Source organism: Lachnospira rogosae (ex Hitch et al. 2025) (assembly GCF_040096455.1).
In the GTDB taxonomy this organism is placed as follows: domain Bacteria; phylum Bacillota; class Clostridia; order Lachnospirales; family Lachnospiraceae; genus Lachnospira; species Lachnospira rogosae.
The window spans coordinates 1-57,671 of record NZ_JBBMER010000003.1 but is presented as its reverse complement, the minus strand read 5'-3'; the positions used below and the strand labels follow the sequence as shown (position 1 = coordinate 57,671).

Sequence of the window (57,671 nt, the reverse complement as noted above, 5' to 3'; positions counted from 1 at the left end):
CTATAAAGTTCTTTATTCTCTTAATTCCTTCTTTAAGGTTCTCAATTGAATAAGCGTACGATATTCTTACAAAGCCCTCACCGCTATTGCCAAATGCTGTTCCAGGAACAACTGCAAGCTTCTGGTCTTCTAGAAGTCTGCTAGCAAATTCATCTGATGTCATACCAAACTTCTTGATAGATGGAAATATATAGAATGCCCCAAATGGCTCAAAACAGTCTATTCCCATACTCTTAAGCTCATGAAGAAGAAACCTTCTTCTCTGGTCGTAGGCTGTAACCATCTTCTCTACCTCTGTATCACAATTCCTTAATGCCTCAACAGCGGCAAACTGGCTGTTAGTTGGTGCACACATAATCGCATATTGATGAAGCTTAATCATCTGCTTTATAATCTCAGCAGGTCCACAGGCATAACCTAATCTCCAGCCTGTCATAGCAAATGCCTTGGAGAAACCATTTATCATAATAGTTCTTTCTTTCATACCAGGAAGGCTTGCTATTGAGCAGTGCTTGTTATCTCCATATGTAAGCTCTGAATATATCTCATCTGATATAACATACAAATCCTTCTCTATAATAACAGGCACTAACTCCATAAGTTCTTCTCTTGTCATAATAGCACCTGTCGGATTGTTAGGAAATGGCATTATAAGAATCTTAGTCTTATCCGTAATATGCTCTAACAGTTCTTCCTTAGTAAGCTTAAACTGATTCTCCTCTTTAAGATTAATAAATACAGGAACAGCATCTGCCATAACTGCACAAGGAAGATATGATACATAACTTGGCTGTGGTATAAGCACCTCATCACCTGGGTCAACCATACATCTTAACGCTACGTCTATAGCCTCGCTTCCACCCACAGTTACAAGTACCTGCTTCATTGGGTCATACTGTGTATCATATTTTCTTGCAACATATCTGCTTATTTCCTGTCTTAATTCCTTAAGTCCTGCATTAGAAGTATAAAATGTTCTTCCCTTCTCTAATGCGTATATACCTTCTTCCCTTACATTCCAAGGCGTATCAAAATCTGGTTCACCAACGCCAAGTGATATTGCATCTGGAATTTCACTTACTACGTCAAAGAACTTTCTTATACCTGAAGGCTCTATATCTACTATTTTCTTAGATAAAGCATTTCTCATGGTGTTACTAGCATCCTTTCATCCTTGTCTTCTTCATCAATTACAGTTCCATAATCTTTGTATTTCTTTAATACAAAATGTGTTGATGTACTGAGCACTGAATCAAGTGGTGCAAGCTTAGCCGCCACAAACTGTGCAACAGACTTCATAGTCTTTCCTTCAATAATAACTGTAAAATCAAAGCCGCCAGACATAAGGTAAACTGATGTAACTTCATCGTATTTGTAAATTGTCTCGGCAATGCTGTCAAAACCAAGTCCTCTCTGAGGTGTAACCTTTACCTCAATAAGTGCTGTTACTTTCTCATCGCCTGTCTTATCCCAATTGATAAGGGTATTATAACCACAGATAATATGTTCCTTTTCCATATCTGCTATCTCATTCGCGACTTCTTCCTGCGCGACTCCAAGCATAACGGACATATCGTGAATGTCAATTCTACCATTATTCTCTAACAAGTTAAGGATTTTCTCTCTCATATCATCATACCCTTTCAATTAAATTATTGTGCTGTCTTTATACAGCTGAATATCTCATCCTGATTAGGCAATGTAAGAAATCTTTCTTCGTCTTTATTATGAAGAATTCTCTGATTGCCATTCACAATTCTTCCTATAACTGCGGCTGGGATATTATTGCTGTTAAGTATATTAATAATATCACAATCATTATCTGCTGTCATTAATAAACAACCTAAAGATTGCAGTTCATACGGATTAACATTGAATAATTCGCATATCTCTATAATCTCCTGTCTTACAGGTATGCTTCTTATGTCAACATCAAGTCCGACATTGCCATATTCACACATATCCCACAACGCACCAAATATTCCTCCCTCTGATACATCGTGCATATAACAATTAATTCCATTGTCCCTTAAAAGCTGTACCATTCCGCCTATATACATATCTGTATCTTCGCCAACAGCCTTACTTACCCAGTCTTTACTATATCTTTCGTATACCGCCTGCTCATCAGTTTCAACTAACTGCTTTACTCCACTTATTCCTATGCAGCCAGCGGCAATTATATGCTGTCCTGCCTCAATAACATTTCTATTGTCTTCCCTTAAGCCCTGCACTGTAACAGTTACTACAGGCTCACTGACCGAAGCGCTGACTGTTGTATGCCCTCCGGCTATTGGCACTTCTGTAACCGCCGCCTGTCTTGTAAGTCCTGCGATTACTTCCCTTATACGGATTTCCCTTGCCTGCTCTGGCATAACTATGCAGTCACTTGCCGCTATGGGTGTACCGCCAGCGGCATATATATTATTAACAGCTTTAATAAGAGGCATATATCCACAGGCTGTCGCACTTAACAGTGTCTTATCCACGCCCTGCTCTCTAATATCCACCTCAGACACATCCTGTCCAATATCCATACGTGTAACCTTCTGGCCTCTTACAGTGTTAAGAGGCTTTAATACAGACCTTGAAAGAATTGTATCTGATACCTTGCCTAATTTCATATCATTCCTCGTTTCTATGCTTTTCACATATTACATTCAATTGCAAGCTTGAACTTGCATATATTACATTTTCAATCTATACTTAATCTTAAATAAATGCTGACACAGCCATAGGAAGTACCATAGCAAGTACAAGGATTACTATTATAACCGCAGCAAATATTCTTTTAGTTTTGCTCTTTTTTAAATTAATCATAATTACCTCCTTAAACATAGCAGCACATTAAACAATACATTTAATAACATATTGGAAACGGAGAATACTATGCACTTTATATTGCCTTATTTTATAATAATATTAATAGTTATTCAACTTTATCTTAAAAAAAGTACACGTTCTGGCTCAGAACGCTCAAAAAAATATTGGGAAAGGGAACAGAAAGCCAATTCAACAAGAAAGCAGGATATAAGCTCCCTTAACTATATTAAATGGGACGACACACTTCCTACTATAGATAACAGCCTGACATTAGCTGACATATTAAATAATTCACCAGAAGCCCTTAAGGCTTATAATAATATCCAGACACTTAAGACTGAGCCAATGCTTAACCTGTCAGAGTATTCCAACACTGACCTTAAGTTAAAATATGGTGTTGCCAATCTTGATACTTTAACACAATACGAAGACAGCTACACTTCATTTATAAAGAGCCTTTCAGAGCTTGGACATATCCTTATTGAACATAAGGACATATCCGATGCCACAGCATTTCTTGAATATGCCGTAAGGATTGGCTCTGACATACGACTTACCTATACTGACCTTTACGCATTATATTCAGAAGCAGGAAATGCTTCCAAAATCAGACAGTTAAGACAATACGCCTCTCTTATCAAGTCTGTTAATAAAGACCTGATAGTATCAGCTATTAACTAGGTATTTAATTAATTATATGAATATATTATCTATATAAACATTAATTCATTACTAACCATTATTTTCCATATTCTGAAAGTATCTTATCTATGTTTCGTGAAGCTATACTCTTGGTCATCTCATCAATCGGGATATCAAGCTTTACATTATGCTTTACAACAAGTGCTGTAAGATAATTTCTTTGTGCCTGTGTAATCGGACTATCCTTTTTCACACTGTATACAAGCTCAGATGGTATTTCAAAGCCTGAATCATCCGGTTTTATTGTATACATTTTCCAGTATATTCCGCTTGCACTCAGCGCATCATCTAAAGCTCTGTGTGAGTTACCAGGGTCAATCTTCAAATACTCACACAGATAATCAAGCTTCTTATGCTCCAGTTCTGGAAGTATTCTTCTTGCCATTTTAAGTGTATCTATTCCTGCTGACGGAAATACAAGATTGTTATTAACCGCCGCCTTCTTTAAAAAGCTGTAATCAAATATAACATTATGTCCAAGTATAGGATAATCCCCTATAAATTGTATTACATCATCAATCAGTTCATTAATTCTTGGCTTATCTGTAAGCTCCTCATTATGTATATGTGTAAGCTCTATTATTCTGTCGCTTATCTTAATGCCTGGATTGACAAGTGTTGAATATGTATCTGTCACGTTTCCATTACATACCCTTGCCATTCCTATCTCAATTATTCTGTCTGCTGCCGGGTTAAGCCCTGTAGTTTCTATATCCAGTGCAACATAGCTGTCTATCATTGTCTTTGTTCCTTTCATTAGTATAGCACTTTCCTGATGCTCATTTTCAGTTAATAAATATTACTTTATAGCCCTATAACTGCTTTTAATCAATAAATATAACTTTGTATACTATAATAATTATTATTGTATACATCACTTCTGGGTAAAAAAATAGAGCGGGTGATGGGAATCGAACCCACGTATCTAGCTTGGAAGGCTAGTGTTCTACCATTGAACTACACCCGCATATCATCATAATTAAATTATATTCAATTATAAAATGCCTAGAACCGGAATCGAACCAGTGACACGAGGATTTTCAGTCCTCTGCTCTACCGACTGAGCTATCTAGGCTTATTGTGACTTCACATCATAATATCCTGTAGTAAACAATCAAGTTATTCACCAAAAGACTTGATTAGTTTACCACATAAATATCTTATCCGTCAACAATTATTTTAACTGTTATTATTGTTCTCAGCCATATATTTCTCATATAAGTCCGGTCTGTACTTCTTAGTACGTTCTAACGACTTCTCGTGCCTCCACTTCTCTATATTGCCGTGGTGACCTGATAATAATACTTCTGGCACTTCTATACCTTTGTAATTGGCTGGTCTTGTGTACTGTGGATATTCTAATAAACCATCTGAGAAGCTCTCTGTCTGGGCTGACTCATCATTATTAAGTACTCCCGGAACTAATCTTGACACTGAGTCGATAACAACCATCGCCGGAAGCTCTCCACCTGTCAGGACATAATCTCCAATTGACACATAGTCTGTAACTATGCTTTCAAGTGCTCTCTCATCAATTCCCTCATAATGTCCACACAGAATTACAAGTTCTTCTTCTTTGGCAAATTCTTCTGCCATATGCTGGTTAAATGTATGCCCCTGTGGTGTCATATACACAACCCTTGGTCTGCCTGAACATCTGGCTGCTATGCTCTCATAAGCATCGCACACGGGTCCCGGCTGCATAACCATTCCTGCTCCTCCGCCATATGGGTAATCATCTACCTTCATATGCTTATTATTGGAAAAATCCCTTATATCAACAGCTTCTATAGACAATACTCCTGAATCTATAGCCCTGCCTGTTATACTTGTATTCAACCCATCCAAAATCATCTGTGGAAATAGTGACATTACATAAAATTTCATTAGTTAGACGCTCCCGATATATTATTAAGGAAGAATGGGTAATAGTTATGATTAAGGTTATATCCACCTGTTGATACATCTGTATTAAGATATCCAGACTCATCCTTAAATGCATCTGCTATATCTATAAATGTCATTCCATACTCTGTCGCCCTGGCTGCAAGTGTGCTATTAGCTTCATCAATAGCCGCCTGTGTTATCTTTACATTTGACTTTGCCTCAAAGCTCTGTGTTATAGGAAGAAGTGACACTACATATACCTTTACTGATGGAATTGCTTCCTTAAGCGATTCTACTATTGAACCTATTCTCTCAGCTACATTCTCTCCTGACCTTGTTCCATAGTTAAGGTCGTTAAGTCCAACAAGGACATATACCTTAGATGGATTAGCCGCCGCAACACTTGACACTGAATTAAGTGCCTTATCTGTTGTAAGGTTATTATCTGAGAATATGCGTGATGTGTCAAGATAACCATATTCACCTATACCTGATACAATCATATCACCAAAGAATACTGCATCATCATAATTAGAACGTGATGTGTATTCCTGTATCTCTGCCTTAGTTGTAATCCTGGCAACTCCGCCTGATACCTGAGCTGCTGATGTTGTACTGCTTGTTGTGCTTTCTGTTACAGCTGATGTTGTACTCTCTGTATCAGCTGCACTTGTTGTTTCATTGTTAGACATCTCTATAGATGACTGTGTAATAATTATATCATTGTTATTATTATTGTTATTGGCAAGTGTTGTCGCCTTATCTTCCACCGGCTTTCCAATACTGCATAATTTAAGAACAATTGCAACAACTGCAATAACTACTACAGCCAAAATAACACCTATTACCGGCTTCTTATACTTGTTCCATAATCTCATCTTACGGTTAAGAACTATTTTATTCTTTTCCTCGTTATTATCTACTGCCATTATACATTACTCCTCATTCTTACTTCTGTGTATTATATTTTAACAGCATTATCTACCATCTAAGACGTCTTAACACTGTAGCTGAAGTCTTTCTTAAGCCTATATTAAGAATTCCGTCTTTAAGTCTGTAACCTTGTCTGTCTGTTGAATATCCGCCCTCAAATGTTACCATTATCTGCTCGACATCATCATCCATAGCAAGTCCAGTCTCCCAGGCAGGTATATTAACTCTTATCTCATCTTCCCCATTATTAACAACAACTATCACTGCATCATCTGATGTAAATCTTCCATATGCAATAACATTATGTGCTGAATAAAGCTGCTTATACGAGCCGGTTCTTAATACCTCATTCTCCTTGTGCATCTTTATTGCTGCCTTATGAAAGTCTATAAGCTCCTTATCTTCATGTCCCCATGGATAAGTTCTTCTGTTATCAGGGTCTGTGAAACCACACACTCCCGCTTCATCTCCATAATATACAGTTGGTGCACCCGGCCACGTCATCTGAATAATGACAGCCTCCATAAATACAAACTTATTCACATTCTGATTAGCCACTTCTGATCCAAGCTTATCAACCCTGCCAACAATATGGTTAGTTCTTGTAAGAAATCTTGAATGGTCGTGGTTAGAAAGCTCATTCATAGATATAGAATAACTTTGTCCACCCATTCTTGCCATATTATGGTGCATAGCGCCAAAAAAATAATCAGGATTACCTAATGAATCAGGGCGCATTTCATCACTATGCTTCTCCATTCCTGTAAGAAACCACGTTACAGGCTCCATAAAGGCATCATAATTCATAATCGTATCCCATTCATCACCCTGAAGCCAGTCATATGAATCACCATAATTCTCTGCAAGTATTATTGCCTCCGGATTAGCTTCCTTAACAGCCTGTCTGAACTTTTTCCAGAATGTGTGATTATATTCCTTGCTGTACCCAAGGTCAGCTGCAACATCAAGCCTCCAGCCATCTACATTGTACGGTGGAGATACCCATTTCTTTCCAATATCTATAATATACTTTTCAAGTGTATCTGAGTCTTCATAATTCAGCTTAGGAAGTGTATCGTGTCCCCACCAGCCGTCATATGAACCATTATCCGGCCACTGATTACCATAGAATTTAAAGAAGCTGTGATATGGGCTTTCATACTTCTCATATGCACCGCAGGCATAATCGTCATCACTAGAACTGTAAATGTGTTCCCTGTCCATCCATTTGTTAAATGAACCACAATGGTTAAACACTCCATCTATTATGACTTTCATTCCTCTGCTGTGTATCTGTTCTACTGCCTTGGCAAAGAACTCATTACTCGCTTTAAGATTTTCCTTACTTGTAACCCTGTTAATATATCGTGTTGCATTAGTATTGTTCTGGTCACCTTCTTTTAAAAGTTCCCCATCATCTTTTACTATAACACCAAAATGTGGGTCTATATAATCATAGTCCTGTATATCGTACTTATGATTAGATGGCGAAACAAACAACGGATTAAAATAAATAACCTCGACACCAAGCTCGCTAAGATAATCAAGCTTATCAAGCACGCCCTGTAAATCGCCACCATAGAACTCTCTTACACCCATATTGGCTGGATATTTATCCCAATCCTTAACCTGACAGACGTGTTCGCCTATATAACTGTATTCATCATCAAGCACGTTATTAGATTTATCACCATCGCAAAATCTATCGGCAAATATCTGGTACATAACTGCGCCCTTTGCCCAGTCAGGTGTCTTAAATCCCGGCATAATCTGGAAATTATAATAAGTATTAAGTTCTTTAATAGCTCCTATCTGATTGTAATAGCATACAACCTTTCCAGTCTCTACCTTGAAATAATAATATAATTTGTCATTATTAACTTTAATCTCAGCCTCGTAATAATCAAATACTCCAACTGCCTTAATCTTTGTCATAGGGTATTCTACATTATTAACATATATATACGCCTTGTCTACATTATAACGACCTGTTCTTAATCGTATCTTAACTGTATCACCCGGCATAGGCTCTGCCGGACATCTGTAATCGTTTGTCGCATCAGAAAATAAAGCTCTTGTATTAATGGTTGGCCTTGCATTACACATATACAAAAGCTTTCTTTCCCATGATGTAAGGTTCTCAACTCCTGCGCTTATTATCATAGAAAATACTCCTTGACATTAATCATATATAATTTTATATCATTACGGGTATTTATTCAACTGTAAGATATATTTATTAAGATTTCTTTAATTTACGGCTTCTCTTAACTCGTAACGATGGCATAGGTAAGAGCGTTTCTGCTTCGTAATTTATTTACTTTATAAAATACGCTCTTACCTATGACGCGGTGCTCCTCGAATAGATAATTTAAAAAATTTCCATTCCTGCAAGCAGGATGGAAGATTTCTTTAAATTATCCATTCTCATCGTTACTCGTGCAAATAAAAAGGACAGTCTGGGGGGACTGTCCTTTTTGGAGAAGGTATTTCACTTATTATGGGGTGTAGCAAAAAATATATAATGTATTGGGGGTTTTTACGTTAATTATAATATCATACAAAGCCCCATAAGTGTTCACAAACTTTACAATATATTGCAACTTTTTTTGTGAATTATTACCAAATATTTTTTGTGTATAAATACATTTCCATTATTTAACTGCGTTTTAACTGCAAAATCTCTGTTAATACCTGATTATAAACTCTCTCCATATGGCTTATCTTCAAACAAACTTTCAAATTCTTCTCTTGAAATCTTCTCTTTCTCAAGAAGAAGTTCTGAACTTCTATGAAGCACGTCCATATTCTCTGATATAAGCTTCTTAGCCTTGGTATAACACTCATCTACAATTCTCTTAACTTCTTCATCAATGAGTGCTGCTACATCTTCACCATATGGTCTTGTATGTGCAAGATCTCTTCCGATGAATACCTCATCACTGTCTGTATCATAATTAATAAGACCAAGCTTGTCAGAGAAACCATACTTAGTAACCATATCTCTTGCTGTCTGTGTTGCCTGCTTGATATCCTGTGAAGCACCTGTTGTTATATCATCAAATATGAGTTCTTCCGCTACTCGTCCACCAAGGCTTACAACGATATTCTGAAGCATTTTCCCCTTAGTGTTAAACATCTCATCTCTTTCAGGAAGCGGCATTGTGTAACCTGCCGCACCCATTCCTGTAGGAATGATTGATATTGTATGAACCGGCCCAACATCTGGTAAAAGGTGGAATAATATAGCGTGTCCTGATTCGTGGTAAGCTGTAATCTTCTTCTCTTTGTCAGATATAATCTTACTCTTCTTCTCAACGCCTATTCCTATCTTAATAAATGCTTCTTCAACATCTGCGTTAGTTATATATCTGTTCTTCTTTCTTGCCGCATTAATAGCAGCTTCATTTAATACATTTTCAAGATCAGCACCTGTAAAGCCGGCTGATGTTCTTGCAAGCTTATCAAGGTCAACATCATCACCAAGAGGCTTCTTAGCTGCGTGTACCTTTAATATTTCAAGTCGTCCAGCAACATCTGGTCTGCCGACAACTATCTTTCTGTCAAATCTTCCCGGTCTTAATATAGCTGGGTCAAGAATATCAATTCTGTTAGTAGCGGCCATAACGATAATTCCTTCATTGACACCAAAACCATCCATCTCAACAAGCATCTGGTTAAGTGTCTGTTCTCTCTCATCGTGGCCGCCGCCCATACCTGTTCCTCTTCGTCTTGCAACAGCATCAATCTCATCAATGAATATAATACAAGGTGCGTTCTTCTTAGCTTCCTCAAACATATCTCTTACTCTTGAAGCACCAACACCAACAAACATCTCTACGAAATCCGAACCTGATATGCTAAAGAATGGTACGCTTGCCTCTCCGGCAACAGCTTTGGCAAGAAGTGTCTTACCTGTACCAGGTGCACCTGTAAGAATAACACCCTTAGGTATTCTTGCACCAAGAGAAGTATATCTTACTGGGTCTTTAAGGAAATCAACTATCTCCTCAAGTTCTTCTTTTTCTTCCTGAAGACCAGCTACATCCTTAAATGTAACTTTATTATCAGCACTGCTTATCATTCTGGCCCTGCTCTTTCCAAAATTCATCATCTTGGCATTGCCACCGCCACCAGCCTGTCTTGTAAACATCATCATAATGAATACAATAACAAGAAGGCTTAAGCCAAATGGAAGTATAGTTGTAAGCATAACACTCTGTCTTGCAACATCTTTAAGTGTATATTCTATATTCTTATCAAGTAAAAGTTCTTCTACATCTTTAACATCTGATACATATACACTCTTAACTGACTGCTCACCGCTCACCTTAACAGTTACAACACCAGTTGGAACTTCTGCATTCTGTCTTATGGATACGCTCTCTATCTTACCCTTGCTGATATCGTTAACTAATTCGTTATAAGTATAATTGCTTGTACCTGTATTCATTCTTGCAACATACATAATAAACATCGCTGCTATAATCACAATAATCATATAGATTCCCATTCCTGAAAATCTTACATTTTTCTTATTATCCATATCAATCTCCATTCTTACATATATTCGTAATTAGGTAATAATCAATTCTCATCATCAAGATGAACAACTCCTATAAATGGAAGATTTCTATACATCTGGTCATAGTCAAGACCATATCCTACAACGAATTCATCCGGAATATTAAATCCGTTATACTTAACATCTATATCAACTTCTCTTCTGTCTGGCTTATCAAGAAGTGTACATATACATATGTCTGCTGGATTTCTTTCCTCTAACATAGGCATAAGTCTGAATAAAGTATTACCTGAATCGATAATATCTTCTACAACTATTACATGTTCGCCTTCTATAGACTCATCAAGTTCCTTCTTAATTACAATATTACCACTTGAAGTTGTTCCGCTTCCGTAGCTTGAAGTCTGCATAAAATCTATCTTTACTGGAACTGTTATTCTCTTGGCAAGTTCACAGCAGAAGAATATGCTTCCCTTAAGAATACATATAAGCTTAATTTCCTTACCCTCATAATCAGCGCTAATCTTAGCACCAATCTCTGCTATCTTCTCTTGAAGTTTGTCCTCTGAAATCATTACACTTATCTTGTGCTTATTTGACATAATTAATTCCTCTCTTTCAATATAAGCTGTATTTTAAATACGTTCTTTGTAGAGCCTGTGACCCTGCAATCTTCGCATCTGCGCACACCACACGCCCATAGCACGCGGTTATTATCACACACAAGCAGTATTTCATCTCTGTGTGAAGCAGGTATCTTGCGGTCTGTCAGTTCTTTCTTAAGCTTCTTGGTATTACCGCTTTCCGATACCACAATCCTATCCTCGACATTCTTAAATCTGATATCAAGTAACTTATTAAGTTTATCATAATCAAAATACTTCGTATAGCTGTTATTCAATTTATTTACGCAAATTTTACCATTTGAAGCATTCTCCGCCAATTCTTCGTCATTATCATTATTGTCATAAACGGACATTTTGATACTTGCTGAATACATTTTATCATACTCCGGTATATATACTGTCTTATCTATATCAACAATTACTTCTCTATCTTTACTACATTTAGTGATATCTATGCGATGAACCTCTACAAGTCCTGCATCTGCTGTTAGCTCTGTGTCCGCTCTATATCTGTTACTTGCTGTGTCAGAAAATGTATTCTCTGCTCTGTTCTTTCTTTCAAGCACAATATATTCATATTCACGCACTGCCTTTATTCCATATACCGAGTCTACCTTTCTTCCTGTCTGAAGATTAATAAGCTTGTATACATCATATACATTGACCGAATATATATCCTTAGCCCTTCCTGCAAGCTTAACAAGTGCCTTATATATAACTCTTTTTCCAAGCACCTCATCTGCCTGCCCAAGCTGTTCAACTGATAATCTTATCCCTGCACCATCCTGTATTGCACAGCTTTTGTACAGCTTGTCTGCTTCTTTATCAACAAAATTCTCAACCGCCCGTACTTCTTGCGCCATAAATGCAATATTCTGCACAACATTTTTATTAATATGCTCACCCATATATGGCAACAGGACATTTCTTATTGAATTCCTTGTATAATCGTTATCATAATTAGTCACATCTGTCACAAATGACTGGTTTCTTAGCACAAGCCAGCTTTCTATGTCCTGTCTTGTTATGCAAAGAAGAGGACGGCATATGTTATCCCTCACCGGCACAATTCCTCTTATTCCTTTAAGTGATGTACCCCTCGCCATATTCATAATAACCGTTTCTGCCTGGTCATTCATATGATGGGCAACAAATATCCTTGTCTTATCATACTGCTTTGAAAGCTTGTCAAATATATCATATCTTTCAAGTCTTCCAGCTTCCTCAACAGTAAGATTATTCTCCCTTGCTATCTTTTCACATTCTATATTGTAGCAATGATAATCAAGCTTAAGACTTTCACACAGCTTTCTTGTAAACTGCTCATCATCAGCGGCTTCTTTTCTTATACCATGATTAACGTGTACAATATGAAGCTTTACGTCTTTATTATTATGTATAATATAATCGTTAAGCATAATCATAAGACAGACAGAATCTGCTCCGCCTGACACACCGACAACTGCATTACTGCAATCCTCAAGCATATTATTAGCCTTTATGTATGCCCATACCTTTTTCTCTATATTATTAACATCCATATTAAATGCTTTCTCCTGTTGTTTTATATGGCAATATTGCCCAATTATATATTTATTTGTTGTAGGTGTCAAACAGTCCGAACACAAGCACTGTGCAGTCATCACATACTTCACAATTATTATATGACATTGACTTTCTAAGTATCTCGTCAGCTATCGCTTTAGGCTTTTTCATTACAACTTCCTCGATAATCTCTACCATTTTCTCCTCTTTATTAAGACACGGAAGATTATCAAGCACACCATCGCTCACCATAATTACATAGTCACCATCGTACAACTTCTTGGCTGTGCAGTCGTAATCTACCTTTTCAAGCACACCGATAGGAAGTGTGGACGATTTGATTATCTCAACCCAGCCCTCCCTTTTAATAAATGTAGATACTGCCCCTAACTTTATGCAATGCATCATACCTGACTGGCAGTCCACAACACTCATATCCATAGTTACAGGGCTGTCTTTGCCACTGCAATTAATGTATGCCGTATTGATAAAATCTATGGCTGTCTTCTCCTCAAATCCGGCATCTATACAGTTCTCCATAAGTTCTATAACCATTCTGCTCTCAATAAATGCCCTCTTGCCACTTCCACAGCCATCTGCAATTGCCGCCACAACTTTACCACACGACAGGCTTGATACCATAAAATTATCGCCATTAAAGCCGCTTTTTTCTTTACATTTTCTTGCAACTCCTGATAAAAATCGGAAACGGTTCTCCTGATGAAACACATACTGCTGGCAGTTGTCGTTAATGACAAGCCTGTTATTATGGTCTGAATAGTATCCAATCCCCATAACATCACATACTATTTTCCGTATCTTTCTCTCTGCGACACAGCCCTTGCCAAGAGTTCTTGCAAGTATAACAACTTCACTCCTGCCTGTCTTGTCTTTTAATATATTGACATCTTTAATAACTATTCCTGCGACAAGTGCCCTTGAAGCCATATCTCTTGCAATTCCCTTAGACGGCTTATCTGCCTGTAACTGCATAAGCGTGCAGTCCTCAAGAATATCTGCAACAAGAAACAACTGTCTTTTAAAGCTGGGACTTTGTGCTTCATCACCTGATGCACACTCATATGCTTCTCCCAGACGGCGAAACGTCTTAGCTGTTTCGGACAATCTGTTTATCGTATAAGTCATACACAATCCATCATTCTTAACTGCCATAGCCCCTCATTTCTGGTCTAAATATACTGTTTTCTTAAACCGAACACCATTATAATAGCAGTTATATAAAAAATGTGTCGAACCCTGTTACGTTACTTCTTCCCTTTAAATATTATCTCATCTGGATATATAAGTCCGAATTTATCCTTGGCAATCTCCTCCGCAAACTTCTTCGTCTGCACATACTTCTTATATTCATTAAGCTCTTCTGTACGCTGTTTTTCTTCATCAACCTGTTCCTGAAGCTCTTTAATCTGCTTTTCGTACTCTACATTTTTGGCTTCAATATTCTTCTTGCCATTCCATAAAAGCACGCCAAGACCCACAACAACAAGCATAGCAAATACCATACCCAGAATTGCTGAGCGTTTCTGTCTTTTTCTTCGCTGTTCCCTTTCTCTCTTTGTCTCAAATCTCATCTATATCTCTCCATTCTTCGGTCTGTCTTTCCTTAATGACTGCAACACTATTCTAATCACAGACACAAACATTTTCAATGGTTTCAGTAAAATTCCTACAAGCCTTACTCCATATTTTATGTAATACACGCTTAACGCCTTAAGATATAGAACTGCACCGCACACAAGCCCCACTACAATAAATGATCTTATAATTCCGCTATTAACATAGAAACATATAATAAATATCCGTATTCCTACATATATCCAGTATATAACATCTTCTACAGCAATCATAAATACACGACGGTGTCTTATTATTCTTCTTATTATTCTTATCGTATCATATTGAAATGCGAGCACCATTCCCCACCAAAGTGCATATAAAAATGTGCCGCTCTCCCATATAATATCACCTGACATAAGCATTATTCCCCGCTACTGCTGGACTTATATAATTAATTAATCTTTATAATGTCTAAAAGATGTATTCACAATTATCTAAATAACCTGTTCACTAATGAATCGCCTTTTTTCATACTTATGCTGTTCTGTGAATACACAAGTGAGTCAACCCTGCCATCAACATCAAGCTCCCCCTTCTCAACTGACAGCTTATTAACGTGAAGTGACTCCCCTTTTATAACAATAACGCCATAATCTGACTCAAGTATTACCTTTGACGGTTCAAAGGATACAACGTCAGTAATACCAGTAAACTGAGCCTTCTTTCTATCTTCCATTCTTACTGTATGAGGATGTCTTACCCTTTTAATATCGTCCATAACTGCCTCCATATATTATACATTTATCTTACCTGTCTAATATATTAGGCGGTACGCCAAAAAATGCTTAATTATAACTATTATTTAAACACATTAAACTATTAGATATGCTCAAACATTAAATATACTTAATCATTAAATATATTCAAACATCTCCTTAGCTTCTTCTTTCTTAACTGTGTCCTTTACGTCTGTAACTCTTACCTTAACATTCTTATTACCAAAAGATATCTCTATTATATCTCCTGCCTTGACATCAACTGATGCCTTAGCCACTTTACCATTAATCATTACCCTGCCTGCATCACACGCATCATTAGCTACTGTACGTCTTTTAATAAGTCTTGAAACCTTTAAATATTTATCTAATCTCATAATCTTCCTCCGGAATGTCTGCCAATCGTAATTAACTTATATTAATATGTAAATGCCTGAAGCCGTGCAATATTTCTAACTTCTGGCATTTAGATGTATATGGCAAATGGTATTTTGCCTTACATCATATTATTATATTAAAATTATCTGCTAATTGTCCATATGTCTGCCCAAAAAATCCGCCGCAACTTTAACTATTCTTTTCTCGCTCTCGCCAAGCTTCTGTTTCTTGTCATTGCCAAACATAATAACCATACCAAGAACATCTCCGGCACATATTATCGGACTTATCACCTCTGACTCACAATCATAGTCTGTTACCGCTTTTACATAATCATTCTCACTGGCACTTGCTACAACACTCTGCCTTTTATCCATAATATCATTAAGTTCTTTGGTAATATGCTTTCCCTGTACATTCTTTTTCTGTGTTCCTGCTGCCGCAATAACACAATCCCTGTCAGTTATTGCAATTGTCATTCCTGTATTCTGTGCTATGGACTCCGCATATTCTACTGCAAATTCCGATACATCTGCCATCGGAGAATATTTCTTTAACACAATCTGCCCATCCATATCTGTATATATCTCCATAGGGTCAGTTTCCCTTATTCTTAATGTTCTTCTTATCTCCTTTGGTATTACAATTCTTCCTAAATCATCTATACGACGAACAATTCCAGTGGCTTTCATACAATCCTCCTTATTTTCAACATAATCCATACACGCTGTTTCTCTATGCTCATTCAATGGTTTATCGAACTATTTTCCATATATTGCGTTGTATGGGTAGTATGTGAAAATTGTGAAAAATTATACATTTTAAAAAGGCTAGTCATCTAAATTCTGCCATTCTTCTCTTTTGCCGACTATATCCATATTGCCAGCATATAAACCACCTAGTATAATACAATAATTATCTGTGGTTTTTCCGCATAATATGCAACAAGAAATCCATATAGGCAGGTTGTTCTGCGCGTTTTGACCTGCTCCTTTTATTATGTTATCATTTAATTATTAAATGTTTAAATGCGTTCTTAAATGGTAAAAATATGAATTAGTGTTATGCGCACCCGACACGCTATACTTATAACTGGGGCGCAGAAATGAGGATATTTATGATTATAGATTTTCATACTCACAGCTTTCCTGATGACATTGCGGACCGTGCCGTAGGACGACTTGCTCAAAGCGGCGGTATACCTAATTATCTGGATGGACGTGTAGACTCTATCAAAGCTTCTATGAAAAAAGCTGGCATTGATTACTCTGTCTTACTGCCTATAGCAACAAAGCCGTCACAGCATACGACTATCAACAAAATAGCCATAGAAACTAATAAATCCTTTAAATCTACTGGAATAATATCATTTGGTACAATTCATCCTGATAATGATGACTACAAGACTATAATAAGTGACCTTGCCAAAGCTGGTGTTCCAGGAATTAAGCTTCACCCTGTATTCCAGCGCACCAATATAGATGACCCAAGATGTCTTAGAATAATAGAATGTGCAAACGACAACGACCTTATTGTATCTATCCACTGCGGTATGGACATAAGCTTTCCTAACTGTGATGAGGCAAGTGTCGAACGTCTTGCCAATATGATAAAAGAAGTCCCACCACACAAACTTGTATTAGCCCATATGGGTGGCTGGTCTATGTATGACGAAGTATGTGACCAGCTAATTGGAACACCAAATGTATGGCTCGACACTGCACTTGTCTTAAAAAGCACTCCGGACAACAACTTCCTCTCCAAAGAGAAATTCGTCCAGATGGTCCGCACACATGGCTCTGACCACATTCTCTTTGGAACAGACAGCCCCTGGTCCGACCAGTCCGAGTCCCTCCACCTCCTAAGGACAAGCGGCCTCACCCCAGAAGAACTCACAGCCATCGAAGGCGGCAACGCCGCCACACTGCTCGGCAGTTTCCTGACAAATACACCATAACCATTTTTCTCCTTCCCCAAGGGCAACAGCACAGCGCATTGCCCGCCCCGCCCCGCACGAACTGGCAACGAACAGGCGAAAAGCAGGACAGCCCCCTGCCGCGTGGCACTGCATTATAAGAGAATTGTGATATTACCAGTGTTTCCGCCCCCATAAACAGCAATGACCAGACACGAGGTCTGGTCAAGCGAATACTGAGGCAGGATGCCGAATATGAGCGTGTGCGTCCACCGCCACAACACTCCCTCGGAAACACCCGGTAATATCCAATTGTCTTATCCGCAGTTCCACACGGCAGGGGGCTGTCCCGCCTTTCGCCGTCCATCCGTCCGTCTGCCAGCTCCGCTCTTGCCGCTCTTACCCCACTATCTCCTGTGCATATGCCAACGCCGCATCAATATTAGCACAGAAGTTATCTTCTCCAACTTCTGCCGCAAATCCAGCCTTCTCCATCATAGACTTAGGCTGTTCCTGGACGTGGGATAATACCATAGTTATACCACGCTTCTTACATACATTGTGTATATTCTTAAGCGAACGCAATGCTGATATATCCATAGCTGGAACACCACGCATTCTGATTATAACTACTTTTACATCTGACTCCATATGTATATCCATAAACTTATCCGCTGCCGCAAAGAACATTGGTCCGATTATTTCGTATACTAAAGTCTTATCAGGAACTTTCTTTAAATTAATACTCTCAGGGTCGTTATTCTCATCAATATTTTCCCCGATATATTTCCAGCTTCTTACTTCTGTTACGTCTGCCATTCTCTTCAGGAAAAGAAGTGCAGCCATAACAATACCTACTTCTATAGCCACAACAAGGTCAAATACAACTGTAAGCACCATAGTTGTAAGTAATACTAATGTATCTGACTTTGGTGAGTGCTTAACAAGATTAACCATCTCTCTCCAGCCACTCATATTGTATGCAACAATAAATAAAATTGCCGCAATGGCTGGCATTGGTATCCAGGCCGCATATGGCATAAGCACCACAAGCACAATAAGAAGTGTAACTGAGTGAACCATACCTGCTATAGGTGTACGTCCACCATTCTTGACATTAGCCGCTGTTCTTGCAATAGCGCCTGTCGCTGGAATACCACCGAAAAGTGCGGATACGATATTACCTGCTCCCTGTGCAACAAGCTCCATATTAGGCTTATGTCTTGAACCTATCATTCCATCTGATACTACACACGAAAGCAGACTCTCTATTCCTGCAAGAACCGCTATTGTAAGAGCATCTGGAAGAAGTGTAAGTATCATATCCATATTAACTGATGGTACTGACACTCCTGGAAGTCCTTTCTTTATTGTATACAGACTTCCGATTGTATTGACATCTTTTAATGGTCCGATGAATTTAACCATAAGAACTGATACTATAACCGCAATAAGTGATGGTGGAATTTTATCAAGAGACTTGAACTTAGGCCATATAATAAGAATTGCAAGTGATACAGCACCAACTATTAATGCTTTTATATTAAATGTTCCAATATTGGCAATTATCGCCTTTAACTTATCCATAGTTTCAACTGTAGCAGTTCCTGCCGGATAAGTAAGGCCAAGAAAATCTTTAATCTGTCCTATAACAATAGTCACAGCAATACCAAATGTAAAACCTGTAGTTATTGTATAAGGAATAAATCTTATAAGGTTACCGAACTTAAGAAGCCCCATAATAACAAGTATTATACCTGCCATAATTGTAGCAACTATAAGTCCATCCATACCATTTTTCGCAACTATACCAGCTACTATTGTAGCAAATGCTGCTGTAGGTCCAGCTATCTGAACCCTGCTTCCTCCTAAGAAGGAAATAACAAATCCAGCAAATATTGCTGTATATATACCCTGCTCCGGGCTTACTCCTGATGCAAGTGCCAGTGCAATGGATAATGGCAGGGCTATTATCGCAACAATAATCCCTGCCACTATATCCTTTACTAACTGGTCCTTGGAATATGTCTTCATTACATCAAATATCTTTGGTACCAATTCATTCATTTTACTGTTCTACCTCTGTAATCTGGCTGCACTCAAATTCTACAACTTTCTGATAAAGTATTTCATAACCTATCTCTGATACAACTTCACTGCCGACTGCATCTACAATTGCATTGAAGTCATCGTAACCATAATACTGAGCTAAATCGTTACCATATGAGTTAATTTCATCTTCTGACACATGAATATCATTATCTGCGGCAATAATGGTTACTATCATTTTCTGTAAAAGATACTGCTGTGCAGATGATGTAGCATATTCATTAAATGCGTCAATTGAATCAAATCCATATACTGATTTCTTATATGTATCTAAATCTGATATGCCATAGTATGAACCATAAGTGTTAAATTCACTCTCAATATTAGTATTAAGTACTTCTACCAATGAATCTATTTCATCCTGTGGATAATTAACATCTCCGATATTCTCGCTTATAATCTGGTATGCTGATGTAAATGTGTTATTAAGATAAGTATCATTAGCATTAGCTTCTACTATCTTTCTTACTTCTTCCCTGAAATCTGCAACTGTATCACCTGAAAGATTAAGACTTTCTTTGTTATTAACTACCCATTCATCTGTTATCTCTGGGTAAGTTGTCTTCTGGATTGCTGTAACCTTTACTGTGAATATTACACTCTTACCTGCAAGGTCTGATGTGTAATTATCTGGGAAAGTACAAGGAATATCATATTCCTGGCCTACTGTAAGTCCTACAAGTCCTTTATCAAGGTCTGATATAAAGTTACCTGAACCTATTGTATATGTAGTATCTGTTGCTGTACCACCTGAGAATGCCTCGCCATCAAGCTTACCTGAATAATCAAGTATAACTGTATCCCCATCAGCTGTTACACCACTTGTAACATTCTCTGTTGTAGCTCCCGCTGATACTATATTCTTATTGATATAATCGTCAACGTCACTTTCTGCAACATTGAGTACTGACTTATCAACTGTTACCTGAATTCCTTTGTACTCAGGCATTGTAAATGCTTTTTTATAAATTGCTGCATCTGATGTAATAGCAGCATCATATTCTGCAGCTGTTATGCTCTTATGTACTGTAGAAGTTGGTTCTTCTGTCTTTTTAGAGCCACATGCTGTAAGTGAAGCTGTCATAGCTGCCACTAACATAAGGCTTACTAATTTCTTTTTCATAAAATATCCTCATTTCTTTATTTTTGACACTTTATTTGTTATAACATAATCCAATACAAAATAAAAGTGAATTCACATTTTTTTCAATATTTGATATACTTTATACATATGTATAACTTATTTAAGGAGTAATATGAATAATTTAGTAATTTTGCAAAAACCTGCACATCCAAGACATCGGACAGCTTCTTTAGTTCTATGTATTGTTATTATAAACTGTATGCTGTCAGCACTGACGGGCTGTAACAGTAAGAAGCTTGCTCTGAGTTCACCTATAAGCGTAACTGATTACAAGCTTAATACTTATGTACAGATTGACTCTTATACTAATGTCAATAAAAATGTATTATCCGATGCTCTTGGCCTGTGTGATTATTACGAACACATTTTCTCAAGAACCCTTGAAACAAGTGAGCTTTATAAAGTCAACACCCAGCAGACAACTGCTATAAGTGATGAACTCTATGAGCTTATTGAACTTGGGCTTTACTACAGCCAGCTATCCTATGGTGCTTTTGATATTACAATAGGAAGCGTGTCACGTTTATGGGATTTTAATACTGATACCCCAGATGTACCTGACAGTTCTGCCATAGCAGATGCACTTGCATATGTCGATTATACCAAGGTTTCATTAAGCACCGACAATGACGGCACTCATCACATATCGATACCTGACGGATACTGTCTTGACCTTGGTGCGATTGCCAAGGGCTACATTGCCGATAAGATTAAAGCTTATCTTATTGATAATGGCGTCGAACGTGCTATCATTAATCTTGGCGGCAATGTATTATGTATAGGTCAGAAGCGTAACGGCTCAGATTTCAATATTGCGGTAAAGAAGCCATTTACTGAAACCGGCGAATATATGGAAGTACTTCATATTAATGATTATTCGGTTGTATCATCTGGAACATATGAAAGATACTTCTATTCAGATGACTGTACATTTTACCACCATATATTAAATCCAGCCACTGGCTACCCTTATGACAACAACTTATGTGATGTGACTATTATTTCAAGTGAGTCAACGGTTGGCGACTGTCTTAGCACAACCTGCTTTGTATTAGGACTTGATGACGGTATGAAACTCATTAATTCGCTTGAAGGCATTGAGGCTGTATTTATGACTAATGATGGTTCTAAATATTATTCAGACAACGCGAAAGCGTATATTAATTAATTATTACGACAGATTATTATCTGTAGAAATGAGGATTATATGATTCGACTTATTATCGTAGTGCTGTTATTGCTTATATTTGCAGTATTCAGCTTAATTGCACTTCCTATCTTATGGCTTATCGGAAAGAAGAACCCTGTTGTTAAGGAGAAAGCTTCTGATGCGATTGCACGCTTTATGTTCAGGCTTATATTGTTCGTATGTGGAACTAAGACGACTGCTATTGGTGTTGAGAACATTCCAACAGACAAGCCTGTATTATTTGTAGGTAATCATCGTGGCTTCTTTGATGTAATTATTTCTTATACTTATATAAAGACAAGAGCGGCTTATGTTGCCAAAAAGGAGATGGCAAAAGTACCTATACTTCGTGTATGGATGCGTAATATCCGCTGTCTTTTACTCGACAGACAGAACGCAAGGGAAGCCCTCAAATCAATACTTTCTGGAATTGAATATATTAAAGACGGCACCTCTTTAGTTATTTTCCCTGAGGGAACACGTAACAAGGGTGAGGGGGTTATGGAATTCCACGCCGGAAGCTTTAAGCTTGCTGAGAAATCACACAGTCTTATTATTCCTGTAACACAGAATAATACTTCTGCAATATTTGAAGACCAGAAGCCTTTCCTTAAGAAAGCCCACACTGTTATTGAATTCGGAACGCCGGTAGATATGTCCTTAATGTCACCTGATGAGAAGAAAAATGTAGCAACATATATACACGATATTATACTTTCTACTTATGAGAAGAACCAGAATCTTGTGTAAGCATTACACATTTTCTTACGCATTTTCAATATATTATTCTTTTCATTATTTATATTCCGTGATATAATGAACTTTGTGAATTCAGTTTGAATTGTGAATTATTTGTATATTATACAGGAGGAGAACTTATATGCCAGTATGGTCGATAGTTTTATTAGTTATTATAGCAATCCTCGTTGTTGCTTTAATAGCTCTTATTATTGTTGGTAACAAGCTTCGTAAGAAGCAGACAGAGAATCAGGCACAGATTGATGCCGCTAAGCAGATTATGTCTATGTTGATTATAGACAAGAAGAAAATGAAACTTAAAGAAGCAGGACTTCCTAAGATTGTTCTTGAACAGACACCTAAGTATCTTCAGAGAAGCAAAGTTCCTGTAGTTAAAGCTAAGATTGGTCCTAAGGTTATGACACTTATGGCTGATCCTAAGGTATACGAACAGATACCTATCAAGGCTGAAGTTAAGGCTGAGGTAAGTGGTATCTACATCACCGGAATTAAGTCAGTTCGCGGTGGCAAGATAGTTGTTGAAGAAAAGAAAGCTAAGAAAGGCTTATTTAAGAAGTTAAAGAAGAACTAAGCCTGAAATTAAACAAAGGCAATTATTAATATATTAATGAATGTTAATAACATTTAATATATTAAATATAATAATCACGGTCAGGTATTGTTAATAACACACCTGACCGTGATTTTTTATTTAGAACTTATGATTAATTAATACGGACTTATATTCTGTGCAGGTGCATCTTCCTTAGTAGGTGCTTCCCACTCTCCAGTCTTTTGTTCCTTTGTCTGCTGGGTCTTAGTAGCAGCCTGCTGTGTCGTTGGCGTCTGTGCTTTAGTAGTAGCCTGATGTGTTGTCGTTGCCGCCTTTGTCGTTGGAGTTACAGTAGTAGTTTCCTGCTGTGTTGTTGTCTGTTCTTCTGTCTGGCTCTGTGTCTCAGTTTCAGTCTGGTTCTTCTTCGTATAAGAACCATTTGCCGTCTTGAATTCTACCTTTTTCTTATCTTTATGTATATCATACATAAAATCCTTAAATATAGCCAGAGTCTTAACTGAGCTTAATGTCTTAGGATAATCATATCCCATCCATATAGCTGTTGTATAATACTGGCTGTATCCACAGAACCACGCATCCTTATTAGAGTTAGTTGTACCTGTCTTACCAGCTACAATAGCATTAGATGGCTCTGCCCCAACACCTGTTCCGCTTGTTACTACTGTACGGAGCATATCTGTCATCATTCTGCATGAATTAGTATCATATACTCTTGAACTTCTCTTAGAGGTATCTACAATCGCTTTTCCTGATGTGTTGAGTATCTTCTCAACACAGGTTGGCTGTCTGTATTCGCCGTCATTGACGATTGTTGCATATGCTCCAGCCATCTCCTCTGTCGATACGCCATAAGTAAAGCCTCCAAGTGCCGCAGCATTGGTTGATTTATCCATCCATATTTTGTGAAAGCCCATATTAAGAAGAAAACCAATACCAGCCTTTGGTGTTATGTCGTCTCTGTATATCTTCCATGCTACAGTATTCTTTGACTTGCTTACTGCCGTTCTAAGTGTCATCTGTCCAGAATATGTGCCGTCTGCGTTAGATGGACCACCATCTATCCTTTCATCATTAACTATTGTGTCTGGATTATTACCAAGCTGTAGATATGGCACATATACAATCACAGGCTTAATACAGCTTCCGGGCTGTCTATAGCTCTGGTATGCCCTGTTAAGTGTATATCCATCAATATCATCCTGTGACCTTGAACCTACAATTGCAACTACATTTCCTGTGCTATTATCAATGCATGTCGCTGCACCCTGTAATTCATATATTCCGTCATCTGACACCTTCTTAAATGATGAAAGATTATTATCTATGGACTCCTGAAGTGAAGCCTGTATATCCGGATCTATGCTTGTATATATTGTATATCCACCATTAATAAGCATCTGCTGGCATGATGAGTAATACTGCTGGTACAGTTCCTCATATGTATTATATTCATCTTCTGTATCAAAGTTATTACGCATTGTAAAACCGTAATATTTCATAAGTTCTTCCGTTGCACAATGCCTTGCATAGGTTTCAACTGAGCTGTTCTTATTAGCAGCTTTCTGTCCTGTTATTGTTATCTCCTCAGCAATCGCTGTATTATAAGTCATTGAATCTATATAATCTGCATCACGAAGTTCTTTTAAAATGAGATTTCTTCTTGTAATTGTCGCATCATAATTAGTCAACGGATTATACTTGGTAGGGTTATTAGGTATAGCCGCAATAAATGCCTGCTGTGATACTGAAAGCTCTGAGGCTGATTTGCCAAAATATCCTCTTGCCGCAGCTTCTATTCCATAGTATCCATTACTGAAATATATGTTGTTAAGATAGAATTCCAAAATCTGGTCTTTGCTGTATTTCTTTTCCAGATGTTGTGCTAAGAATATCTCCTTAACCTTTCTCTCCCATGTAACCTCCTGGCTTAAAAATACATTTTTGGCAAGCTGCTGTGTAATTGTACTTGCTCCCTGAACTATCGTATCATTACGGCTGTTGATTATAACCGCCCTTATAATCGCCTTAATATCAATTCCTGAGTGGTTGTAAAAGTCCCTGTCTTCCATTACAACAAATGAATTTGCAAGTGTCTTTGGTATATCACTCATCTGGATATAGTACATATCTTTAGAAGCTTTCATAGTACATAACTGTTCGCCGTTAGTATCGTATATTATAGTCGTCTTTCCATCTTTAAATGTATCTATTGTACTTTCATCTGCTATTCTCTTAGCATCATTCGCAAGCTGAATTACTGTTACAATCTTAGGTCCTGCATATATGCCGCCCGCTATAAGAAGAATAAGTATTATTGATAGTATTATAATTTTTATAATCTTTATCTTTTTGCTCTGTCTTTTCTTTCTTTTCTTAGTTGATTTAGCCATCTGCATATCCTCTTTAATTCTTGTAATAAGTTATAAATACATTTTCCCACTGGTTAAACATCTTGCTGGCATCAGTTAATGCAACTGTTACCATTGAATCAGAAGCAGTATCTATATATGTTACATTTTTAGAATCATAGCCTGTAATTATTACATATGACTCACTTCCGCTCTTGCCTATAACCGGACAGCCATTATCAATAAAATTGAGCATTTTATCGACTGTTACTGACTTCACACTAAGTCCTGCAACACCTGGAATAAGGCTTAATATCTCGTCAGCCGTTTTATCCTGTATATAAGCATTAATATCAAACTGTGCACCTGCATAGGAAGCCACTGTCTGTAATGCCGTTCTAAGAGATGAACCAGCATCAATTATACTAAGTCCTTTAATCTGTGCTGAGGTGTTCCTGTAACGCTTCCATATTGTGTTAGCATTATAATCATTAACTGAACCATATGTGTCATTGGCAAGTATTATAGCCTTTGATATCTGGGTTGTACTATCCTGAAAACGTCCATACCCATATACATAATATCGTCCATCACCGGCAAAATCATTATCAAGCTCCAGCAGTGCATTATCCTTATAACTTACCTCAGAAGATGTCCTGAATTCCACACTGCCTGCCGGAAGTGCTTTCATAAGCTTAATTGCAAGCTCCTGCTTTCTGTTATCTGTAACTATAGTTTCCAGTGTAAGTCCATCTTCTTGTTTATTCTCATCTTTATTAATAAGCTGGTCAATACTTGTACTTTCATAATCACCATCACCTGATTTCACAACTCTTGTAAGATTGATACGCATATCACTTACCGAAGCATCACTTACATATACACCCGGCTGTTCGTATTCCTTTATTACATTGTAATCAGAATCCATTATTTCAAGCCTATACATTGCAAATGTCCTGCTTCCATCCTCTTTTATAAGAATATCAGCTTTATCAGCTATGCCATATACGAAATCTCCATTAATATATCCAAGACATCTTATATATTCATTGTCGTCAGCCTTAATTATCTTCTCGCTGTCCGTACTCATATTGAATATTCGTATTGAGTCTGTACTATATAATCTGCCATTCATACTGTAGGCTATGGCATCTCCATTTTCTGATACAGCATATGTTCCGTCCACAAGCCCAGACACTACTGTCATAACTTCCTTACTTACAATATCTATCGAATACAGTGTATCGTCCATTAATATATAAAATGTATTCTCATCAGCAAGATAAGCTATTCGGCCAACATTCTGTGACAATATGTCATATGGCTTATCCATTGGAATATACAATCTTTCTTCTACTATATTATCTTCATATGAATACTTGCACAAAGATACGCCCGACTCGCCCTCATGCTCACCTCTGTTCATATATCCATATACTATAAAATCGCAGTTGCCATCGTTACTTACATTAAGTATCTTTATTCCGTGCTGGTTATAGTTCTCTCTTATGCCATCTGTTTCATCGGCGTTAAATGAGAATACTCTTGTATACATATTAGTATCAATATTGTAGCACCACAGAGAACCTTCATTGACAAAGTATGAATAAGTTCCCTTCTCGTCAGAATTAAATTCAGCTGTTGTTCCTGACTGTATTCCAAGATTAATCTTAGCTGTTGATAAGATGTCGTTCTTACCGTCAAATATCTGGTTAGCTTCTCTTTCATAATTAAGCAGATAAAATCCGCTTGTAGTCTGTCTTATACGGTAATATTCATACACATTATAAGAGTCATAAGATTCATATTCATTAATAGCACCTATCTTATAATCAAATGTTATTACAGCCACGTCTTTGCTTATCTCCTTAATAACCGGTATAAGCTGGCTTTCTACATATGGTCCCATATCACCCCAGCCAATCTGGCTTAATGTGCTGTTGATATTAACCTTTCCAAAATTATTATTATTGCCAGCAGACGAAGTTTCTATATACTTCTGTATTTCACTTAATCTGTCCTGATTAAATGTACAGGCATTAAAGTCCTCCACAAATGCAAACTTATCATCTATTGAATAGTCTTCACCTGTAATAATTCTTGTATAATAGTGAATTTCTTCGTGTGTGCTTGTCTCTAATATTATCTCAAGAGCATACTGCGTATTATCATCTATAAGATTCTTGATATTCAGTGTGGCAGTAATTGTTTCACCATTATTAACAAGCTCTGTAACTTTGGTATTCTCTATCAGTCCGTTATCTGACAGATTTCTTATCTTATATGTAAGCTCCTGCACCTCAGCTCCATAATTGTGAATAATAATAGGAAGCTGTCTTGTCTTTGCCACTGGAGTAAGATTATCATTAATCAGTGCCTGATTAATCTCCTGTGTAAAACCGTGCAATGAATTGAACTCATTGCCCTCTTCTGACTGCATAGTTATAACAGGAATTGTCGCCGCAGACATAGTTGTTGCCGATGGTGTAACTGACTCAAAACTCATTGACAAAAATGTGAGCACCATCGTAACTATAAATATTATTCCAAGTACAAGATACTTAGAACTTACCTTTTTATCAGATTTTCTCATATTATCTCCATTCTTATATAAGCTTGTCGATTGTCAGTTCCAAATTCAATGCCTCTAACATATCTTTAGTCTTTTCTCTGGCAGAGATGTCTTCTTTACTACTCTTAACTGCCCTTATAAGAAGATTTTTAGGAGTATGCTCCATATCTATGAATTCCAATATCTGTGTATCATAGCCATTAGCTGTAAGAAGCTTGGCTCTTGCCGCATCTGTTACTATAGCCGCCATTCTTTCTTTTAATATGCCATAGTCCATAACCGGCGATAATATATCGCTCTTTATTGTCCTGTTAGCTTCGTGCTGGCAGCAAGGCACTGATAATATAACCTCCGCCCCCCACTTAACTGCCTTGGCAAGTGCATAATCCGTTGCTGTATCACAGGCGTGCAGTGTGACCACCATATCTACCTTGTCCACATCTTTGTACGTTGCTATATCTCCAACATAGAAATCAAGCTTATCATAACCATACCTTGTTCTAAGTTCGTTACAATGTTCTATCACGTCCGCCTTAAGGTCAAGTCCTATAATTCGTATATTATATCCTTTAAGCTCCTTAAGATAGTAATACATAGCAAATGTAAGATAAGACTTTCCACAGCCAAAATCAATTATTGTAAGTTCTCTTTCCTTATCAAGCTTTGGAAGTATATCTTCTATATATTCAAGAAAACGGTTAATCTGTCTGAACTTATCATATCTTGTTCTTATAATCTTACCATCTTGTCCCATAACACCAAGGTCTATCATAAATGCCACAGGCTTTCCTTCTTGTATTATATATTTCTTGGTTCTGTTATGGCTCAGATCTCTCTGTGCCTTCAACTGTCCTGCTTTTTTATATTTGCAGGTCAATGTCTTACTCTTGCTTGAAAGTATTGTTGCAGCCGCATCAGTCATATTAATCTGTGCCTGCTTGAAATCCTCTGTCATATAATCAATTATCTTCTTCTTTACATCAGCAGCACTATGGTTAGAATGTAACACCTTTCTTCCTACAAATTCAGACACCTGGTATTCAATCTCATTCTTAAGAATAACTGGTCTTATTCTTACCTTTACTGCCTTATCTTCGCTTTTATTCTTCTGTCCGCTTATAACCATATCTATAAGCTTATCGCTAATACATATATCAAGTAATTGTGTAATATCCAATATCATAACCTCCATTTTAGGCTTACTGTACTATTTTAATATCTTTGCGGACAATACACAAGTAGCAATTAATATAAGCCTATTATCTCAATAAATGTAGTGGTCTGATAGTCTGCAATTTTATTAATAGTCCCCTCTGTTAATTGGGGTCGCCAGATATATATTGGTCTTGTCTGTTGTTTCATCATAATTCATTGATATATTAATATTGGTCTTTTTCTTTCCAATGTACATATAGCCATCTGTGTCTTTGTCATAGGCATATATTGTATACAAGTCCTTAGTTCGGCTTGCTTCTGCTTCTTTTGCACCAAGCTGGCTTAAGATGTTACCGGTTATCTGATTTCTTTCTTCTATGCTTTTATCGCCATCACACTGGCCTGTTATACATACGTTAACATTACTATCAATTCCGTATATATTGCATATTTTTTCAAGCTTCGCCTTGTATGCAGTTGTTGATGTTACTCCTTTGCCTAGCTTTATGTGGATACTTATATAGTTCTTATCCTCATCTGTCGCTTTTATCCCCATAACTACTGTTCCATATAAAGAATCCTGCGTTAATACACATTCCCGTGAAATATAACGGTTATTATACACATTTTCATAAGAGTTATTACCAGAATACTGTATATTATAGCGGTTAATTCCTATCTCTGATGCCATTTTCTCAAGTATAAGGCACATTGCCTGCTCAGATAAGTAATTATCTGACAGCTCTGTATCCACACTTATGTCAGATTGGACATTGTTATCCACATTTTCGCTGAATATACTAACAATATCACTGCCTGTATTATTAACCGCATATATACTTCTTTCCATAAAGCTTCTCACTGCTGTAACAATCCACAGAATAGCCGCTATTGTAACAGCTATCCGCTGTAATTTATATTTTCTGCATTTATACATAAAAAACCTCCCATTAACTAATAACATTATTACCAGTTAATGGAAGGTATATACTTTAATTATTAATCAGCAGCACCTAAACGTGCAAGTGATCTCTTTAATGCCATCTCAGCTCTAGGAACATCAAGATTACTGTCCTTGCTGGCAAGTCTTCTCTCTGCTCTTATCTTGGCATCATTGGCACGATTGACGTCAATCTCATCAGGCCATTCAGCTATCTCTGCTAATATTGTCACTTTATCCTTAAGGACTTCAACAATACCGCCGTGTACAGCCGCCTTCTTAATTCCGTCATTCTGGTGAATAGTCAGCACACATGGAACTAACACTGCAGTAAGTGGGATATGCTGTGGATACACACCTATCTCACCTTCACTTGTAGCTAATTCAACAAATGTGGCTTCACCATTAAAAAATACTCTTTCTGGCGTATTAACCAGAAGCTTCATTGTACCTGTATCCGCCATATCTATTCTCCTTATCAAGATATCTAATTATACTTTAATATCCGTGTCTGATACCTATTTAGATACCTTAGCAAGTACATCATCAATACTTCCACAGTTAAGGAAATAACTTTCTGGTATATCATCATACTTACCTTCGATGATTTCCTTAAAGCCCTGAATTGTATCACTGATTGGTACATAACGTCCTTCAAGTCCTGTGAACTGTCCTGCAACGAAGAATGGCTGAGAGAGGAATCTCTGTACCTTTCTTGCTCTTGATACGACCATCTTATCTTCTTCTGAAAGTTCGTCCATACCAAGGATTGCGATAATATCCTGAAGTTCTTTGTACTTCTGTAAGATTTCCTGAACATCTCTGGCAACCTTATAATGTTCTTCACCAACGATTCTTGGATCAAGAATTCTTGATGTAGACTCAAGTGGATCTACCGCTGGATAAATACCAAGTTCAACTATAGAACGTGAAAGAACTGTAGTTGCATCAAGATGTGCAAATGTTGTTGCTGGCGCTGGGTCAGTTAAATCATCCGCTGGTACATATACAGCCTGAACTGATGTGATAGAACCATTCTTAGTTGATGTAATACGTTCCTGAAGAGCACCCATCTCTGTCTGAAGAGTTGGCTGATAACCAACGGCTGATGGCATACGTCCAAGAAGGGCTGAAACCTCTGAACCTGCCTGTGTAAATCTATAAATGTTATCGATGAAAAGAAGTACATCCTTTCCACCCTTATCTCTGAAATACTCAGCCATAGTAAGTCCTGTAAGACCAACTCTCATTCTAGCTCCAGGTGGTTCATTCATCTGTCCGAATACCATTGTTGTCTTCTCGATAACTCCTGAATCCATCATTTCGTGGTAAAGGTCATTACCTTCACGAGTACGCTCACCAACACCTGTGAATACTGAATATCCACCGTGCTCTGTAGCAATATTTCTGATAAGCTCCTGAATAAGAACTGTCTTACCAACTCCGGCACCACCGAAAAGACCGATCTTACCACCCTTCTGGTAAGGACAAAGTAAATCTACAACCTTAATACCAGTCTCTAACATTTCTGTATTAGTAGCCTGCTCAGCAAATGTAGGTGCCTTTCTGTGAATAGGCATATGCTCTACTTCTGGAGCTGGCTTATTATCGATAGGATCTCCTAATACATTAAAGATTCTACCAAGTGTCTGCTCACCAACAGGTACTGAAATAGGTGCTCCTGTGGCTTCTGCTTCCATACCTCTAACAAGACCATCAGTAGGTCCAAGGGCTATACATCTTACTGTATCATCCCCAAGATGCTGAGCAACCTCTACAACGAGCTTGCCGCCGTCTTTGGTCTTTATATTGATGGCTGAATTGATTTCTGGCAGATTACCTTCTGCAAATTTAATATCTATTACAGCACTGATAATCTGAGTAATCTTACCGATATTCTTCTCTGCCATTGTTACCTCCATCTATTGTTAATTAATTGTACACGGGCTGAATACACAGACCCGCCAAGAGTTATAACAAACTCTAATTAGCCGATAGCATTTGCACCAGCAATAATCTCTGTAAGTTCCTGTGTAATAGAAGCCTGACGGGCTCTGTTATACTTAAGTGATAAATCAGAAATCATCTCATCGGCATTGCTTGTCGCATTATCCATAGCCTGCATACGTGCACCATTCTCACTGGCAACAGCTTCAATAAGTGCACCATATATAAGACTGCACACATACTTAGGTATGATAAGATTCAAAGCTTCATCTTCGGCTGGTTCATAATTCATAGGTGTTGTATCTTCCTTATCAGCACTCACGCTCTCAGTATCAACTGATACTGGAAGAAGCTTAATAAGCTTAGGCTCGTGAACAACTGTATTCTTAAATGATGTATAAGCAAGGTATATTTCACCTATCTGTCCATCCGCAAATCTTTCAAGAAGCTTATCACATATATCTCTTGCATCCGTATAAAGTGGTTCGTTAATAACATCTGAACAATCATCTGTTATATTGTAACCTCTTCTTGCAAGATAATCTCTTCCCTTAGTTCCTATTGCAATTATATCAATATCTTCCTTAGGAATTCCGCTCTCTGTAATAAGCTTGGTTATATTAGTATTGTAACCACCAGCAAGTCCACGATTGGCCGTTATTGTTATAACAGCTTTTCTTTCAGACTCACCAGCCTGAAGATACTTATGATTGATGTTACCTGATCTGGCAAGCATATTGCATATCGTTTCGTACATCAGATCTGAATAAGGCTTTGTGCTCTCTGCCTTTCCCTTTGCTTTTTGAAGTTTAACAGTGGAAACAAGCTTCATAGCCTTGGTAATCTGACCTGTACTCTGAATACTATCTCTACGCCTTTTTATATCTCTCATTGAGGCCATAGAATTTACCTCCATTCCAAGCATTAATTGCTGTTAATCGTTGATCAATCAGCAGTTAAATGTCTTCTTAAACTCTTCAATAGCACTTACAAGTAACTTCTCTGTATCTTCTGAAAGTTCCTTAGTCTCCTTAATAGATTCTGGGATCTGTGGATACTTAGTATCTATAAAATCGAATAAGCCCTGTTCAAAATCAAGAATCTTATCAACTGGAATATCTATAACGAACTTCTTAGTAACAGCATATATTATAATAACCTGATATTCTACAGGCATTGGCTTATACTGTGGCTGCTTTAACATCTCTCTGATACGTTCGCCCTGTGCAAGCTTCTCCTTAGTATCAGCATCGAGTTCTGAACCAAACTGTGAGAATGAAGCAAGCTCTCTGTACTGGGCAAGCTCTGTACGGATAGGTGCTGCAATCTTCTTAATAGCCTTAATCTGAGCAGAACCACCAACTCGTGATACTGAAAGACCGGCATTAATAGCTGGTCTGAAACCAGAGTTGAACATCTCTGTCTCAAGATATATCTGTCCATCTGTGATAGATATAACGTTAGTTGGAATATATGCAGATACATCACCGGCCTGTGTTTCAATAATTGGAAGGGCTGTAAGTGATCCTCCGCCGTATTCATCTGACATTCTTGCAGCTCTCTCAAGAAGTCTTGAGTGAAGATAGAATACATCACCTGGATAAGCTTCACGTCCTGGAGCTCTCTTTAAAAGAAGTGAAAGTGTTCTATATGCTGCTGCGTGCTTACTAAGGTCATCATATACAACAAGTACATCTTCGCCATTCTCCATCCACTCTTCACCGATAGCACATCCTGAATAAGGAGCGATATACTGAAGTGGAGCAAGTTCGCTGGCTGTTGATGCAACTACTGTTGTATAGCTCATTGCACCATATTCTTCAAGTGTCTTAACGATACTTGCAACTGTTGATGCCTTCTGTCCAATAGCAACATAGATACAATGAACTCCCTGACCCTTCTGGTTGATAATTGTATCGATTGCTATAGCTGTCTTACCTGTCTGACGGTCACCAATAATGAGCTCTCGTTGTCCTCTTCCGATTGGAACCATAGCATCAATAGCCTTAATACCTGTCTGAAGTGGAACACTTACTGACTTTCTTGTGATTACGCCTGAGGCAACTCTCTCTATCTGTCTTGTCTTATCTGTATTAATAGGACCTTTGCCATCTATTGGCTGTCCAAGTGCATTAACAACTCGTCCTGTTAACGCATCACCTACTGGAACTTCTACAACTCGTCCAGTTGTCTTAACAGTATCACCTTCGCTGATGTTTCTTGAATCACCAAGCAGAACTGCACCTACATTGTCTTCCTCAAGGTTAAGTACCATACCGTATACTTCTCCTGGGAATTCAAGAAGTTCTCCCTGCATAGCTTTCTCAAGTCCATGAATTCTTGCGATACCATCTGCTACCTGAATTACTGTACCTACTTCTGATACTTCAAGTTCGGCTGAATATCTTTTTATCTGTTCTTTTATAACTGAACTGATTTCTTCCGGTCTTAAATTCATTAGCCTTATGCACCTACTTTCTATTAGCTTAAAGCTTACGCTAACTGGATATTCTTTAAATTCCTGGTAAGCTCATCAATTTTATGTTTTATACTGCTGTCTACGACTCTGTCACCGATTCTTATAACCATACCTGCTATAAGTGATTCATCGATGTCATAATTCATCTTGAAATCCACATAATCAGTTGTTGAAAGCAATCTGCTTACAATCGACAGCTTCTGATTATCCGTGAGAGGTCTGGCTGTAGTTACATAAGCAACACCAATCTTCTTATACTCATAAATTCTCTTTATGAAATATTCAAGTGTACTTACTATCTTAGTCTGTCTGTCCTTAGATACCATTATCACAAGAAGTCCTGTAATATCCTCAGATACAAACTTCTTAAAGATATTCTCAATAAGCTGTTCCTTTTCTTTCTTCTCAACCTTTGGAGATTTAAGAACATTTACCAAATCTTCATTATCTTTAAAAATATCAATTACAGCCTGAGCTTCTTCACATAGTTCATCAACCTTAGACTCCTGGACAGCAAGTTCAAATAATGCCTCACCATAAGTTGTTTCTACTAATTTCGCCATGTGTTCTCACCCATTTCATTTAAAGTCTGTTCAATAATTGCATTGCTTTCACTCTCATCGATAGATTTAGCAATAAGCTTTGAAGCTATCATAGCTGACACTGCAACTATCTGCTGTTTAACATCGTCTGCTGCCTTCTGCTTCTCAAGTTCTGCTTCTTTATTAGCTCTCTCGATAATTCTTGCAGCTTCTTCCTTGGCTTCATCTATAATCTTCTGCTCATTATGAACTGCTGTCTTTCTGGCATCACTTAATATAAGCTCTGCCTCCTTATTAGCAGCCTTAAGCTTCTCTTCATACTCTGCCTTCATAGCAAGTGCTTCTTCTCTGCTCTGGTTAGCAGTTTCTCTGTCACTTGTTATCTTGTCCTGTCTTTTCTTTAACATATTACGTACAGGATTAAAAAGAATAACTGACAAAAGCAGGAATAATATAAATACGTTGATAGCTGTTATAGCAGCATCAAAAAGCAGCTGATAATCAAGGCCGAATAATCTTCCTGATGTTTCAAGAGCCACAAATGTACTTCCCAAATTCAATTGTTGGCCTCCTTTCCGTTATCTTAATAAATTTGTCGTCAAGACTAAATGTCTTATATTAGCCCTTAAATGGCTGAACGAACATTAAGATAATAGCTACGGCGAAACCATAAAGACCTGTTGTCTCGGCAACGGCCTGTCCAAGTAACATTGTTGATGTAATATCTGACTTAGCACCTGGATTACGTCCAACTGCTGCTGCACCATGACCTGCTGCAATACCCTGTCCAACACCAGGACCAACACCTGCGATCATCGCAATACCTGCACCAATGGCTGACATAGCCTGAATAAATTCCTGTCCACTAATATTCATCTTAAAATCCTCCGTTAAATAAATTATTATGACCAGCTATACTAGTCTGCAATCTTATCGTTAACATATACCATTGTTAACATACAAAATACATACGCCTGAATACAACCTGAGAACAAGTCGAAGTAAGCATGTAATAATGCAGGATATCCTATAGTAAATGGCTTTAATAAGTCATATATAAGTCCCATAAGAACTGTTCCTGACATAACATTACCAAACAGACGCAGTGAGAGTGACAACGGAACTGCAAACTCACCAATCAGGTTAATTGGAAATAAGAACCAGATTGGCTGGAATAAAGCAGCAAAGTGTCCTCCCTTATTCTTCTTTATGCCGTTGAACTGAACAAGTATAAATGTTATAAGACCAAGGCATAACGTCACACCATAATCGGCTGTAGGTGGCCTTAGACCAAAAAGTCCGGATATGTTAGATATAATTATAAATAAGAATAATGTTGAAATATAATTGACAAACTTATTAGCATTCTTACCCATAATTCCATCAACCATAGTTCCAAGCATCTCCACTATAATCTCTATAGCATTCTGGAACATTCCCGGTGTGTCGTCAGGCTTGACCTTATTAATCTTCACCCTGGCAACTATGGCCATAATGATTATGAAGACTGAAACCAGCAGCATAGCAACGTGTGTCGTGTTAATACTAAAAGTATAATCAATGCCTGGAATATGGAATTCCTTCAGGCTTTGAATCATAAAACTCGAATCACACGCTACAAGTGTGTTAACATAAGAGCTTCCCACCTTCTCACCTTCCTTTTTTAGTTATTAATTTATCAGTGAACGGCTGTAAATAAGCCGCTACCTTCATAGAAAACATTCCAATAACCGCACATAGCAGATCTCCAATATTAAGGAAATATAACAGTACGAATAATATAAGCATAACCAAAAGACGGATAAGATAACCAATAATCATAGTTGCTCTTGACTCTGCACCACCATATACTATCTTTCGTATTCCACTGCTCATATGAAATGTTGCAAATACCGAATATATAACTCCTGCCAGAAATCCTATGGCACACCGCATTGTATTCGGAACCAATGCAATTATTATAATCTCACCAAGTATAAGATATATTAAATTAATAATAAGCATACCTGGAATTGAGGGATTAATATCAATAATTCTATCAAGGATACGTCTACTTATGAGTTTCATTATACTTTTCAACTTTCTCTGCAATTTCTTTATCCTGCTTGTGCTTCTTCGCCTGCTCATCCTGTTTTATCGAATTCATAGCAAGCACATAAGCATTTCTTGCACCTGCAGCAATTCCAATAATAAGCAGAGGAATTGTAAAATATGTTCCAAACTTTCCGTCAAGCCATAATCCTATAGCAAGACAGAGAAACGTAGGAACCATTACACATATACTAAGCTGGGATATTAATACTATATTCTTCATAGCATTTCCTCGTTCATATATTCTTCTTATAACCCACTCATTTTAATTATATATTCGATTATAACCTTTAATTGTTAAATTGTCTACAAATTTTCTTGTCCAAATATGTCCAAAAAAAATTGAATTTCACACGTTTACTTGATATAATTTTGATAATTAATATGTGAAATTTTAATTATACAAATTTAATATTTTTAAGGAGAAATGCGTATGACAACTTTATTCCGCAAACGCCTGATACCTGATGAATGTGTAAGTCTTAAGGACGACATTATAATTCATCAGGATGACAGCCACATTATAACAAGCTGGAAAACTTTCCATCCTAAGGCAGAATTCTCTCACGGAATATCATATTACCTTATTAATGATGGTTTCAAGGTAAGTAAATTCTACAAAGAAGATAATTCACTTGCCTATATATACTGTGACATAATTGACACAGCCTATGACGCTGGCACAGATACCTATGTCTTTACCGATCTTCTGGCTGATGTAATTATTGAGAATTCTGGATTTGTCCGTGTTGTAGACCTTGACGAGCTGGCTGATGCAGCAAGTGCTAAGCTTATATCTGATGCTATGCTTGTTAACGCCCTCCACAAGCTTGATAAGCTTCTTAAGACAATATATGACGGAACATTTAACGAATATATTAATACCATTAACGAATATGAAGCAGGCATACACTAACCGTATGTCTGCTTCATATTAATTCTTATAATTCTATAGTTATCTCCCTGTTAGTATGCTCATAGCGGTAATATCTTACGCCTGCCGCATTAAGCATTCTCTTAGAGGCAATAACTGAGGCTGTATCTTTATATTTATCGCTGTCATACACAACAGTCTTTATTCCTGCCTGAATAATAGCCTTGGCACATTCATTGCAAGGGAACAATGTGACATACATCTTTGCCCCATCAAGCGTACCTCCACGATAATTAAGTATAGCATTAAGTTCACTGTGAGTTGTGTAGAAATATTTATTATCCAGAGGGTCACCTTCCCTGCACCATGGAAACTCATCATCTGAACAGCCCCTTGGAAGTCCATTATAACCCATAGAAAGTATTTTATTGTCACTGCTTACAATACACGCTCCAACCTGTGTATTAGGGTCTTTGGAACGAAGTGCTGAAAGCTTTGCAACACCCATAAAATACTCATCCCACGATATATAATCCTTTCTTTTATCGCTCATATATATTACTCCTCAAGCATTGATATTCTTCTTATATGTCTTTCATCATTGCTAAAGCCTGCCTCTAAAAATGTATCTGCAATTCTGAATGCAAGCTCTGGTCCTATAACTCTTGCACCCATACAGAGTACATTTGCATTATTATGCTCTCTTGTTGCCTGTGCACTAAAACAGTCACTGCATAATGCAGCTCTTATTCCCTTAACTTTGTTAGCAGCCATACTCATTCCAATTCCTGTTCCACATAAAAGGATACCAAGCTCACACTCACCACTTGTTATAAGGTCTGTAACCTTGTGTGCGTATACAGGATAATCGCACGACTCTGTAGTATAAGTTCCTACATCATTACACTCATAACCTTTCTTCTTAAGGTGTTCTATTAACTGGTTCTTAAGGTCTATTGCTCCGTGATCACATCCAATTGCTATCATAATTATAATCTCCTTGTGTATTTTATTAACTTCTATATAACTTTAATCAGCTTCATTCTTAGGTGCTGATATTACCTTCACTACTTTTTCAACATAGCTGTAGAGCTGTTCAAAACATTTGTTATACTCTTCCACACCCTTGCCATATGGGTCTGGTACTTCAACATCACCCTCACCCGCAAGCTCACTTAACGTAAATACATTAATCGCCTTGTCAAAGGTATCATATATTTTCTGTTTCATTGACGAATTCATCGTAAGAACAAGCGTATCTATGCCAAAATCATCATTAACAACCTGAACCGATACATTACTTGGCATAATCATATCGTGTCTTGCCGCCACAGCTACAGCCTTGGGATTGTATGGCTCTGGAAATAACACAACCATCCCCCTTGATTCAACTCTTATATCCGGCATAAGCTTGGTCATTATAGTAGCCGCCATAGGGCTTCTGCAGGTATTACCCATACATATAAATATAACTTTATTAAATCTGTTCATAATTTGACACCACCCAGTTAATGAATAATTAAGCTGGCATATGATTAACCATTAATCTTTAAACATTAATTATAGTATGTCCAGCCGCTTTTATCAATCGGTTCATAACTGCACGTCCAACATTATCTGTCTCGAAGCTCTCTGAAAATACATAGTCTACATTTTCATTATCAAACTCTCTTAATACTGCATACAGATGTCTTGCCGCACTCAGCTCATCATCTTTATGTCCCATCGAAACAATTATTCCCTTGTTATAATTGTGCTTTCCTTCTTCTGTTGTCATTACAGCGACTTTGTATCCCTGACTTATAAGTCTGTTCACATTATCGTTAATATATTCAACAACCTTAGCCTCATCACCCTCAACAATCTTAAGATCTGCATCAGGTGCATAATGCTTATATTTCATACCCGGTGCTTTAGGAACTACTCCAGACTTAACACCTTCCGTTATCGCAGGGTCAATTCTTACCACGCCTATAACCTCTTCAAACATCTCCTTAGTTATATATCCGGGTCTTAATATTGTGGGAACCTCTTCACTAAGATCAATAATTGTAGACTCAACACCTATGTCAACAGTATCATCTTCAATTATCATATCTATCTTTCCGGACAAATCCTTTATTACATGGCTTGCCCTTGTAGGGCTTGGCTTTCCTGATGTGTTAGCACTTGGAGCTGCTATATACACACCTGATGTTCTGATAAGCTCTGCTGCAACCTTATGGCTTGGCATTCTTATCGCAACTGTTCCAAGACCACCTGTAATTGAATCTGGAACTATATCCGATTTCTTCAATATCATAGTTAATGGTCCGGGCCAGAATTTATCGGCAAGCTTTAATGCCTTGTCTGGTACTTCACAGGACAGCTTATATAAAGCCTCTATATCTGCAATATGAACTATAAGCGGATTGTCTGAAGGACGGCCTTTGGCAGCATATATCTTTGCTGATGCTTCCTCGTCAAGTGCATCTGCACCAAGTCCATATACAGTTTCTGTAGGAAATGCTACAAGCCCTCCCTCTCTTAAAATCTTTCCAGCCTGTTCATATATTTTCTTATCCGTAAGACTGTCATTAGTTATTTTCGCAACAATTGTATCCATTGTTACACACCTCTTTTTCTTAAAATGTTCTTAAATGAACTATATTCTGATGTAAATGGCAGATTTCAATTCTGGAACTCACGTCATAATCTTTAATTCTGTCCTAGATATTCAATTATTCCACAGTATATGCTGTACGCAGTCTTCTGCTGGTATTCATCATTGTTAAGCTTATACGCTTCTTCCCTGTTAGACAGAAATCCACACTCGACAATAACCGTTGGCACCTGCGTATTGCGCAGCATATAGTAAGCAGAATCGGGTTTTTCAACTCTTTTATTAGTATTATCAAGCTCTTTAATCATATTCTTCTGAATAATTCCAGCAAGCTTCTTTCCCTCCTCAGACTGCTTGTAATAAAATACCTGTGCACCCTTAGAGGCTTCTCCTACATAACTGTTCTGGTGTATGCTTACTGCAATATCTGCTTTACTTCCATTAATAATACTACATCGTTTCTTCATATCAGCTGCTTTCTTATTACTGTCACTTTCCTGATACAATCCGTTATCGTCTGCCCTAGTCATTATAACAGTAATTCCCGACTGTTCAAGTAATATTTTCAATTTTGAAGCAATTGCCAGATTGACATCTTTTTCAAGTATGCCATCAGCACTTATCTTTCCAGGGTCAATACCGCCGTGTCCGCTGTCTATGGCAACCGTCTTTGCCTCATAATCAATATTTTCCTGTGCTCCGCCGGAGTATTCACCGCTTATATATCCTTTGTCTGAATTTTCAGAACCTGTGCCACATTGCTCTAATGCTAAAGCTGCGGCTATAACAACAATAATCTCAACTGCTACCAGTACTATTTTTAATTCAGGACGCATAACTATCACACAACTACACATTTATTAAAATGTATGCACCTTGTGCCACCGCAATTCCTTTAATCTATTTAATACTATTCATTAATTGTAAGTACTTAAAGCATTTCCGACATACTAATATTTATAATTAATCATTAATATACTGGTTAATTACATTCCACACAGAAGCTTTCTCTAGTCCTAGCTTCCATACCGCAATTCCTGCCGTATTGTTATCAACTACAACCTTAAGTTTCTCCTCGATTGATTTGTCTTCCTCAAACCATATCTTCCTGGTTACTCCATTTTTATCATATGAGCATACATACTGTCCTGCATCATCATTCCATATGGCTGTCTGTCCGTCTTTGTTAAGCTCATCAATAGCCGCCTGCATACCAACTGCACTGCTTGTTGTCGAAGTCTGTGATACGCTCCATATTCTTGTAAAGAAAGGTATACCCACAACAACCTTATCAGCCGGTACTAATGCTGTCATATCTTCAACTGCTTCCTTAACAAATGGAAGTGAAGCAACTGAACCGGCCTCAGAACCTGCATAATGCTCATCATATGCCATAACAATTGCATAATCCACATAATCTGACTGCTCCTTAAGATTATAACAGCTGTTATATGCCTCCGGCTTGTAATTATCTGTTGACAATATAATATTATTCTTATGGCACTCAACCGACAACTCTCTTACAAATTGCAGGAAATCCTTAGCATAATCACTCTTAACATTTTCCAAATCAAGATTAATTCCGTCATATCCATATGCCCTCGCATCTTTAATAAGCGTATCAATCATTGTCTTTCTTGCTGTCCTGCTTGAATATAACGCCTTAAAATCTACTGACTTATTAAAATCGTCCACTAAAGGCCACACCTGTAACCCTCTGTTGTGCATAGCATTAACCCACGAAGCCGATGAGTAATTACTCATACTGCCATTTTCTGATGTAATGCTGTACCAGGTTGGGGCGATAACATTTATATTAGACAGACCTATAAGCTGTGAATAGTTATCATTGCCAGCCATACCAGCAACCTGGAACCAGCCAAGCTTAACCTTCTGGCTTATTGACAGACCTGCATATTGTGACTCATATGTATTATCTGGAACTTCTGTATACACTTCGCTTACATCACTGCTCTTTACATAACCCGTGTACCCTGTCGCACTTATTACCTTTATCCAGTCGTCATAGCTTTCTACATAATATACGCTGTCACCTTTATTAATCTGCTCTAAAATGTCACTTTTGATGCCGCCTCTGTATCGTATATACATATCATTCTTAGCTGTAACCCTGCTGACCTCTCCGTTAATCATATTAACAGACAATCTTGAAGGCTTGCTTCCATATGCATATGTGCAGTTCGTATAATCTGCCACATACTGAAATGCTATATACATTGTGCCATCTATCTCACACGCTATCTTATATTCACTATCATATGTATTACCATCGCTGTCCTTATACCCTGTGCTGTCAGGCTCGTATATATATGTCCTGCTGTCATCTGTATACAAAACAGCGTTACTTTCTTTGTCATAATAGAATCTTACATTTATATAATCAGACACAAAATCCACCGGTAGATACAACACATCATCTCTCATAACTCCGATATCACTGTAACTTTTATTATCAATTATAACGAATGTCTTATCGGTATTACTATCAACCTCAAAATATTTATAACCGTCCATCCATTCCTTAGATGGAGCGTATCTTTTTACTAAAAATGTACCTGCTGCCAGTGCGGCAAGAACAACCACTGCCACAACTGCTATCAGTCCGGTTCTATATCTGTGTTTCCTTCTGCTTCTCATTCTTATCTCCATTCCTGTCTATACTGTTATTTATTACGCTCACGCTCTGACACTAAATAATTGACTTTATTGTATTTCTTCATTAAGTATACGAAGTGCCCGATCTGACATTAAATATATGCCTTTATTGCATTAACAATAATATTTATTATTCTGACTATATACAGTATCTTTGCAGAAGTATTGTATCATTTAATACTGGCAGGGTCAAAATGTATTTAACCCCGCCTTGTATATTGTATGGCGAAGGGACGCCTTTAACTTATATTAATGTATTTTTCTGTTATATTTATTAACATATTTTTCATTAATACATTTTTCTGAATATATCTTTAATTAATCTATTATAAATAATATTGATATACTCATTTTATTAAATTGTCCGTGATATTATTTTTGTGATATTATCTTATTTCCCCATTATAACCTTTATAAGAAGGTACTAACAGTTTCATAAACCAGTGAAGATTTTCTCCACTTATCATAAAAGGATTGCGCTCTATCGGTGTTAATTCCACCTTCACTCCATAATCCTGCAATAACTGCTCATTCTCTTTTGTGCCATTGGTCAATGTATACATAGTTAATCCCTTTATATGAAGAAATCTGCCCATTCTCTCAATCTTTTTAATACACTCCTTGAATTTCCACGGAAGCATTGACCCTATAAGCATTTTCTTGTCACACCCTGCCAGTGTAGCAGTCATTCTTGCAAATGTATCCTTGGCATCACCAAAATCTATATCTATTATTACTATATCATAATTATCTTTTAATATATTAAAACTATTGTCATTCAGAACCCCGTAAAAGTCTATCCCATTAATACTGTAGGCATGTCTTGATACCATCTTCTTACAACGTACTGTTCTTCCTGCACACATCTGCTCTTTCATAAGCACATATGTCTTAATGTCACCTGCAACAGCCGTCTTTCTCTTTAATACACTTGTAAAAAACACTGCCAGCATAATAGTCACATAAGTTGCACCTGCACTGTCACAAAGCCCTGCTACTCCTATAGTCCTTACATTATCAGATATTCTCACATTTTTATACTGATTTAGTAATTCCCTGCTCTTTCTTTTCTGCTTCAATCCCTTTATATGTTTTAATTCTTTTATTTGTCTTAATCTTTTGCATGATAACCCATATTTTTTCATATAATATTTTATATAACTCCTTTTTTTGTCCTGCATCTATGTTCTCCCATAAAGCAGTAAGATTATCCTGCATAAAATCCTTCATAATTAAAGTCCACGCAGCGTTATTCTCGTACCACTCATATATACACGGCACTCTATAACAGCTTTTCTTATCTGCTATAGTATTAGAATACCCATAAAACTGCACTTCATTAACAAGATTAACAAATATTATGCTGTTATGGCATATTTTATCAGTTTCATCTATGAGGCTGCTCTCACTTCTGACATCATATTTTCCGCCAACAACACATATATTTATTATTTTTGAATTATTATCATTCATTATTGCCTCATAGCCATAACTATCTATCATTACTCTTTCGTTACAACTATCCATATGAATATTTTTTAATTCATTATCACAATCCTTAAATAATGAATTAACTCCACTGTCAATAATTACAATGTCAAAATTATCCTGTATATCATAATTAACACCCTGCGTTTCATCTCTGCCATATGACGGCATCAGCCATATTCCCCTGCAGATAAGAAGGCCTTCTGATGTAGAACATATACTATTATCTGCCAATGCCGTCTGTAATATATCCGTTCTTCCCGAACCTTCTATTACCAGACATTTCAAGCCATAATCACCGAGGCAGTGTGCCATACTAAGCACAGTATGGGTAACTCCAATTCCTCTCCTGCTACCTGATACTTTAATTATATAAGAGTAATTCTTAATTCCATAAATGCTGTTTATTTTGTAATTTTCTAATACACTGCCTGACACATATGTATTATTTAATGCTATACTGCTGGTTTTATTTATTGCATTTTTATTGATAAATTTTATTTTCTGAAAAAATGTAATATCAGACCTTGCAGTTTGTTCCAGTTCCCACCTTAACGCTTTAACATTTTTATAACGTCTGTATTGATTATGACGGGTACATTTATTAATTACCGGGTATAATTTATTATGGACTGTGCTATTGCTGTCAGCCATAAACTTAAGAACCATTCCAACACTGTAAATATCAGTCTGATAAGTAAGCTCCTTTCCGCCATACTGCTCAGGTGCAGCATAACCTGGACTTATCATACCAGCCTGCGTTAATCCAGCTTTGTGAATCGAACTCCCAAAATCTATAAGTTTAACATTATTATGCTCATCAATTATGATATTATCAGGTTTAATATCAAGATGAATTATTTCATTATCGCAGTTATGCAGATACTCCAATATGTCACATAATTTAACTGCTATATCACAAATCTCACTTGTCTTTATATTGTCTGTATCATTAATATATGACCTTAAAGATTTACCAGATATATATTCTTCAATAATGCAGATACTTATATCATCTTCTTCAATATCGTAAATTACTGGAATGTGGGAATGTTTAAGATTCTTAATTAGACGGGCTTCTCTTAAGATAGTGTCACTATCCATATCAGCCTTTCTGATAACCTTGGCAACTCGCAATGTATCAAGTGCGGTATGCCTTACTAAATATACATTAGAATGATTGGTCTTGGCCAATTGCTTTATTATCTCATACTTATCGCTAAATTCCTGTTATTCACCTCCGTTGACTTATAGAATTAAATTACTCTGATTAGTTTATATCATACTTTTAATATATTATCAATACAATTTTACAACTTCTTGTCGAAATTTTTAAAATTTAGAGATTTTTTATTTTATGAAACATCCAGACTCCTTTACATATCTATGAAAAATGAGTATTATATTTTCATAGATATAATTAACTATGCACTTCGCAAGAAAGGAGATTGTTATGAAGATTGAAAGAGTTAATGAGAATCAGATACGTTGTACACTCAATCAGGCTGATCTTGCTTCTAGACAATTAAAGATAAGCGAACTTGCGTATGGCAGTGAAAAAGCAAAAGAACTTTTCAGGGATATGATGCAGCAGGCTTCCTATGAGGTTGGTTTTGAGGCTGACGATATTCCGCTTATGATTGAAGCAATTCCTATTTCATCTGATTGTATTGTTCTTATTATAACAAAGGTCGAGAACCCTGAAGAATTAGATACACGCTTCTCTAAGTTCTCCCCTTTGGATGATGGTGAGTATGATTATGACGATGATTATTCAGATATAGAAACTATTGATGATAATTCCTATAATGATACTTCTGTTCCGCCTACCGCAGGTGATGAGCTTGATGCGGATACCAAGACCACATCAGAGGGTGGGATTATCGGTGATGACCTTATGAATTTATTCAGCAAGGTAAGAGATTACCTCAACAATTCCAAAGAGAATACAGTCAGCACTGGAAGCAGGCATACTGCTCCTGACACCACTGCTATCCCTGAGGAATTTGCCAACAGCGACAGAAGCAGTTCTGATAATAATACTGAACACAAAGCTCCCGCTGCACCTGTTCCTAAGACAAGAATATATTCTTTTGAATCTATGGACGATTTTATTGATGCTTCCAAGGTCATTAATCATATTTATAATGATCCAAGCTATCTTTACAAGAAGTCAGGCAGTGACAGATATTACCTTATTATGCAGAGATGCTGCTGCTCATCTGTAGATTTTAATAAGGTATGTAACATATTATCAGAATATGCCCTTAAAGAAACTTCAAACGAAGCTTTATTTGCTTTCTTTAAAGAGCACGGTGACTGCATTATAGCCAAGCACGCGATAAATGTTGCAGCTAACCTCTAATACAGCCGCTGGTGGAGTTAACATTACCATATGCACATTTTTGATTATCTGCATACAGCTTTATAATCCGGATAATTATACCAATATATACCAAAATAAAAAATACCCCATTGTAGTAACACCAGTCTCCAGTTATAAACTGATTGCAGATGTTACTACAATGGGATATCTTTTTAATATTAAGCAGCCTTTAGCTTTTTTAATATTAGCCTAATGACTGAAGGTAGCTCTGGATTTCTTCTACGAGCATATCGCTGTCAATACCGTGTACCATAGCAGCTTCTTCTAATGTCTCTCCTGCTGATGAAGGACATCCAACACAGTGCATACCTGCACCCATAAGAATTGGAATTACTCCTGCATCAATCTGTATAACTTCACCAATTGTTGTGTCCTTGGTAACTCTTGCCATACCTGTTTCCTCCATATATATTAATTCCTGTTATAATCAGGTTGTGTGGTCTATATTTCCGACACATACAACTACTATAATATTACCCAATAAAAATGTCAAGAATACCTGATTTGTGTTAATTTTTTTGTCTTGTATTTTTTCTTACTCTATCGTATAATATGGATACAATAAATCCAAGGAGGAATATTATTATGGCATATGTAATTAGTGATGATTGTATCAGTTGTGGTGCTTGTGCTGCTGGATGTCCAGTTGAAGCTATCAGCGAAGGTGCTGCTCATTATGAAATCAACGCAGATGTATGTGTAGATTGCGGTGCTTGTGCTGGTGTATGTCCAGTTGGTGCTCCAAACCCACAGTAGTTTGAAGATACATAACTAACAACAGCAGGTGTGAATTATCACACCTGCTGTTTTATTTTAACCATTAACTTTTAATCATTAATTCCTAAACAGTTATATTAACCGCGTTTTTCCTAATCGATACACTTTATCATTATCAATTCTATGAACCCATATTCTTTGCAAGGTCTGCAAATCTTGTCTGTTCTGGTATCCAAGCCATCTTAACAGTTCCTATAGGACCATTTCTTTGCTTAGCTATGATAATCTCTGCAATACCTTTAAGTTCTGTGTCCTTATTATAATAATCATCTCTATAAAGAAACATAACTACATCGGCATCCTGCTCTATCGCACCTGACTCTCGCAGGTCCGATAACATAGGTCTGTGGTCTGGTCTTTGTTCTACCGCTCTTGAAAGCTGTGACAGTGTAACTACAGGTACATCAAGCTCTCTGGCAAGTGCCTTTAATGAACGGGATATATCTGATATTTCCTGCTGTCTTGACTCCGTCCTTCCATTACCACTCATCAACTGGAGGTAATCGATTATTATTAAGCCAAGATTATTTTCCATTTTGTACTTTCTGCACTTAGACCTTAACTCCGATATCGTGATACCCGGTGTATCATCAATAATAAGCTTGGACTTTGCTATTCCATCTGCACCTTCAATAAGCTTGCCCCAGTCATTAGAGTCAAGACGGCCTTTTCTAAGCTTGTCGGCATCTACTGATGACTCAAGCGAAAGCATACGGTTTACAAGCTGTACATTTGACATTTCCAGACTGAATACGGCTGTTGTTATGCCCTGTTTAATAGCAACATTTTCCGCCACATTAAGGACAAACGCAGTCTTACCCATAGATGGTCTTGCGGCAACAAGCACAAAATCTGATGGCTGTAATCCGGATAAATAGCTGTCCAGATCCTTAAAGCCTGTAGGAACACCAGTTACGACACCTCTGTTCTTAGCCGCTGTCGATATCTTATCAAGTGCTTCAAGAACAACCTTATCAATAGGAGTATAATCACTTGCACCTTTATTTCTTACAAGCTCGAATATACGCTTCTCTGTCTCTGCAAGTATATCCTCTGTGCTGTCTTTACCTGCATAACAGTCATTAGCTATCTTTTCATTAACTTTTATAATATTTCTTAAAATGGACTTGTCTTTAACTATCGTTGCATACTGTCTTATATTAGCAGAGGTTGGCACTGATGAAAGCAATTCCCTGACAAATTCAAGACTATACACCTCTGGAGGCACATCTTTTTCTTTAAGCTTCTCCTGTAAAGTAACAACATCTACAGGCTTGCCTTCATTATTCATCTCCACCATAGCCTGAAACATAATCCCGTACTGCTTATAATAGAAATCATCCTGCATAAGCATTTCGCCCGCAGTAATAATAGCCTGCCTGTCCCATATCATAGAACCTATTACCGATTGCTCAGCTTCAAGACTATTAGGCATAGTTCTGGTAATATTTAATTCTTCCATAGTTCCTCACTTATACAAATGTATTATTTCTCCACTACTTTAACAGTCAATTTAGCTGTTACATCTTTATGAAGCTTAAGTGCAATTATATGTGTACCTAAAGTCTTAATAGGCTCATCAAGCTTCATCTTCTTCTTATCAACTTCAAGTCCAAGCTGTTCCTTAACAGCTGCGGCTACTTCCTTAGTTGATATTGTTCCAAATGTTCTTCCACCCTCACCTGTCTTCATATATACTGTAACGGATTTATCTTCGATAGTTGCAGCAAGCTCTTTAGCCATCGCAAGCTCTTCTGCTGCCTCTTTTTCTTCTCTCTTCTTCTGAAGCTTAAGGTCATTAAGATTTTTAGGTGTAGCTTCTATACCAAGCTTCTTAGGTATAACATAATTTCTGGCATATCCATCATTTATCTTAACAATCTGTCCCTTTTTACCTAATGTTCTTACATCTTCTAATAAAATAACTTCCATAATTAACCTCTTTTCTGCACTTTACCTGTGCTTAAGCTTATACTAAATCTCGCCCTCAGCAAGCATATTGTCGAGAGTAAGTTTAATTGTATTAACTGCCTGCTGTATTGTACAATTCGTAAGCTGAGCACCGGCAATACTCATATGTCCGCCACCGCCAAGCTTTTCCATAACGAGCTGTACATTTACCTCGTCTATGGATCTTGCACTTATATATAATTTATCTTCATATTGTGTAATAACAAATGAAGCCTTTATTCCTGATATATCAAGAAGCTGGTTCGCAGCCTTTGCACCACCTATAGTCGGGCTTTCAAGACCTTCTCCGTCAAATACAGTAATAGCAAATGCAGACTTGTATACCTCTGATTTGCTTACTGCCGAAGCTATCGCCTTATATTCATTCATATCATTCCTAAGCATTTTCCTTACTCTTGTAACATCTGCACCGTGTCGTCTTAAGAATGCCGCGGCCTCAAATGTACGAGGACCTGACTTGCTGTTAAATCCATCTGTATCTATTGATATTCCCGCATATAGTGCATCTGCCTCAAATGCTTTAAGCTTAATTCCATCATCAACATACTGTATCATCTCTGTGACCATTTCACAGGCTGATGAAGCATATGGGTCTACATAAGAAAGCACCGCACCAGTAATTGTATCGCTTGAACGTCTGTGGTGGTCAAATACAATTATAGTCTTACATTTATCAAGAAGCTGCGGACACTCTGTTCTCTGTGGTCTGTTCACATCTACAACTATAACTACCGTTGATGCTGTAAGATAATTCTCTGCTTCCTCTTTCTTAATAAACATATCATCTGGATATTCTTCTTTATCTATAAAACGGTTCATAAATGGTCTGACACTGCTTGAAATCTCGCCAAATACAATATGAGCTTCCTTGCCGAACTTCTTGGCAATAATATATATACCAAGTGCAGAACCAAATGAATCTATATCTGGCAGATTATGTCCCATAATAAGCACATTGTCATTAGCCTCTAATATCTGTCTTAAAGCGTGGGCTTTTACACGTACCTTTACTCGTGTATTCTTCTCCATCTGCTGACTCTTTCCACCATAATAGTATATCTTCTCACCATCTTTGATAACTGCCTGGTCACCGCCACGTCCAAGTGCCAGATCCATAGCCGCCTTGGCAATATCATAATTTCTGGCATAATCAGCCGCACCAGTTCCTATGGCAATACTTAATGTAAGTGTCTTTTCATTACCGACTTTTACGCTCTTTATATCTTCCACAAGACTGAATTTATCTGCGAGAAGCTTCTCAAGGAACTTATATCTGAATACAACAAGATATTTATCTTTCTCCAGTTTTCTTATAATAGCCGCACCAGCTGAGAAATATTTATTAACTCTCTTATCTACAAGTCCGACAAATAAAGAACGACGCACATCATCTACACTTTCAAGTGCATCTTCATAATTATCTATATATACAAGCCCGACTACAAACCTTTCATCTCTTATCTTCTGTATGTACTGGTTAATATCCGTTTCATCAAACATATACATAGCTACAAGCGAAGAATTATAATCTTTGGCAAGAATATTAACACCTTGTGTGATTATATCAGCACTTATTCTCTTCATTTCAACACGGTAGTCCCTGTCATTAAATGCGACCCTGATTTCTTTGAAATCCTCAAAATTCCTGAATACATTGGCTGATAACTCAGGTATGATTGTAGAAATATTTTTATTAAGATCATTCTTTCTGTTAATACTTGCCTGCATAGAAGCATTCATCCATAAAATATTACCTTTATTATCCAAAAGGCAATAAGGTATGCTTAACTCATACAGCAGCTGTCTTTGTACCTGAGAATAATTGGAAGAAAATTCCACTATCTCCTTTATTATTCTTGGACGAAAATAGCATATCATCATCGCACAGACAAAGGCATATATAACTATAAATACTGCAACAATTGACGCTGCCACACTACTCACAAAACATAATAATATATCAAGTAATACAAGTAATATACCAAGACCTACAGGCCATAAAAATATAGAATTAAGCCTGCCAGATGGTTTGAATGACTTTGTTTGCTTATTATTCATATTAATTCCTCAATTCCTGCTTGCTTATATACAGCACACTACTATGCCCAAACGCATATGCAAATTATAACACAACTTCATCTGTCTTAAAAGCTATATTAAATAATTATCTATCCCAAAGCTCAATTACACAATTATCCTTATCTTCATTAAGATACATATTCTAAGCCTTACCTACAGGCAAAGTTAATAACCAAAATATATTTAAACATATCTGTATAATAAAATTAAAAAAGCTTTCACAAACATATACGTCTGTGAAAGCTCTTTAAACCGCAGATTATACTAACCTGCAATTATAATTATTCTACTGTGTAAGGTAAAAGTGCTACATGTCTAGCTCTCTTAACTGCAACTGTAAGTGCTCTCTGGTGCTTAGCACAGTTACCAGTAATTCTTCTAGGAAGAATCTTACCTCTTTCAGATACATACTTCTTTAATAAAGCAACATCCTTATAATCTAATGCCTTGTTTGCATCAGCACAAAATGCACATACTTTCTTTCTTCTGCGCATTGGTCTTCTTCTCATCTGACCCTCTGGTCTTTCAGCCTTCTTATCTGGCATATCAAGTTACCTCCTATCTTAATTGAAAGGTAAACCCTCGTCTTCAACGCCATCAGGAATATTCATAAATCCATCCCCAGCAGCAGCGCTTGGTTCTGGTCTTGATGGTGTATATGCTGCTGTCTCACCTGACGCAGCGGATTTACTTTCAGCAAATTCCTGTTCTTCAACAACAACATCAGTAGTGTAGACTCTCTGTCCATCCTTATTAGTATAACTACCTGTCTGGATACGTCCTGTAACAACAATCTTAGTTCCCTGATGAAGATACTTTTCAGCAAATTCTCCAGATCTACCGAAAGCAACACAACTGATAAAATCAGCTGACTGCTCATCATTATTGTTTCTTGCACGTCTTCTGTCTACTGCTAATGTATATCTTGCTACTGCCATAGAGCCATCTGCATTCTGCGAATAGCGTACATCTGGTTCTCTTGTCAGTCTACCCATTAATATAACTTTGTTCATACTTATTCTCCTCTTCTATAAAGAGTTGTAAGCCTAAACGTCAATCAATTATTCTCCATCTTTAACGATTAAGAATCTAATAACGTTCTCCATAATACGAATTCTTGACTCAACTTCTGCTGGTGTAGCTGCATCAGCTTCAAACTTAATGAAGTTGTAGTATCCTTCGCTCATATGCTGGATTTCGTATGCAAGCTTCTTCTTCTCGCAAGTACCTGGATCAGTAATTGTACCGCCAAAACGAGTGATTAATTCCTTAACCTGCTCTACTGTAGCGTTTCTTACTTCATCCTCGACGTTTGCGCTAACAACTAATGCTAATTCATACTTATTCATTCTACGTCGCACCTCCTTCTGGTCTTTAGGTCCCTTTTATTAAAATATAAAAAGAACAAGGATTAATAATATCACGAGGATTGATTATAGCACATAATTATAACTCTTACAAGTCATTATTGACTGATTTTTGTATTTTTTTTGTATTTTTTTCAACAAGCGAACGCTTTAAAATTATCTCGTGCATACAGCCACAGCATTTTAACTTAATATCCGCACCCACTTTAATAACTTCCCACTCGTCACTGCCACAAGGGTGTTTCTTCTTCATTTTAATAATATCGCCACATTCTAATTTAATCATAGACCTATTCTCTTATAATAACTCCTAATACATTACACTCCTTATCTTCTAACTGTATAACTCTGTTATTAAGCTCGTCCTCATCGTAAGTTTCCTTTTCAGCTATTATTGCCGCATATCCACAAAATGCAGCAAGTGTTCCATCCTCATCTGAGTCCACCACAATATAATCATATTCTTTAGAATACTTATCTATAAGTGACTTAAATATCATTATCTCATCATCTGTCACAACACCATCTTCATTGATACCTGTAAATATAAGGCTCAAATTCTTGTGATTAGTTACACAGACTATTTCTTCATTCTTCTCAGGTCTTTTAATATAATCAAGCACACCCTTCGCACTCTTGCCAAGCTTATACTTTCCAAGAAATACATCTGTCCTTATATCTCCGTCCACAAAAAGCACTTTATTGCCTTTTTCCATAATATTATAGGCTATTTTAAATGTATCCACCTTACCGCCAAGCACTGCAAATGCTTTGTGATTTCCAAGTCCCTCTATAATATTATCTGTTATTTCTAAAAGACTTTCTGCTTGTGTTTCTGATGTTTTAACTAATTTGTCAACATTTACACTATACATACGACTTCACCCTTTTAACTACTTTCTTATTGTACCTAAAATTCTGAACTTTCTGCTTTCAGAATTAACCTCTTCGCTATCATTTATATCTGTATTATTGTTCAAATCTGTATTATTGCCTGCATTATTAAGCTGAGCCTTGTCAACTTCTGCTCCAACGGCTGAAACCACTGGTTCACTTACAACATTAGCTTTCTGGCTGGCTGCATCAGACTCTTGTGCTGACTGGTCTGCCTCATTGACTGGCTCTGCAGCTTTAACTTCCTGTACTGGCTTTTCAACTTCTACAGCACTAGCTAAGGTCTCCGTTCTGGCTGGTACTTCTGCACTAGAGGATTGTTCTGCATCGACTGGTGCTTCTACACTAACAGACTGTACTGTGCTGACTGGTGCTTCTACACTAGCAGACTGTACTGTGCTGTCCGGTGCTTCTACGCTAGCAGACTGTGCTGTGCTGACTGGTGCTTCTACGCTAGCAGACTGTACTGTACTGGCTGATGCTGGCTTTACGTTCTTGTTGGCATTATCCAGCTGTGTGCCTGCATTATCCTCACTTATAGTAGCTGCCACTTCCGCCTGTGCCTCATAATCGGCTTCGTCCTCTGCTTCTTCTATTGTATCTGTATCTTTTAATATATCTTCGTCCTGAGCAGCCTCGCGAAGAATATCCTCATCCAAATCTTCTTCATCATCAGCTTCATAGACTTGCTTTTCATCCTCTATATTAATAAGGATATCTTCATCTTTATTCTTCTTATTAGAATGTTTCAAAACCTTTTCTTTCTTATCTTTAGATGTTTCAATTAAGTCTGGCTTGTGGTCAATATACTCCACATTACCAAATCTTCTCTCGTATTCAAATTCGTGGTTAAAATCTTCATCCTTTGACTTAAATGCACTTATGCAAAGGCATACAATTATCTCTATAAAAAGACATACTGCACTTGCAATGGCTGTAATTATAATTGTATTTCTGTATAAATCCGGCTTAAATGCTACACCTGTAGATGTACCCTCTGATAATATCTGAATTGACTTAACCGGTATTATAGATGTTGTCTTAACTGCTGTTGTAGCTACCGCATCAACATATTTCTTTGCTGTATTCTGGTCTGGATTAACGCATTTAATCTCTACTATATTACTGTTAGCAGGAGATGAAACTGTTAAATACTGTGCTATATCCTCTGATGTTCCTGCCACTCTCTGTGCCGCAGATATTACCACACTGCTCTTGAAAATAATAGTAAAATCTTCCTTCAACCCACCATTATTGGCTCTTATTGAAGCCTCATTTTCTTCTCCAGGCACAACATATAACTGTGTTGTCGATTCATACATTGGATATATCATCTTGTTCTCGTACATATATCCGCTTACTCCACTAAGAATTGCTACTAATATTAATATTAGCACACACCTTGAAAATCTCTTCATGTCCTTCTCCTTCTTAACATATTATCTTAATTTCCACTACTGCTGTGGATAATAGTACCATCTTATAGCTGTTATTACGCCATTGTTATCTATATCAAATGCTATCTGTGCAAAATCATCATCTACTGATGCAGTTCCATTTTTATAGTCAGGTGCAAAATATGTAAATTCTATTATATAATTATCTGCTGTTTCATCACTGTCATAACCATTAAAATTAATTAATCCATAAGCAATTGCATCTTTAGTATTAACCTTGTCAAGCTCATCTAGTGTAAAGCTTCCATATAGATATTTACCCAGCACTGCTGTGCTGTCATCTGATGTATAATAATTATTCTTATAGTCTTGATCCCTGTAATATACGCTTAATATTGAGTCAACCGACATACCGACCTTAAGTCCTCTTGAAAATACATCCTTATCGCTTACTGATGCCGCCGCTGTCAGCTTATATGTACCATTTTCATTCTTTCCAGCCGTTCTTCCGTCATCTGTGAACTTTACAAATATAAGCGTTAAATCATTGTAAGAACATACCTTTTCTAAATATTCCGCTTCAGCATTAGTGTCCTTCTCTGTAGACTCATATTCTGATACCGGTGTGCCATATATATTCTTAACTGCCGCTTCTGTCATCATATATTTAAGCGAATTAATTGTTAAATCTGTATATTGGAACTTGGAAGCCTTGCTTTCTTCCACTGTAGCATATTCCTTATAACTTGTTATATCTTCATTATTATCTGTTATAACTGCTTCTGTTCTGTTACCACAGGCTGTCGTCCCTGCCATTATTGATATAATAGCGGCAATTCCTGTAATCTTTCTTATAGTACCGTTCTTTGTGAATTTAATTCTTGTAAACTTACCCACAGTATTCTTAGTGAACTGCTTAAAAATGTTAGTTGTATTCATTATTCACCATTACCTCTGACTTATTTATAAAACCTATTTAATATATTATAACATATCAAAAATCTTTGTAAAATAATATATCTCAAATATCTTTCTCAAATATCTTTCAAAATAAATAATACATCACATTGCAAAAAGAATGTGCAACGCACATCCTAGCACAGAGTGCGGTCACCAGTGACTAACTACATCTTTGCACGAGCGTACATCAGTATAATAGGGAATTCTATCTGAATTTTCTATTACACAAAAAAACCATCTCACATAATTGTGAGATGGTTAAAGAGGCGACAACCAGATTCGAACTGGTGATCAGGGTGTTGCAGACCCACGCCTTACCACTTGGCTATGTCGCCATAACATATTATATTCATAGTAAGAACAAAAAATGACTCCAAGGGGATTTGAACCCCTGATACCACCGTGAAAGGGTGGTGTCTTAACCGCTTGACCATGGAGCCTTAATACTGAACTAGAAGGACAACATGCCCAACTTGCTTAACTATCATAATTATTCTTACAGCTCCCCGAGTAGGGCTCGAACCTACAACAACTCGGTTAACAGCCGAGTGCTCTACCATTGAGCTATCGAGGATTACACCTGAGTTCCTTAACTCATTATTTAAAGGATTGCTCCTTCAAAACTGCACATTAAATATATCTTATACATCCGTATCCTGTCAAGTACTTTCGTACTTTCCTTAA

The 57,671-nt window shown here is 37.1% G+C and carries 59 protein-coding genes and 5 tRNA genes (1 of these 64 running past the window's edge); 8 read left to right on the top strand and 56 right to left on the bottom strand.

Going from position 1 to position 57,671, the window contains the following annotated elements:
* The 3 genes in view from WMO14_RS04565 to WMO14_RS04555 are tightly spaced (at most 23 nt apart) and all read right to left on the bottom strand, a layout consistent with a single transcriptional unit that may run on beyond the window.
* On the bottom strand, positions 1–1,150 hold the 5' portion of the coding sequence (locus WMO14_RS04565; RefSeq protein ID WP_055173865.1) for a pyridoxal phosphate-dependent aminotransferase. It extends 11 nt beyond the left edge of the window; the window shows 1,150 of its 1,161 coding nt (coding positions 1–1,150); it begins with the start codon at positions 1,148–1,150; its stop codon lies off the left edge, out of view.
* Complete coding sequence (locus tag WMO14_RS04560) at positions 1,147–1,629, bottom strand: Lrp/AsnC family transcriptional regulator (RefSeq protein WP_055173863.1); 483 nt, start codon at positions 1,627–1,629, stop codon at positions 1,147–1,149. Before WMO14_RS04560 ends, WMO14_RS04565 begins: the two co-directional genes overlap by 4 nt.
* Before the next feature lie 23 nt (positions 1,630–1,652).
* The gene (locus tag WMO14_RS04555; protein WP_055173861.1) at positions 1,653–2,624 is read right to left on the bottom strand and encodes an AIR synthase related protein; all 972 of its coding nucleotides are present in this window, start codon (positions 2,622–2,624) and stop codon (positions 1,653–1,655) included.
* 265 nt (positions 2,625–2,889) lie between these two features.
* On the opposite strand from WMO14_RS04555, the gene WMO14_RS04550 reads away from it, so the two are divergent.
* Positions 2,890–3,504 (top strand): hypothetical protein, encoded by a 615-nt coding sequence (locus WMO14_RS04550; protein ID WP_116444152.1) that lies wholly within the window; start codon positions 2,890–2,892, stop codon positions 3,502–3,504.
* A 58-nt stretch (positions 3,505–3,562) separates the two neighbouring features.
* On the opposite strand, the gene WMO14_RS04545 is transcribed toward WMO14_RS04550, so the two are convergent.
* The 15 genes from WMO14_RS04545 to WMO14_RS04475 form a co-directional block, all read right to left on the bottom strand.
* The gene (locus WMO14_RS04545) at positions 3,563–4,282 is read right to left on the bottom strand and encodes a 3'-5' exonuclease (RefSeq protein ID WP_349153338.1); all 720 of its coding nucleotides are present in this window, start codon (positions 4,280–4,282) and stop codon (positions 3,563–3,565) included.
* A gap of 139 nt (positions 4,283–4,421) precedes the next feature.
* Positions 4,422–4,492 (bottom strand) — tRNA-Gly (locus WMO14_RS04540).
* Positions 4,493–4,527: 35 nt separating this feature from the next.
* A tRNA-Phe gene (locus WMO14_RS04535) sits at positions 4,528–4,600 on the bottom strand.
* Positions 4,601–4,704: 104 nt separating this feature from the next.
* Positions 4,705–5,412 carry a tRNA (guanosine(37)-N1)-methyltransferase TrmD gene (gene trmD, locus WMO14_RS04530; RefSeq protein WP_349153337.1) on the bottom strand — a complete coding sequence of 236 codons (708 nt, stop codon included), beginning with the start codon at positions 5,410–5,412 and terminating at the stop codon, positions 4,705–4,707.
* Positions 5,412–6,341 carry a GDSL-type esterase/lipase family protein gene (locus WMO14_RS04525; protein ID WP_022501424.1) on the bottom strand — a complete coding sequence of 310 codons (930 nt, stop codon included), beginning with the start codon at positions 6,339–6,341 and terminating at the stop codon, positions 5,412–5,414. The genes trmD and WMO14_RS04525 overlap by 1 nt, the downstream gene beginning before the upstream one ends.
* Before the next feature lie 52 nt (positions 6,342–6,393).
* The gene (locus WMO14_RS04520) at positions 6,394–8,451 is read right to left on the bottom strand and encodes a glycoside hydrolase family 13 protein (RefSeq protein WP_349153458.1); all 2,058 of its coding nucleotides are present in this window, start codon (positions 8,449–8,451) and stop codon (positions 6,394–6,396) included.
* Positions 8,452–9,043: 592 nt separating this feature from the next.
* Positions 9,044–10,891 (bottom strand): ATP-dependent zinc metalloprotease FtsH, encoded by a 1,848-nt coding sequence (gene ftsH, locus WMO14_RS04515; RefSeq protein ID WP_055173856.1) that lies wholly within the window; start codon positions 10,889–10,891, stop codon positions 9,044–9,046.
* 41 nt (positions 10,892–10,932) lie between these two features.
* Entirely contained in the window at positions 10,933–11,472 is a 540-nt protein-coding gene (gene hpt, locus WMO14_RS04510) for a hypoxanthine phosphoribosyltransferase (RefSeq protein WP_242854075.1), read from the bottom strand.
* 2 nt (positions 11,473–11,474) lie between these two features.
* Positions 11,475–13,037, bottom strand: a complete 1,563-nt coding sequence (tilS, locus tag WMO14_RS04505) for a tRNA lysidine(34) synthetase TilS (RefSeq protein WP_318295667.1) — start codon at positions 13,035–13,037, stop codon at positions 11,475–11,477.
* A 52-nt stretch (positions 13,038–13,089) separates the two neighbouring features.
* Positions 13,090–14,214, bottom strand: coding sequence for a SpoIIE family protein phosphatase (locus WMO14_RS04500; RefSeq protein ID WP_022501429.1), 1,125 nt, complete (start codon positions 14,212–14,214; stop codon positions 13,090–13,092).
* A 92-nt stretch (positions 14,215–14,306) separates the two neighbouring features.
* The gene (locus WMO14_RS04495; protein ID WP_055173850.1) at positions 14,307–14,633 is read right to left on the bottom strand and encodes an FtsB family cell division protein; all 327 of its coding nucleotides are present in this window, start codon (positions 14,631–14,633) and stop codon (positions 14,307–14,309) included.
* Positions 14,634–15,035, bottom strand: coding sequence for a spore cortex biosynthesis protein YabQ (yabQ, locus tag WMO14_RS04490; protein WP_349153336.1), 402 nt, complete (start codon positions 15,033–15,035; stop codon positions 14,634–14,636).
* A 74-nt stretch (positions 15,036–15,109) separates the two neighbouring features.
* A complete protein-coding gene (yabP, locus tag WMO14_RS04485; RefSeq protein WP_349153335.1) occupies positions 15,110–15,397 on the bottom strand; it encodes a sporulation protein YabP in 288 nt (95 codons plus the stop codon).
* 135 nt (positions 15,398–15,532) lie between these two features.
* Positions 15,533–15,772, bottom strand: coding sequence for an RNA-binding S4 domain-containing protein (locus WMO14_RS04480; protein ID WP_022501433.1), 240 nt, complete (start codon positions 15,770–15,772; stop codon positions 15,533–15,535).
* A gap of 150 nt (positions 15,773–15,922) precedes the next feature.
* Entirely contained in the window at positions 15,923–16,465 is a 543-nt protein-coding gene (locus WMO14_RS04475) for a stage V sporulation T C-terminal domain-containing protein (protein WP_022501434.1), read from the bottom strand.
* A 425-nt stretch (positions 16,466–16,890) separates the two neighbouring features.
* Between WMO14_RS04475 and WMO14_RS04470 the strand changes: the two genes are divergently transcribed.
* Positions 16,891–17,730 carry an amidohydrolase family protein gene (locus WMO14_RS04470; protein ID WP_022501435.1) on the top strand — a complete coding sequence of 280 codons (840 nt, stop codon included), beginning with the start codon at positions 16,891–16,893 and terminating at the stop codon, positions 17,728–17,730.
* Positions 17,731–18,087: 357 nt separating this feature from the next.
* On the opposite strand, the gene WMO14_RS04465 is transcribed toward WMO14_RS04470, so the two are convergent.
* Both WMO14_RS04465 and WMO14_RS04460 read right to left on the bottom strand, forming a co-directional pair.
* Positions 18,088–19,755 carry a SulP family inorganic anion transporter gene (locus WMO14_RS04465; protein WP_055173836.1) on the bottom strand — a complete coding sequence of 556 codons (1,668 nt, stop codon included), beginning with the start codon at positions 19,753–19,755 and terminating at the stop codon, positions 18,088–18,090.
* Position 19,756: 1 nt separating this feature from the next.
* Positions 19,757–20,920, bottom strand: a complete 1,164-nt coding sequence (locus WMO14_RS04460) for an FKBP-type peptidyl-prolyl cis-trans isomerase (protein WP_349153334.1) — start codon at positions 20,918–20,920, stop codon at positions 19,757–19,759.
* Between the two features lie 133 nt (positions 20,921–21,053).
* Between WMO14_RS04460 and WMO14_RS04455 the strand changes: the two genes are divergently transcribed.
* From WMO14_RS04455 to WMO14_RS04445, 3 genes are all read left to right on the top strand, one after another.
* Complete coding sequence (locus WMO14_RS04455) at positions 21,054–22,109, top strand: FAD:protein FMN transferase (protein ID WP_349153333.1); 1,056 nt, start codon at positions 21,054–21,056, stop codon at positions 22,107–22,109.
* 39 nt (positions 22,110–22,148) lie between these two features.
* Positions 22,149–22,880, top strand: a complete 732-nt coding sequence (locus tag WMO14_RS04450) for a lysophospholipid acyltransferase family protein (protein ID WP_349153332.1) — start codon at positions 22,149–22,151, stop codon at positions 22,878–22,880.
* A 130-nt stretch (positions 22,881–23,010) separates the two neighbouring features.
* Positions 23,011–23,460 carry a hypothetical protein gene (locus WMO14_RS04445; RefSeq protein ID WP_055173831.1) on the top strand — a complete coding sequence of 150 codons (450 nt, stop codon included), beginning with the start codon at positions 23,011–23,013 and terminating at the stop codon, positions 23,458–23,460.
* A 137-nt stretch (positions 23,461–23,597) separates the two neighbouring features.
* Here the strand turns inward: WMO14_RS04445 and WMO14_RS04440 are convergent, their stop codons facing one another.
* From WMO14_RS04440 to WMO14_RS04375, 14 genes are all read right to left on the bottom strand, one after another.
* Entirely contained in the window at positions 23,598–25,832 is a 2,235-nt protein-coding gene (locus WMO14_RS04440) for a transglycosylase domain-containing protein (RefSeq protein WP_349153331.1), read from the bottom strand.
* A 13-nt stretch (positions 25,833–25,845) separates the two neighbouring features.
* Complete coding sequence (locus WMO14_RS04435; protein ID WP_349153330.1) at positions 25,846–28,383, bottom strand: hypothetical protein; 2,538 nt, start codon at positions 28,381–28,383, stop codon at positions 25,846–25,848.
* A 13-nt stretch (positions 28,384–28,396) separates the two neighbouring features.
* The gene (locus WMO14_RS04430; protein ID WP_090140494.1) at positions 28,397–29,545 is read right to left on the bottom strand and encodes a methyltransferase; all 1,149 of its coding nucleotides are present in this window, start codon (positions 29,543–29,545) and stop codon (positions 28,397–28,399) included.
* A gap of 117 nt (positions 29,546–29,662) precedes the next feature.
* Positions 29,663–30,454 carry a YwmB family TATA-box binding protein gene (locus tag WMO14_RS04425; protein WP_022501444.1) on the bottom strand — a complete coding sequence of 264 codons (792 nt, stop codon included), beginning with the start codon at positions 30,452–30,454 and terminating at the stop codon, positions 29,663–29,665.
* 62 nt (positions 30,455–30,516) lie between these two features.
* Positions 30,517–30,921 carry an ATP synthase F1 subunit epsilon gene (gene atpC, locus WMO14_RS04420; RefSeq protein WP_055173823.1) on the bottom strand — a complete coding sequence of 135 codons (405 nt, stop codon included), beginning with the start codon at positions 30,919–30,921 and terminating at the stop codon, positions 30,517–30,519.
* 54 nt (positions 30,922–30,975) lie between these two features.
* A complete protein-coding gene (gene atpD, locus WMO14_RS04415) occupies positions 30,976–32,367 on the bottom strand; it encodes a F0F1 ATP synthase subunit beta (protein WP_022501446.1) in 1,392 nt (463 codons plus the stop codon).
* A 77-nt stretch (positions 32,368–32,444) separates the two neighbouring features.
* Complete coding sequence (gene atpG, locus WMO14_RS04410; RefSeq protein ID WP_055173821.1) at positions 32,445–33,305, bottom strand: ATP synthase F1 subunit gamma; 861 nt, start codon at positions 33,303–33,305, stop codon at positions 32,445–32,447.
* A 48-nt stretch (positions 33,306–33,353) separates the two neighbouring features.
* Positions 33,354–34,862, bottom strand: coding sequence for a F0F1 ATP synthase subunit alpha (gene atpA, locus WMO14_RS04405; protein ID WP_022501448.1), 1,509 nt, complete (start codon positions 34,860–34,862; stop codon positions 33,354–33,356).
* 35 nt (positions 34,863–34,897) lie between these two features.
* Positions 34,898–35,446, bottom strand: a complete 549-nt coding sequence (gene atpH, locus WMO14_RS04400; RefSeq protein ID WP_022501449.1) for an ATP synthase F1 subunit delta — start codon at positions 35,444–35,446, stop codon at positions 34,898–34,900.
* Positions 35,434–35,985 (bottom strand): F0F1 ATP synthase subunit B, encoded by a 552-nt coding sequence (gene atpF, locus WMO14_RS04395; protein ID WP_321774656.1) that lies wholly within the window; start codon positions 35,983–35,985, stop codon positions 35,434–35,436. The genes atpH and atpF overlap by 13 nt, the downstream gene beginning before the upstream one ends.
* A 58-nt stretch (positions 35,986–36,043) precedes the next feature.
* On the bottom strand, positions 36,044–36,301 hold the full coding sequence (atpE, locus tag WMO14_RS04390) for an ATP synthase F0 subunit C (protein WP_022205028.1): 258 nt from the start codon (positions 36,299–36,301) through the stop codon (positions 36,044–36,046).
* 41 nt (positions 36,302–36,342) lie between these two features.
* Entirely contained in the window at positions 36,343–37,023 is a 681-nt protein-coding gene (atpB, locus tag WMO14_RS04385; protein ID WP_090140553.1) for a F0F1 ATP synthase subunit A, read from the bottom strand.
* Between the two features lie 52 nt (positions 37,024–37,075).
* Complete coding sequence (locus tag WMO14_RS04380; protein WP_055173817.1) at positions 37,076–37,492, bottom strand: hypothetical protein; 417 nt, start codon at positions 37,490–37,492, stop codon at positions 37,076–37,078.
* Positions 37,476–37,739 carry an AtpZ/AtpI family protein gene (locus WMO14_RS04375; protein WP_022501453.1) on the bottom strand — a complete coding sequence of 88 codons (264 nt, stop codon included), beginning with the start codon at positions 37,737–37,739 and terminating at the stop codon, positions 37,476–37,478. The genes WMO14_RS04380 and WMO14_RS04375 overlap by 17 nt, the downstream gene beginning before the upstream one ends.
* A gap of 210 nt (positions 37,740–37,949) precedes the next feature.
* On the opposite strand from WMO14_RS04375, the gene WMO14_RS04370 reads away from it, so the two are divergent.
* Positions 37,950–38,432 (top strand): ribonuclease FAU-1 family protein, encoded by a 483-nt coding sequence (locus WMO14_RS04370; RefSeq protein ID WP_022501454.1) that lies wholly within the window; start codon positions 37,950–37,952, stop codon positions 38,430–38,432.
* 25 nt (positions 38,433–38,457) lie between these two features.
* Here WMO14_RS04370 and WMO14_RS04365 read toward each other — a convergent pair whose 3' ends face one another.
* The 8 genes from WMO14_RS04365 to WMO14_RS04330 form a co-directional block, all read right to left on the bottom strand.
* Positions 38,458–38,943, bottom strand: coding sequence for a deoxycytidylate deaminase (locus tag WMO14_RS04365; protein ID WP_055173815.1), 486 nt, complete (start codon positions 38,941–38,943; stop codon positions 38,458–38,460).
* 5 nt (positions 38,944–38,948) lie between these two features.
* The gene (rpiB, locus tag WMO14_RS04360; RefSeq protein WP_055173813.1) at positions 38,949–39,377 is read right to left on the bottom strand and encodes a ribose 5-phosphate isomerase B; all 429 of its coding nucleotides are present in this window, start codon (positions 39,375–39,377) and stop codon (positions 38,949–38,951) included.
* 42 nt (positions 39,378–39,419) lie between these two features.
* Complete coding sequence (locus WMO14_RS04355; RefSeq protein ID WP_022501457.1) at positions 39,420–39,881, bottom strand: arsenate reductase/protein-tyrosine-phosphatase family protein; 462 nt, start codon at positions 39,879–39,881, stop codon at positions 39,420–39,422.
* Between the two features lie 58 nt (positions 39,882–39,939).
* A complete protein-coding gene (locus WMO14_RS04350; RefSeq protein ID WP_116444161.1) occupies positions 39,940–40,995 on the bottom strand; it encodes an L-threonylcarbamoyladenylate synthase in 1,056 nt (351 codons plus the stop codon).
* A gap of 92 nt (positions 40,996–41,087) precedes the next feature.
* Positions 41,088–41,828: an N-acetylmuramoyl-L-alanine amidase CwlD gene (gene cwlD, locus WMO14_RS04345; protein WP_082421489.1), complete on the bottom strand. Its 741-nt coding sequence runs from the start codon at positions 41,826–41,828 to the stop codon at positions 41,088–41,090.
* A 127-nt stretch (positions 41,829–41,955) separates the two neighbouring features.
* Complete coding sequence (locus WMO14_RS04340; protein ID WP_349153329.1) at positions 41,956–43,650, bottom strand: glycosyl hydrolase family 18 protein; 1,695 nt, start codon at positions 43,648–43,650, stop codon at positions 41,956–41,958.
* Between the two features lie 404 nt (positions 43,651–44,054).
* Positions 44,055–44,699 (bottom strand): hypothetical protein, encoded by a 645-nt coding sequence (locus tag WMO14_RS04335; RefSeq protein ID WP_055173806.1) that lies wholly within the window; start codon positions 44,697–44,699, stop codon positions 44,055–44,057.
* A 4-nt stretch (positions 44,700–44,703) separates the two neighbouring features.
* Entirely contained in the window at positions 44,704–46,359 is a 1,656-nt protein-coding gene (locus tag WMO14_RS04330) for a serine/threonine-protein kinase (protein ID WP_349153457.1), read from the bottom strand.
* Between the two features lie 250 nt (positions 46,360–46,609).
* Here WMO14_RS04330 and WMO14_RS04325 point away from each other — a divergent pair, with 250 nt between their 5' ends.
* Positions 46,610–47,521 (top strand): adaptor protein MecA, encoded by a 912-nt coding sequence (locus tag WMO14_RS04325; protein WP_022501463.1) that lies wholly within the window; start codon positions 46,610–46,612, stop codon positions 47,519–47,521.
* Between the two features lie 205 nt (positions 47,522–47,726).
* Here the strand turns inward: WMO14_RS04325 and WMO14_RS04320 are convergent, their stop codons facing one another.
* Entirely contained in the window at positions 47,727–47,933 is a 207-nt protein-coding gene (locus tag WMO14_RS04320) for a DUF1858 domain-containing protein (protein ID WP_022205867.1), read from the bottom strand.
* A 194-nt stretch (positions 47,934–48,127) separates the two neighbouring features.
* Here WMO14_RS04320 and fdxA point away from each other — a divergent pair, with 194 nt between their 5' ends.
* A complete protein-coding gene (gene fdxA, locus WMO14_RS04315; protein ID WP_022501464.1) occupies positions 48,128–48,298 on the top strand; it encodes a 4Fe-4S ferredoxin in 171 nt (56 codons plus the stop codon).
* Positions 48,299–48,440: 142 nt separating this feature from the next.
* Here fdxA and dnaB read toward each other — a convergent pair whose 3' ends face one another.
* The 13 genes from dnaB to WMO14_RS04250 form a co-directional block, all read right to left on the bottom strand.
* Positions 48,441–49,781, bottom strand: a complete 1,341-nt coding sequence (gene dnaB / locus WMO14_RS04310) for a replicative DNA helicase (protein ID WP_022501465.1) — start codon at positions 49,779–49,781, stop codon at positions 48,441–48,443.
* A 23-nt stretch (positions 49,782–49,804) separates the two neighbouring features.
* Positions 49,805–50,251 (bottom strand): 50S ribosomal protein L9, encoded by a 447-nt coding sequence (rplI, locus tag WMO14_RS04305; protein ID WP_022501466.1) that lies wholly within the window; start codon positions 50,249–50,251, stop codon positions 49,805–49,807.
* A gap of 42 nt (positions 50,252–50,293) precedes the next feature.
* On the bottom strand, positions 50,294–52,348 hold the full coding sequence (locus WMO14_RS04300; protein WP_090140479.1) for a DHH family phosphoesterase: 2,055 nt from the start codon (positions 52,346–52,348) through the stop codon (positions 50,294–50,296).
* Between the two features lie 302 nt (positions 52,349–52,650).
* Positions 52,651–52,914 carry a 30S ribosomal protein S18 gene (gene rpsR / locus WMO14_RS04295; protein ID WP_022205046.1) on the bottom strand — a complete coding sequence of 88 codons (264 nt, stop codon included), beginning with the start codon at positions 52,912–52,914 and terminating at the stop codon, positions 52,651–52,653.
* Positions 52,915–52,932: 18 nt separating this feature from the next.
* Entirely contained in the window at positions 52,933–53,382 is a 450-nt protein-coding gene (locus tag WMO14_RS04290) for a single-stranded DNA-binding protein (protein ID WP_055307073.1), read from the bottom strand.
* Between the two features lie 48 nt (positions 53,383–53,430).
* Positions 53,431–53,718, bottom strand: a complete 288-nt coding sequence (rpsF, locus tag WMO14_RS04285) for a 30S ribosomal protein S6 (protein ID WP_022501469.1) — start codon at positions 53,716–53,718, stop codon at positions 53,431–53,433.
* Positions 53,719–53,824: 106 nt separating this feature from the next.
* A complete protein-coding gene (locus WMO14_RS04280; protein WP_022501470.1) occupies positions 53,825–54,022 on the bottom strand; it encodes a DUF951 domain-containing protein in 198 nt (65 codons plus the stop codon).
* 4 nt (positions 54,023–54,026) lie between these two features.
* Positions 54,027–54,611, bottom strand: a complete 585-nt coding sequence (locus WMO14_RS04275; RefSeq protein WP_022501471.1) for an AAA family ATPase — start codon at positions 54,609–54,611, stop codon at positions 54,027–54,029.
* An 18-nt stretch (positions 54,612–54,629) separates the two neighbouring features.
* Complete coding sequence (locus WMO14_RS04270; protein WP_090140477.1) at positions 54,630–56,048, bottom strand: YveK family protein; 1,419 nt, start codon at positions 56,046–56,048, stop codon at positions 54,630–54,632.
* Between the two features lie 36 nt (positions 56,049–56,084).
* A complete protein-coding gene (locus WMO14_RS04265; protein ID WP_055307071.1) occupies positions 56,085–56,966 on the bottom strand; it encodes a hypothetical protein in 882 nt (293 codons plus the stop codon).
* Between the two features lie 285 nt (positions 56,967–57,251).
* Positions 57,252–57,322, bottom strand: a tRNA-Cys gene (locus WMO14_RS04260).
* Between the two features lie 33 nt (positions 57,323–57,355).
* A tRNA-Glu gene (locus WMO14_RS04255) sits at positions 57,356–57,427 on the bottom strand.
* A gap of 62 nt (positions 57,428–57,489) precedes the next feature.
* Positions 57,490–57,561: transfer RNA gene (locus tag WMO14_RS04250), tRNA-Asn, on the bottom strand.
* Positions 57,562–57,671: the final 110 nt, after the last annotated feature.

What these genes read in the sequence shown, in the direction of transcription:
- WMO14_RS04555 (WP_055173861.1), bottom strand. Translation starts at nt 2,624, where the DNA reads ATGAAATTAGGCAAGGTATCAGATACAATTCTTTCAAGGTCTGTATTA.
- rpiB (WP_055173813.1), bottom strand. Translation starts at nt 39,377, where the DNA reads ATGATAGCAATTGGATGTGATCACGGAGCAATAGACCTTAAGAACCAG.
- WMO14_RS04430 (WP_090140494.1), bottom strand. Translation starts at nt 29,545, where the DNA reads ATGATATTGGATATTACACAATTACTTGATATATGTATTAGCGATAAG.
- WMO14_RS04300 (WP_090140479.1), bottom strand. Translation starts at nt 52,348, where the DNA reads ATGAATAATAAGCAAACAAAGTCATTCAAACCATCTGGCAGGCTTAAT.
- WMO14_RS04325 (WP_022501463.1), top strand. Translation starts at nt 46,610, where the DNA reads ATGAAGATTGAAAGAGTTAATGAGAATCAGATACGTTGTACACTCAAT.
- WMO14_RS04455 (WP_349153333.1), top strand. Translation starts at nt 21,054, where the DNA reads ATGAATAATTTAGTAATTTTGCAAAAACCTGCACATCCAAGACATCGG.
- WMO14_RS04280 (WP_022501470.1), bottom strand. Translation starts at nt 54,022, where the DNA reads ATGATTAAATTAGAATGTGGCGATATTATTAAAATGAAGAAGAAACAC.
- atpE (WP_022205028.1), bottom strand. Translation starts at nt 36,301, where the DNA reads ATGAATATTAGTGGACAGGAATTTATTCAGGCTATGTCAGCCATTGGT.
- fdxA (WP_022501464.1), top strand. Translation starts at nt 48,128, where the DNA reads ATGGCATATGTAATTAGTGATGATTGTATCAGTTGTGGTGCTTGTGCT.
- yabQ (WP_349153336.1), bottom strand. Translation starts at nt 15,035, where the DNA reads ATGTCAGGTGATATTATATGGGAGAGCGGCACATTTTTATATGCACTT.
- WMO14_RS04435 (WP_349153330.1), bottom strand. Translation starts at nt 28,383, where the DNA reads ATGAGAAAATCTGATAAAAAGGTAAGTTCTAAGTATCTTGTACTTGGA.
- cwlD (WP_082421489.1), bottom strand. Translation starts at nt 41,828, where the DNA reads ATGCGTCCTGAATTAAAAATAGTACTGGTAGCAGTTGAGATTATTGTT.
- WMO14_RS04465 (WP_055173836.1), bottom strand. Translation starts at nt 19,755, where the DNA reads ATGAATGAATTGGTACCAAAGATATTTGATGTAATGAAGACATATTCC.
- WMO14_RS04340 (WP_349153329.1), bottom strand. Translation starts at nt 43,650, where the DNA reads ATGAGAAGCAGAAGGAAACACAGATATAGAACCGGACTGATAGCAGTT.
- WMO14_RS04265 (WP_055307071.1), bottom strand. Translation starts at nt 56,966, where the DNA reads ATGAATACAACTAACATTTTTAAGCAGTTCACTAAGAATACTGTGGGT.
- WMO14_RS04350 (WP_116444161.1), bottom strand. Translation starts at nt 40,995, where the DNA reads ATGGATACAATTGTTGCGAAAATAACTAATGACAGTCTTACGGATAAG.
- WMO14_RS04545 (WP_349153338.1), bottom strand. Translation starts at nt 4,282, where the DNA reads ATGAAAGGAACAAAGACAATGATAGACAGCTATGTTGCACTGGATATA.
- atpB (WP_090140553.1), bottom strand. Translation starts at nt 37,023, where the DNA reads ATGATTCAAAGCCTGAAGGAATTCCATATTCCAGGCATTGATTATACT.
- tilS (WP_318295667.1), bottom strand. Translation starts at nt 13,037, where the DNA reads ATGGATGTTAATAATATAGAGAAAAAGGTATGGGCATACATAAAGGCT.
- WMO14_RS04480 (WP_022501433.1), bottom strand. Translation starts at nt 15,772, where the DNA reads ATGAGATTAGATAAATATTTAAAGGTTTCAAGACTTATTAAAAGACGT.
- WMO14_RS04365 (WP_055173815.1), bottom strand. Translation starts at nt 38,943, where the DNA reads ATGAGCGATAAAAGAAAGGATTATATATCGTGGGATGAGTATTTTATG.
- WMO14_RS04450 (WP_349153332.1), top strand. Translation starts at nt 22,149, where the DNA reads ATGATTCGACTTATTATCGTAGTGCTGTTATTGCTTATATTTGCAGTA.
- rplI (WP_022501466.1), bottom strand. Translation starts at nt 50,251, where the DNA reads ATGGAAGTTATTTTATTAGAAGATGTAAGAACATTAGGTAAAAAGGGA.
- trmD (WP_349153337.1), bottom strand. Translation starts at nt 5,412, where the DNA reads ATGAAATTTTATGTAATGTCACTATTTCCACAGATGATTTTGGATGGG.
- WMO14_RS04495 (WP_055173850.1), bottom strand. Translation starts at nt 14,633, where the DNA reads ATGAGATTTGAGACAAAGAGAGAAAGGGAACAGCGAAGAAAAAGACAG.
- WMO14_RS04380 (WP_055173817.1), bottom strand. Translation starts at nt 37,492, where the DNA reads ATGAAACTCATAAGTAGACGTATCCTTGATAGAATTATTGATATTAAT.
- WMO14_RS04355 (WP_022501457.1), bottom strand. Translation starts at nt 39,881, where the DNA reads ATGAACAGATTTAATAAAGTTATATTTATATGTATGGGTAATACCTGC.
- hpt (WP_242854075.1), bottom strand. Translation starts at nt 11,472, where the DNA reads ATGTCAAATAAGCACAAGATAAGTGTAATGATTTCAGAGGACAAACTT.
- WMO14_RS04270 (WP_090140477.1), bottom strand. Translation starts at nt 56,048, where the DNA reads ATGAAGAGATTTTCAAGGTGTGTGCTAATATTAATATTAGTAGCAATT.
- WMO14_RS04460 (WP_349153334.1), bottom strand. Translation starts at nt 20,920, where the DNA reads ATGAAAAAGAAATTAGTAAGCCTTATGTTAGTGGCAGCTATGACAGCT.
- rpsR (WP_022205046.1), bottom strand. Translation starts at nt 52,914, where the DNA reads ATGCCAGATAAGAAGGCTGAAAGACCAGAGGGTCAGATGAGAAGAAGA.
- WMO14_RS04290 (WP_055307073.1), bottom strand. Translation starts at nt 53,382, where the DNA reads ATGAACAAAGTTATATTAATGGGTAGACTGACAAGAGAACCAGATGTA.
- WMO14_RS04475 (WP_022501434.1), bottom strand. Translation starts at nt 16,465, where the DNA reads ATGAAAGCCACTGGAATTGTTCGTCGTATAGATGATTTAGGAAGAATT.
- WMO14_RS04445 (WP_055173831.1), top strand. Translation starts at nt 23,011, where the DNA reads ATGCCAGTATGGTCGATAGTTTTATTAGTTATTATAGCAATCCTCGTT.
- WMO14_RS04375 (WP_022501453.1), bottom strand. Translation starts at nt 37,739, where the DNA reads ATGAAGAATATAGTATTAATATCCCAGCTTAGTATATGTGTAATGGTT.
- WMO14_RS04275 (WP_022501471.1), bottom strand. Translation starts at nt 54,611, where the DNA reads ATGTATAGTGTAAATGTTGACAAATTAGTTAAAACATCAGAAACACAA.
- atpH (WP_022501449.1), bottom strand. Translation starts at nt 35,446, where the DNA reads ATGGCGAAATTAGTAGAAACAACTTATGGTGAGGCATTATTTGAACTT.
- WMO14_RS04440 (WP_349153331.1), bottom strand. Translation starts at nt 25,832, where the DNA reads ATGGCTAAATCAACTAAGAAAAGAAAGAAAAGACAGAGCAAAAAGATA.
- yabP (WP_349153335.1), bottom strand. Translation starts at nt 15,397, where the DNA reads ATGGACGATATTAAAAGGGTAAGACATCCTCATACAGTAAGAATGGAA.
- WMO14_RS04560 (WP_055173863.1), bottom strand. Translation starts at nt 1,629, where the DNA reads ATGAGAGAGAAAATCCTTAACTTGTTAGAGAATAATGGTAGAATTGAC.
- WMO14_RS04370 (WP_022501454.1), top strand. Translation starts at nt 37,950, where the DNA reads ATGACAACTTTATTCCGCAAACGCCTGATACCTGATGAATGTGTAAGT.
- WMO14_RS04500 (WP_022501429.1), bottom strand. Translation starts at nt 14,214, where the DNA reads ATGGCAGTTAAGAATGATGGATTGTGTATGACTTATACGATAAACAGA.
- WMO14_RS04425 (WP_022501444.1), bottom strand. Translation starts at nt 30,454, where the DNA reads ATGTATAAATGCAGAAAATATAAATTACAGCGGATAGCTGTTACAATA.
- atpA (WP_022501448.1), bottom strand. Translation starts at nt 34,862, where the DNA reads ATGAATTTAAGACCGGAAGAAATCAGTTCAGTTATAAAAGAACAGATA.
- WMO14_RS04320 (WP_022205867.1), bottom strand. Translation starts at nt 47,933, where the DNA reads ATGGCAAGAGTTACCAAGGACACAACAATTGGTGAAGTTATACAGATT.
- atpD (WP_022501446.1), bottom strand. Translation starts at nt 32,367, where the DNA reads ATGGCAGAGAAGAATATCGGTAAGATTACTCAGATTATCAGTGCTGTA.
- WMO14_RS04470 (WP_022501435.1), top strand. Translation starts at nt 16,891, where the DNA reads ATGATTATAGATTTTCATACTCACAGCTTTCCTGATGACATTGCGGAC.
- WMO14_RS04550 (WP_116444152.1), top strand. Translation starts at nt 2,890, where the DNA reads ATGCACTTTATATTGCCTTATTTTATAATAATATTAATAGTTATTCAA.
- rpsF (WP_022501469.1), bottom strand. Translation starts at nt 53,718, where the DNA reads ATGAATAAGTATGAATTAGCATTAGTTGTTAGCGCAAACGTCGAGGAT.
- atpG (WP_055173821.1), bottom strand. Translation starts at nt 33,305, where the DNA reads ATGGCCTCAATGAGAGATATAAAAAGGCGTAGAGATAGTATTCAGAGT.
- WMO14_RS04525 (WP_022501424.1), bottom strand. Translation starts at nt 6,341, where the DNA reads ATGGCAGTAGATAATAACGAGGAAAAGAATAAAATAGTTCTTAACCGT.
- ftsH (WP_055173856.1), bottom strand. Translation starts at nt 10,891, where the DNA reads ATGGATAATAAGAAAAATGTAAGATTTTCAGGAATGGGAATCTATATG.
- atpC (WP_055173823.1), bottom strand. Translation starts at nt 30,921, where the DNA reads ATGGCGGATACAGGTACAATGAAGCTTCTGGTTAATACGCCAGAAAGA.
- dnaB (WP_022501465.1), bottom strand. Translation starts at nt 49,781, where the DNA reads ATGGAAGAATTAAATATTACCAGAACTATGCCTAATAGTCTTGAAGCT.
- WMO14_RS04520 (WP_349153458.1), bottom strand. Translation starts at nt 8,451, where the DNA reads ATGTGTAATGCAAGGCCAACCATTAATACAAGAGCTTTATTTTCTGAT.